This is a genomic window from Bradyrhizobium sp. (assembly GCF_035935975.1).
Lineage (GTDB): Bacteria > Pseudomonadota > Alphaproteobacteria > Rhizobiales > Xanthobacteraceae > Bradyrhizobium.
On the sequence record NZ_DASYWN010000013.1, the window covers coordinates 1 to 55,109 of the forward strand.

At 65.3% G+C, this 55,109-nt stretch carries 58 protein-coding genes (1 of these 58 running past the window's edge); 38 read left to right on the plus strand and 20 right to left on the minus strand.

Annotated elements, in window-relative coordinates:
* Positions 1-164 precede the first annotated feature (164 nt).
* On the plus strand, positions 165-866 hold the full coding sequence (locus VGR99_RS05640; protein WP_326897329.1) for a nitroreductase: 702 nt from the start codon (positions 165-167) through the stop codon (positions 864-866).
* 98 nt (positions 867-964) lie between these two features.
* Here VGR99_RS05640 and VGR99_RS05645 read toward each other — a convergent pair whose 3' ends face one another.
* The gene (locus VGR99_RS05645; RefSeq protein ID WP_220014240.1) at positions 965-1,513 is read right to left on the minus strand and encodes a sigma-70 family RNA polymerase sigma factor; all 549 of its coding nucleotides are present in this window, start codon (positions 1,511-1,513) and stop codon (positions 965-967) included.
* On the minus strand, positions 1,513-1,746 hold the full coding sequence (locus tag VGR99_RS05650) for a NepR family anti-sigma factor (RefSeq protein ID WP_326897331.1): 234 nt from the start codon (positions 1,744-1,746) through the stop codon (positions 1,513-1,515). Before VGR99_RS05650 ends, VGR99_RS05645 begins: the two co-directional genes overlap by 1 nt.
* Positions 1,747-1,954: 208 nt before the next feature.
* Here VGR99_RS05650 and VGR99_RS05655 point away from each other — a divergent pair, with 208 nt between their 5' ends.
* On the plus strand, positions 1,955-2,761 hold the full coding sequence (locus VGR99_RS05655) for a response regulator (RefSeq protein WP_326897332.1): 807 nt from the start codon (positions 1,955-1,957) through the stop codon (positions 2,759-2,761).
* Between the two features lie 100 nt (positions 2,762-2,861).
* Here the strand turns inward: VGR99_RS05655 and VGR99_RS05660 are convergent, their stop codons facing one another.
* A complete protein-coding gene (locus VGR99_RS05660; protein ID WP_326897333.1) occupies positions 2,862-3,719 on the minus strand; it encodes an energy transducer TonB in 858 nt (285 codons plus the stop codon).
* 11 nt (positions 3,720-3,730) lie between these two features.
* Positions 3,731-3,871: a hypothetical protein gene (locus tag VGR99_RS05665; RefSeq protein WP_326897334.1), complete on the minus strand. Its 141-nt coding sequence runs from the start codon at positions 3,869-3,871 to the stop codon at positions 3,731-3,733.
* Positions 3,872-3,898: 27 nt separating this feature from the next.
* On the opposite strand from VGR99_RS05665, the gene VGR99_RS05670 reads away from it, so the two are divergent.
* From VGR99_RS05670 to VGR99_RS05700, 7 genes are all read left to right on the plus strand, one after another.
* Complete coding sequence (locus VGR99_RS05670) at positions 3,899-4,507, plus strand: nuclear transport factor 2 family protein (RefSeq protein WP_326897335.1); 609 nt, start codon at positions 3,899-3,901, stop codon at positions 4,505-4,507.
* A 224-nt stretch (positions 4,508-4,731) separates the two neighbouring features.
* Positions 4,732-5,259, plus strand: coding sequence for a (2Fe-2S)-binding protein (locus VGR99_RS05675; RefSeq protein WP_326897336.1), 528 nt, complete (start codon positions 4,732-4,734; stop codon positions 5,257-5,259).
* Complete coding sequence (locus tag VGR99_RS05680; RefSeq protein WP_326897337.1) at positions 5,256-7,577, plus strand: xanthine dehydrogenase family protein molybdopterin-binding subunit; 2,322 nt, start codon at positions 5,256-5,258, stop codon at positions 7,575-7,577. The genes VGR99_RS05675 and VGR99_RS05680 overlap by 4 nt, the downstream gene beginning before the upstream one ends.
* 315 nt (positions 7,578-7,892) lie before the next feature.
* A complete protein-coding gene (locus VGR99_RS05685; RefSeq protein WP_326897338.1) occupies positions 7,893-8,297 on the plus strand; it encodes a hypothetical protein in 405 nt (134 codons plus the stop codon).
* Between the two features lie 133 nt (positions 8,298-8,430).
* A complete protein-coding gene (gene htpG / locus VGR99_RS05690; protein ID WP_326897339.1) occupies positions 8,431-10,305 on the plus strand; it encodes a molecular chaperone HtpG in 1,875 nt (624 codons plus the stop codon).
* A 167-nt stretch (positions 10,306-10,472) separates the two neighbouring features.
* Positions 10,473-10,754, plus strand: a complete 282-nt coding sequence (locus VGR99_RS05695) for a DUF3551 domain-containing protein (RefSeq protein WP_326897340.1) — start codon at positions 10,473-10,475, stop codon at positions 10,752-10,754.
* Between the two features lie 30 nt (positions 10,755-10,784).
* On the plus strand, positions 10,785-11,057 hold the full coding sequence (locus VGR99_RS05700) for a DUF3551 domain-containing protein (RefSeq protein WP_326897341.1): 273 nt from the start codon (positions 10,785-10,787) through the stop codon (positions 11,055-11,057).
* Between the two features lie 32 nt (positions 11,058-11,089).
* Here the strand turns inward: VGR99_RS05700 and VGR99_RS05705 are convergent, their stop codons facing one another.
* Both VGR99_RS05705 and VGR99_RS05710 read right to left on the minus strand, forming a co-directional pair.
* On the minus strand, positions 11,090-11,791 hold the full coding sequence (locus VGR99_RS05705; protein WP_326897342.1) for an SGNH/GDSL hydrolase family protein: 702 nt from the start codon (positions 11,789-11,791) through the stop codon (positions 11,090-11,092).
* A 116-nt stretch (positions 11,792-11,907) separates the two neighbouring features.
* Positions 11,908-12,888 (minus strand): tripartite tricarboxylate transporter substrate binding protein, encoded by a 981-nt coding sequence (locus VGR99_RS05710; RefSeq protein ID WP_326897343.1) that lies wholly within the window; start codon positions 12,886-12,888, stop codon positions 11,908-11,910.
* Positions 12,889-13,138: 250 nt separating this feature from the next.
* Here VGR99_RS05710 and VGR99_RS05715 point away from each other — a divergent pair, with 250 nt between their 5' ends.
* From VGR99_RS05715 to VGR99_RS05735, 5 genes are all read left to right on the plus strand, one after another.
* Positions 13,139-14,953 (plus strand): long-chain-acyl-CoA synthetase, encoded by a 1,815-nt coding sequence (locus VGR99_RS05715; protein WP_326897344.1) that lies wholly within the window; start codon positions 13,139-13,141, stop codon positions 14,951-14,953.
* A 145-nt stretch (positions 14,954-15,098) separates the two neighbouring features.
* Positions 15,099-15,344: an acyl carrier protein gene (locus VGR99_RS05720; RefSeq protein ID WP_015688794.1), complete on the plus strand. Its 246-nt coding sequence runs from the start codon at positions 15,099-15,101 to the stop codon at positions 15,342-15,344.
* Positions 15,331-16,713 (plus strand): class I adenylate-forming enzyme family protein, encoded by a 1,383-nt coding sequence (locus tag VGR99_RS05725; protein ID WP_326897346.1) that lies wholly within the window; start codon positions 15,331-15,333, stop codon positions 16,711-16,713. The genes VGR99_RS05720 and VGR99_RS05725 overlap by 14 nt, the downstream gene beginning before the upstream one ends.
* Positions 16,706-17,428, plus strand: a complete 723-nt coding sequence (locus VGR99_RS05730) for an SDR family NAD(P)-dependent oxidoreductase (RefSeq protein WP_326897347.1) — start codon at positions 16,706-16,708, stop codon at positions 17,426-17,428. The genes VGR99_RS05725 and VGR99_RS05730 overlap by 8 nt, the downstream gene beginning before the upstream one ends.
* Positions 17,429-17,554: 126 nt before the next feature.
* Positions 17,555-17,764 (plus strand): hypothetical protein, encoded by a 210-nt coding sequence (locus VGR99_RS05735; protein WP_326897348.1) that lies wholly within the window; start codon positions 17,555-17,557, stop codon positions 17,762-17,764.
* Between the two features lie 13 nt (positions 17,765-17,777).
* On the opposite strand, the gene VGR99_RS05740 is transcribed toward VGR99_RS05735, so the two are convergent.
* Positions 17,778-18,161 carry a hypothetical protein gene (locus tag VGR99_RS05740; RefSeq protein ID WP_326897698.1) on the minus strand — a complete coding sequence of 128 codons (384 nt, stop codon included), beginning with the start codon at positions 18,159-18,161 and terminating at the stop codon, positions 17,778-17,780.
* Positions 18,162-18,389: 228 nt separating this feature from the next.
* Between VGR99_RS05740 and VGR99_RS05745 the strand changes: the two genes are divergently transcribed.
* Positions 18,390-19,535, plus strand: a complete 1,146-nt coding sequence (locus VGR99_RS05745; RefSeq protein ID WP_326897350.1) for a DUF3095 domain-containing protein — start codon at positions 18,390-18,392, stop codon at positions 19,533-19,535.
* Between the two features lie 130 nt (positions 19,536-19,665).
* Here the strand turns inward: VGR99_RS05745 and VGR99_RS05750 are convergent, their stop codons facing one another.
* From VGR99_RS05750 to VGR99_RS05760, 3 genes are all read right to left on the minus strand, one after another.
* The gene (locus VGR99_RS05750; RefSeq protein ID WP_326897351.1) at positions 19,666-20,100 is read right to left on the minus strand and encodes a DUF2147 domain-containing protein; all 435 of its coding nucleotides are present in this window, start codon (positions 20,098-20,100) and stop codon (positions 19,666-19,668) included.
* A 107-nt stretch (positions 20,101-20,207) separates the two neighbouring features.
* Positions 20,208-21,593, minus strand: a complete 1,386-nt coding sequence (locus tag VGR99_RS05755) for an MATE family efflux transporter (protein WP_326897352.1) — start codon at positions 21,591-21,593, stop codon at positions 20,208-20,210.
* 81 nt (positions 21,594-21,674) lie between these two features.
* Positions 21,675-22,202 carry a GNAT family N-acetyltransferase gene (locus VGR99_RS05760; protein WP_326897353.1) on the minus strand — a complete coding sequence of 176 codons (528 nt, stop codon included), beginning with the start codon at positions 22,200-22,202 and terminating at the stop codon, positions 21,675-21,677.
* Positions 22,203-22,427: 225 nt separating this feature from the next.
* Here VGR99_RS05760 and VGR99_RS05765 point away from each other — a divergent pair, with 225 nt between their 5' ends.
* The 13 genes from VGR99_RS05765 to VGR99_RS05825 all read left to right on the plus strand — a co-directional run bounded on the left by VGR99_RS05765 (position 22,428) and on the right by VGR99_RS05825 (position 34,794).
* Positions 22,428-23,024, plus strand: a complete 597-nt coding sequence (locus VGR99_RS05765) for a superoxide dismutase (protein WP_014491764.1) — start codon at positions 22,428-22,430, stop codon at positions 23,022-23,024.
* A gap of 270 nt (positions 23,025-23,294) precedes the next feature.
* The gene (locus VGR99_RS05770; RefSeq protein ID WP_326897360.1) at positions 23,295-23,906 is read left to right on the plus strand and encodes a permease; all 612 of its coding nucleotides are present in this window, start codon (positions 23,295-23,297) and stop codon (positions 23,904-23,906) included.
* Positions 23,903-24,403: a hypothetical protein gene (locus VGR99_RS05775; RefSeq protein ID WP_212342110.1), complete on the plus strand. Its 501-nt coding sequence runs from the start codon at positions 23,903-23,905 to the stop codon at positions 24,401-24,403. The genes VGR99_RS05770 and VGR99_RS05775 overlap by 4 nt, the downstream gene beginning before the upstream one ends.
* A gap of 44 nt (positions 24,404-24,447) precedes the next feature.
* Complete coding sequence (locus VGR99_RS05780; protein WP_326897361.1) at positions 24,448-24,708, plus strand: hypothetical protein; 261 nt, start codon at positions 24,448-24,450, stop codon at positions 24,706-24,708.
* A gap of 2 nt (positions 24,709-24,710) precedes the next feature.
* A complete protein-coding gene (locus tag VGR99_RS05785; RefSeq protein ID WP_326897362.1) occupies positions 24,711-25,463 on the plus strand; it encodes an ABC transporter ATP-binding protein in 753 nt (250 codons plus the stop codon).
* 6 nt (positions 25,464-25,469) lie between these two features.
* Positions 25,470-26,339 carry a metal ABC transporter permease gene (locus VGR99_RS05790; protein ID WP_326897363.1) on the plus strand — a complete coding sequence of 290 codons (870 nt, stop codon included), beginning with the start codon at positions 25,470-25,472 and terminating at the stop codon, positions 26,337-26,339.
* Positions 26,340-26,341: 2 nt separating this feature from the next.
* A complete protein-coding gene (locus VGR99_RS05795; protein ID WP_326897364.1) occupies positions 26,342-27,205 on the plus strand; it encodes a metal ABC transporter solute-binding protein, Zn/Mn family in 864 nt (287 codons plus the stop codon).
* A gap of 53 nt (positions 27,206-27,258) precedes the next feature.
* The gene (locus VGR99_RS05800) at positions 27,259-28,308 is read left to right on the plus strand and encodes a CobW family GTP-binding protein (protein WP_027562888.1); all 1,050 of its coding nucleotides are present in this window, start codon (positions 27,259-27,261) and stop codon (positions 28,306-28,308) included.
* The gene (locus VGR99_RS05805; RefSeq protein ID WP_326897699.1) at positions 28,308-29,327 is read left to right on the plus strand and encodes a WD40 repeat domain-containing protein; all 1,020 of its coding nucleotides are present in this window, start codon (positions 28,308-28,310) and stop codon (positions 29,325-29,327) included. Before VGR99_RS05800 ends, VGR99_RS05805 begins: the two co-directional genes overlap by 1 nt.
* 209 nt (positions 29,328-29,536) lie before the next feature.
* The gene (locus VGR99_RS05810) at positions 29,537-32,680 is read left to right on the plus strand and encodes a beta strand repeat-containing protein (RefSeq protein ID WP_326897365.1); all 3,144 of its coding nucleotides are present in this window, start codon (positions 29,537-29,539) and stop codon (positions 32,678-32,680) included.
* A 101-nt stretch (positions 32,681-32,781) separates the two neighbouring features.
* Entirely contained in the window at positions 32,782-33,501 is a 720-nt protein-coding gene (locus VGR99_RS05815; RefSeq protein WP_326897366.1) for an MgtC/SapB family protein, read from the plus strand.
* A gap of 99 nt (positions 33,502-33,600) precedes the next feature.
* Positions 33,601-33,939, plus strand: a complete 339-nt coding sequence (locus VGR99_RS05820) for a hypothetical protein (RefSeq protein ID WP_326897367.1) — start codon at positions 33,601-33,603, stop codon at positions 33,937-33,939.
* 114 nt (positions 33,940-34,053) lie between these two features.
* Entirely contained in the window at positions 34,054-34,794 is a 741-nt protein-coding gene (locus tag VGR99_RS05825) for an acetoacetate decarboxylase (RefSeq protein WP_326897368.1), read from the plus strand.
* A gap of 57 nt (positions 34,795-34,851) precedes the next feature.
* Here the strand turns inward: VGR99_RS05825 and VGR99_RS05830 are convergent, their stop codons facing one another.
* The 5 genes from VGR99_RS05830 to VGR99_RS05850 form a co-directional block, all read right to left on the minus strand.
* Positions 34,852-36,294, minus strand: a complete 1,443-nt coding sequence (locus VGR99_RS05830) for a homospermidine synthase (RefSeq protein ID WP_326897369.1) — start codon at positions 36,292-36,294, stop codon at positions 34,852-34,854.
* 47 nt (positions 36,295-36,341) lie between these two features.
* Positions 36,342-36,731: a RidA family protein gene (locus VGR99_RS05835; protein ID WP_326897370.1), complete on the minus strand. Its 390-nt coding sequence runs from the start codon at positions 36,729-36,731 to the stop codon at positions 36,342-36,344.
* Positions 36,732-36,878: 147 nt separating this feature from the next.
* Positions 36,879-37,466: an N-acetyltransferase gene (locus tag VGR99_RS05840; protein ID WP_326897372.1), complete on the minus strand. Its 588-nt coding sequence runs from the start codon at positions 37,464-37,466 to the stop codon at positions 36,879-36,881.
* A gap of 146 nt (positions 37,467-37,612) precedes the next feature.
* Positions 37,613-38,755: a type III PLP-dependent enzyme gene (locus VGR99_RS05845; protein ID WP_326897373.1), complete on the minus strand. Its 1,143-nt coding sequence runs from the start codon at positions 38,753-38,755 to the stop codon at positions 37,613-37,615.
* Between the two features lie 660 nt (positions 38,756-39,415).
* A complete protein-coding gene (locus tag VGR99_RS05850) occupies positions 39,416-39,670 on the minus strand; it encodes a hypothetical protein (protein ID WP_326897374.1) in 255 nt (84 codons plus the stop codon).
* Between the two features lie 137 nt (positions 39,671-39,807).
* Here VGR99_RS05850 and VGR99_RS05855 point away from each other — a divergent pair, with 137 nt between their 5' ends.
* The 4 genes from VGR99_RS05855 to VGR99_RS05870 all read left to right on the plus strand — a co-directional run bounded on the left by VGR99_RS05855 (position 39,808) and on the right by VGR99_RS05870 (position 44,321).
* Positions 39,808-41,889 (plus strand): M3 family metallopeptidase, encoded by a 2,082-nt coding sequence (locus VGR99_RS05855; RefSeq protein ID WP_326897375.1) that lies wholly within the window; start codon positions 39,808-39,810, stop codon positions 41,887-41,889.
* On the plus strand, positions 41,889-42,527 hold the full coding sequence (locus VGR99_RS05860) for a DUF1007 family protein (RefSeq protein ID WP_326897376.1): 639 nt from the start codon (positions 41,889-41,891) through the stop codon (positions 42,525-42,527). The genes VGR99_RS05855 and VGR99_RS05860 overlap by 1 nt, the downstream gene beginning before the upstream one ends.
* Entirely contained in the window at positions 42,518-43,657 is a 1,140-nt protein-coding gene (locus tag VGR99_RS05865) for a nickel/cobalt transporter (RefSeq protein WP_326897377.1), read from the plus strand. Before VGR99_RS05860 ends, VGR99_RS05865 begins: the two co-directional genes overlap by 10 nt.
* Positions 43,658-43,883: 226 nt before the next feature.
* The gene (locus VGR99_RS05870; protein WP_326897378.1) at positions 43,884-44,321 is read left to right on the plus strand and encodes a thioesterase family protein; all 438 of its coding nucleotides are present in this window, start codon (positions 43,884-43,886) and stop codon (positions 44,319-44,321) included.
* A gap of 8 nt (positions 44,322-44,329) precedes the next feature.
* On the opposite strand, the gene VGR99_RS05875 is transcribed toward VGR99_RS05870, so the two are convergent.
* Entirely contained in the window at positions 44,330-44,728 is a 399-nt protein-coding gene (locus VGR99_RS05875) for an MAPEG family protein (protein ID WP_326897379.1), read from the minus strand.
* A gap of 82 nt (positions 44,729-44,810) precedes the next feature.
* Between VGR99_RS05875 and hemH the strand changes: the two genes are divergently transcribed.
* From hemH to VGR99_RS05895, 4 genes are all read left to right on the plus strand, one after another.
* A complete protein-coding gene (gene hemH, locus VGR99_RS05880) occupies positions 44,811-45,848 on the plus strand; it encodes a ferrochelatase (protein ID WP_326897380.1) in 1,038 nt (345 codons plus the stop codon).
* Between the two features lie 11 nt (positions 45,849-45,859).
* On the plus strand, positions 45,860-46,828 hold the full coding sequence (locus VGR99_RS05885; RefSeq protein WP_326897381.1) for an ABC transporter substrate-binding protein: 969 nt from the start codon (positions 45,860-45,862) through the stop codon (positions 46,826-46,828).
* Between the two features lie 241 nt (positions 46,829-47,069).
* Entirely contained in the window at positions 47,070-48,074 is a 1,005-nt protein-coding gene (locus VGR99_RS05890) for an SPFH domain-containing protein (RefSeq protein ID WP_326897382.1), read from the plus strand.
* Between the two features lie 55 nt (positions 48,075-48,129).
* Positions 48,130-48,573 carry an NfeD family protein gene (locus VGR99_RS05895; protein WP_326897383.1) on the plus strand — a complete coding sequence of 148 codons (444 nt, stop codon included), beginning with the start codon at positions 48,130-48,132 and terminating at the stop codon, positions 48,571-48,573.
* An 88-nt stretch (positions 48,574-48,661) separates the two neighbouring features.
* Here VGR99_RS05895 and VGR99_RS05900 read toward each other — a convergent pair whose 3' ends face one another.
* Positions 48,662-48,994, minus strand: a complete 333-nt coding sequence (locus VGR99_RS05900; RefSeq protein ID WP_326897384.1) for a helix-turn-helix domain-containing protein — start codon at positions 48,992-48,994, stop codon at positions 48,662-48,664.
* A 72-nt stretch (positions 48,995-49,066) separates the two neighbouring features.
* Between VGR99_RS05900 and VGR99_RS05905 the strand changes: the two genes are divergently transcribed.
* On the plus strand, positions 49,067-49,618 hold the full coding sequence (locus VGR99_RS05905) for a carboxymuconolactone decarboxylase family protein (protein WP_326897385.1): 552 nt from the start codon (positions 49,067-49,069) through the stop codon (positions 49,616-49,618).
* A 243-nt stretch (positions 49,619-49,861) separates the two neighbouring features.
* Here the strand turns inward: VGR99_RS05905 and VGR99_RS05910 are convergent, their stop codons facing one another.
* Positions 49,862-50,869 carry a KpsF/GutQ family sugar-phosphate isomerase gene (locus VGR99_RS05910; protein WP_326897387.1) on the minus strand — a complete coding sequence of 336 codons (1,008 nt, stop codon included), beginning with the start codon at positions 50,867-50,869 and terminating at the stop codon, positions 49,862-49,864.
* A gap of 188 nt (positions 50,870-51,057) precedes the next feature.
* On the opposite strand from VGR99_RS05910, the gene VGR99_RS05915 reads away from it, so the two are divergent.
* Positions 51,058-52,806, plus strand: coding sequence for an outer membrane beta-barrel protein (locus VGR99_RS05915; RefSeq protein ID WP_326897388.1), 1,749 nt, complete (start codon positions 51,058-51,060; stop codon positions 52,804-52,806).
* 201 nt (positions 52,807-53,007) lie between these two features.
* Here VGR99_RS05915 and VGR99_RS05920 read toward each other — a convergent pair whose 3' ends face one another.
* Both VGR99_RS05920 and gltB read right to left on the minus strand, forming a co-directional pair.
* Complete coding sequence (locus tag VGR99_RS05920) at positions 53,008-54,459, minus strand: glutamate synthase subunit beta (protein ID WP_326897389.1); 1,452 nt, start codon at positions 54,457-54,459, stop codon at positions 53,008-53,010.
* A 145-nt stretch (positions 54,460-54,604) separates the two neighbouring features.
* Positions 54,605-55,109, minus strand: the 3' end of a protein-coding gene (gene gltB / locus VGR99_RS05925; RefSeq protein WP_326897390.1) for a glutamate synthase large subunit. Its footprint extends 4,229 nt past the window's final position; only the last 505 of its 4,734 coding nucleotides appear in the window; the start codon falls outside the window, past its right edge — the gene reads right to left on this strand; the stop codon is at positions 54,605-54,607.

Below are 55,109 nucleotides of genomic sequence, written 5' to 3' on the forward strand. Positions count from 1 at the left end.
TGCACGCCTCACGGCAGCCGGAAAGGCCCACAACGCCGCTCTCATCGCCTGCGCGCGAAAGCTCCTGATCTATGCCAATACCGTCCTGCAACGAGGCACGCCGTGGACCGAAAAACTCCTCGGCGTTTAATGGTTGCTACGAAGAAAGCGACGCGAGCTGATCCATGGACGCAAAAGTGACCCAGACCCAAGACCGCATCGGCGTGCTCGAAGAGCTCCTCAACGAGCGCTACTCCGTCCGCGCCTTCCTTCCCAGGGAGGTCGACCGCGCCACCATCGAGCATGTGCTGACCACCGCGCAGCGCACCGCGTCCTGGTGCAATAGCCAGCCTTGGCAGGTCATCATCGCCAGCGGCGAGGCCAAGGAGCGGTTTCGCCAGTCGATCTACAAGGAGGCCTCCGGCGGCCTCGGCGACGACTACGATTTCACGCCGCCGCGCGAATATGTCGGCGTCTATCTCGATCGCCGCCGCGAGAGCGGCTTTCAGCTCTACAACACGCTCGGCATTCCCCGCGGCGACAGAAGCGGCTACGCCAAGCAGGCGCTGGAGAACTACAATTTCTTCGGCGCGCCGCATGTCGCCATCATCCACACCAACGAGCCGCTCGGCATCTACGGTGCGATCGACTGCGGTGCTTACGTCTCGAACTTCATGCTGGCCGCCCAGGCGCTGGGGCTCGGCACGATACCGCAGGCGGCACTGGCGCGTCACTCCGGTCTGATCCGGCGCCACTTCAATCTGCCCGATGATCGCCGCGTCGTCTGCGGCATCTCGTTCGGCTATGCCGACAACGCGCACAAGGTCAACAGCTACCGCACCTCGCGCGCAACCGTCGCTGACACCGTGACGTTCGTGGATAAGTAGTCGCGCGGCACCAACCGCGCCGTCAGATCTTCGCACGCATGCAAAGGCGGCCGCAGAAGCAGCCGCCTTCACGTCTCGTCTCGATCAGTGACTTGCTGCTATCCGCCGCTGCCGCCGATCACGGCGCGCACGGTCTCGTCGGGGCCGAAATCCTCGGCGCCATCGACATAGAGCAGTGCGGCGAGCTTCGAGCGCGCGCGGTTGACGCGGCTCTTGATCGTGCCGACTGCACAGCCGCAGATCGACGCTGCATCCTCATAGGAGAAGCCGGAGGCGCCGACCAGGATGAGCGCCTCGCGCTGGTCCTGCGGAAGCTTCTCGAGCGCGCCGCGGAACTCCTCGAACTCGAGGTGGGCGTTCTGCGAAGGCTGCGTCTTCAGCGTCTTCGCGTAATTGCCCTCGGCATCCTCCACCTCCCGCCGCCGCTTGCGATAGTCGGAGCGGAACAGGTTGCGCAGGATCGTGAACAGCCACGCCGGCAGGTTGGAGCCGGGCTGGAACGAGTCGATGTTGGCGAGCGCGCGGAGCAAGGTTTCCTGCACCAGATCGTCGGCGCGGTCCGCATTGCCACTGAGCGAGATGGCGAACGCGCGCAAGCTCGGCACGGCCGCCAGGATGTCGTTACGCAGGGAGTCCGTGAGAGGCATTAATCCCTCCCATTGTTGTTGTCGTTTGAGCCCCCGTCATTTTCAACTTGGGGCGCCGCTCCCTGGGCATCAAGCTTCTTGATCAGTTCTGCGAACCGATCTGGAACCCCCTGCCGCACGACGTCGTCGTACATGGCGCGGAGCTGATGCCCGATCCGGGATTGAATCTCCGGAGTGAGCCCTCCCTTGCCGGGGGTCGTGCTTTTGCTGGCTTGAGACTTGAGATCTTTCATGACCTGTTCCACGTTTCCCCGAGTTAAGTGACTGTAAATTCGAGAAGTTTTCTCAACCGGGAGCCGTTCCCTGGATAGGCACAATTCCAGGTTCGATAAAAAGTTCCCCCCTCGGCGGAACTTTTCTTGGCCTGAGGCGTAAACAGCCCAGCAGGGGAACCCGGGCCCCCCGCGTTCGCAAGGTTGGCCCGAAATGAATGGAGTGGGGATGTCCCGTTCACAGCTTGTTGCTGAACACTTGCCGTTGTTGCGCCGGTACGCGCGCGCCCTGACGGGCAGCCAGGCCTCCGGAGACGCCTACGTTGCAGCCATGTTGGAAGCCATGCTGGGGGATCCGTCGGTGCTCGACGAGAGCCATGGGCCGCGCGCCGGCCTGTTCCGGCTGTTCACCCAGATCTGGAATTCGGTCTCCGTCAATGACGATTCCGAGGTGACGACCCTACCGATGCCGCCCGAGCGCCGGCTGTCGAACATCACGCCGCTGCCGCGGCAGGCCTTCCTGCTGCTCTCGCTCGAGGGATTCTCGGAGGAGGAAGTCGCCTACGTCCTCGGCTCCGACGTCGCCGAGACGCGGCGGCTTGCGGACGCCGCCGGACGCGAGATGGCGGCCGAGATCGCCACCGACGTGCTGATCATCGAGGACGAGACCTTCATCGCCATGGACCTCGAGAGCCTGGTGAAGAATCTCGGCCACAACGTCGTCGGAGTCGCGCGCACCCATGCCGACGCGGTGGCGCTGGCCAAGAACAAGCGGCCCGGCCTGATCCTCGCCGACATCCAGCTCGCCGACGGCTCGTCGGGGCTCGACGCGGTGAACGAGCTGCTGCGTACCTTCGAGGTGCCGGTGGTGTTCATCACCGCCTATCCGGAGCGCTTCCTCACCGGCGAGCGCCCCGAGCCGGCGTTCCTGATCTCAAAGCCGTTCCAGCCCGCGATGGTGTCGGCGGTGGCGAGCCAGGCGCTGTTCTTCCAGCGCAACTCGCGAAATCGTACGCCCAAGGCGCCGGCGGCATAACAAGGCGCCGGCGGCGTAACCAGGCCTCCATCGAACACGAGGACGGCGCGTCGCAAGGCGCGCCGTTTTTGCATGTGGCGGCGAATTGTTCTGCCTTGCCTCAGCAGCCCCGGCAAATGCTGCGAAGCATGGAATTGAGCTTGGTATCGCTCGGCCCGGGGGATTTCGCGTTCAGCTTGGCCTGGTCATCGATCCAGGATTGGAGAAATTTTTCGCGCTCCGGCGACGGCCCCGCCGCGGGCCGCGGCGTCCCGTCGAAAGTCAAGAGGATTGTCACTCTTTGCAGATCGTCCTTCGCTTCGGCGGGCGGCTTGGGGAATGGTGCGGATCGCTCGACCATCGCGAGCGTCTCCGCATCGAGTGGTGCGATGCCGGTGCTTTCCACCAACGCATTCGAGATCAATTTGCCTGAACGATCGACCACGAAGATGACGCCCGCATCACCCCGCTGGCCGATCGCCTTCGCGGGGAACACTATGTTGCGCCGGACGTGCTCGGTGACCGCCTTGCGCCATGCGGCCATAGCCTCGGACTCTGCGAAGCCGGAAGCCGGCGTGCTCAGCACCAGCCCGTTGGTCGGCACCTGGAATTGACGGCCGTTGAAGACAATCGGCACTACGAAATAGAAAGTCTCTTCCTTCAGCTCCGAAGGCGGCGCCGGGAACGGTTGGGCACGGGTGACGATCTCCAGCGCAGCATCGTCGAGCAATCGCGAGCCGGTCTTCGCAGCCAGTGCCCGCGAGACCAATCTGCCGGACCGGTCGATGACGAAGCCTACCCTGGCCTCACCGGTTTGCCCCAGTGCCTCAGCTGGAAATAGCCGGTAGCCGGCTATGTGTGTCGACAGCCTTGCCTTCCAGGCCTTGATGCTCTCGCTCTGCGATTCAGTCTGCGCATGCGCGGGGAAAGCCGCGAGCAATCCGAGGAGCGCGGCCAGCAAGGGGAATTTCATCTGCATCGACGTGGATACTAATCGCCATCAGGTTGATTGCAAGCCTTGCTGCCCGTATCGCGCTTGCCGCGTTGTGGGCAATTCGAACGGCCGCGAAGCATCGCGTGCTTGACGGCAGCTTCATTGCCCCGTTGATATTTCGGGGCGATGACAGCCATCGCCAAGCCGCCAGGAGATTTAGCGCCATGGACCAGCAACTCCTCGATCGCCTCGCCATCCGCGACCTCGTCGAGAATTGGGCGGTGTGGCGCGACGCCGGTGACTGGGAGCGCTTCGCGACCGTCTGGCACGAGGAGGGCTGGATGTCCGCCACCTGGTTTCAGGGACCGGCGCGGGATTTCATGCGCGTCAGCCAGGAGGGCTTTGCCAAGGGCGTGCGCATCCTGCATTTCCTCGGCGGCACCAGCATCGACCTCGCCGGCGAGCGGGCCATCGCCCAGACCAAGATGACGATCTCGCAGCGGGCTCTCGTGCATGACGCGCTCTGCGACGTCGTCTGCACCGGGCGCTTCTACGATTTCCTGGAGAGGCGGCAAGACCAATCAGGCATCGGTAAATGGGGCATCGTCCGCCGCCAGCCGATCTACGAGAAGGACCGGATCGACCCGGTCGATCCCGCCGCCACGCTTCGTCTCGACCAGACGGCGCTGGCTGCGCTCCCTGAGGGCTATCGCCATCTCGCCTATATGCAGGAGCTGATCGGCTACAAGGTCAAGCGCGACATGCCGGGCCTGATCGGGCCTGAGGTCGAGAAGCTCTATGGCGAAGGGCGCGAATGGCTCGCGGGGAAGTGAGCCGCGAACGAAGATAGATTCTTTGCGGCGACGAGTTTATCTCCGGAAGGCAGTTTCCTTTCGGGCCCGCTACGCCGGCCAGACGTCGCAGCCGCATTCATGAATGTGGCTCATAGCGTCATTCCATCTGCCTTGGCTAATCGCGTCTGCGCCGCACACCTATAATTCGCTCCATGCTTGTCGGCGCACGTGCATGCGTCCGACCCCGACGCCATGGAGATGGTATGATCACAATCGTCGTCAACGGCGAGAAGCGGCAGGTGCAGTCGTCGCCCGACACGCCGCTGCTCTATGTCCTGCGCAACGAGCTGAACCTGATGACTCCCAAGTTCGGCTGCGGCCTGGCGCAGTGTGGCGCGTGCTCGGTCCTGCTGGATGGTGAGGAGATCCGTTCCTGCATCACGCCGGTCGATTCCGTCACCGACAAGGAGGTTACGACGGTCGACGGTTTGCCAGCCCGCTGGGCGAAGCAGCGCAGCCTGTCCCCTGAGCGAGCGGCCAGGACGCTGCACCCGGTGCAGGAGGCCTGGATCGAGGAGCAGGTCCCGCAATGCGGGATCTGCCAGTTCGGCATGATGATCAAGGTCACCGAATTGCTGGAGCACAATCCGAAGCCGAGTGATGACGACATCAAGGAGGCGCTGACCAGCTCCGGCCCATCTCCCCACCTCTGTCGCTGCGCCAGCTATGCCGCGATCCTCGAAGGTGTGCACCGTGCCGCCAGCATCATGGCCGATGGAGATCAGGGATGAGCGGATCGATCGATACGGGCATTCCTGCCGCCTCGCTCAGCCGGCGGGGATTCCTCGCGGCGGGTGGAGCGATGATCGTCGCGCTCGGCATGAAATCGTCGGTCGCCGCCCCTGGCCCAGGTGCTTCACTTGATGCGGCACGGCCGGCGTCATGGATCGAGATCCACGCCGACGATACCGTGGTGATCCGCACCGGCAAATGCGATTTCGGACAAAGCTCGATCTATACCGCCTATCGCCAGATCGTGGCGGAGGAGCTCGGCGTCCCGTTCGAGGCGATCACGACGGTGGTGTCGGGCGATACCGACCGCTCGCCTGATGGCGGCGGGACCTTCGGCCTGTTGCGCAACAACGTCCTGAACCTGCGCAAGGTCGCCGCCTACACGCGCGAGGCGGTGCTCGATCTGGCCAGCCAGCAGCTCAGCGTTCCGCGCGATCGCCTGTCGGTGGCGGATGGCGTGGTTTCCGGCGGCGGGAAATCGGTCACGTTTGGCCGGTTGGTCGCGGGCCAGGATCTGCGCCTGACCATTCCCGTCAGCGGCGAGTTGACGGAGTTTTTCGGCCTTCAGGTCCAGGGCAGCCCGCCCTTCAAGCCTGCGGCCGCCTACACGATCGTCGGCAAGCCCTACAAGAATAGCATCGTCCGGCCGAAGATCTCGGGTGAGACGATGTGGGTCGGTGACGTCAAGCTGCCGGACATGCTGCATGCCCGTGCGATCCATCCAGCGACGCTGGGTTCGAAGCTGCTTACTGTGGGCAAGGTGGACAAGGCCCAGTTTCCCGGCGCGCATGTCGTGGTGATCGGCAATCTCGTGGCCGTGGTATCGGCCAACGAATGGGAAGCCGTTCAAGCGGCCATGCAGGTCGCCAGTGACACCAAATGGTCCGACTGGAAGGGACTTCCGGGCCACGCCCGGCTGCTGGATCACCTTCGCCAGAACGTCAAATGGGACGAAGTCCCCGCCACGAAAGGCAGCGCGAACAAGGGCGATACCGCTGTCGCCGCAGCCAAGGTTCATTCAGGCACGTATTTCATGCCGTTCCTGAAGCATGCGCCGATCGGGCCGACGGTGTCGTTGGCCGACGTGCGCCCGGACGGCTCGGTGACGGTGCATACCCACAGCCAGAATCCGCAATTCCTGCGGCGCCTCATCGCGAAGATGCTGGCCAAATCCGAAGACGCGGTGGTGATCCGGACCTATCCCGGTCCGGGGCATTTCGGCCGGTCCAACGGCGGCAACGCCGGGTCGGAGGACGAGGCCGTGCTGCTGTCCCGGGAACTGGGCCGTCCGGTCCGCGTGCAGTGGATGCGGGCCGACGACATGAAGTGGTCCACCCAGTCATCCCCGTCCTACGCCGACATCTCGATCGGCCTCGATGCCAGCGGACGCATGGCATCCTACCGCGCGGACCATAAGGGTCCGCCGATGCAGGACGATCGCCCCATCGGTGCCATTCTCGCGGGCTTGCCGACGATCGATCCGCCAAGCCCAACCAACCCCTCCCGGATACACAGTGCCGCGATGAGCGTCGTGGATCGCTGGGTCTATGGCGCTGTGCCCAACGTCGCGGAAGCCGGTCACGGCACCTATCAGATCGGTGAGAGAGAATCGCCGATCGGCGTCGGCCTGCGCGATCACAGCATGCGCACGCCGATCCAGTTTCAGCAGAACTTTCCGCGTGAGGTGGCGATCACGGAGGCGGCCGCCCTGGCAGGCGCTGATCCTCTGCAATTCCGGATCGATCATGTGAGCGACGAGCGGTTCAAGACCATTCTGGCGCGCTTGCGCGAAGAGAGCGGCTGGGTGACGCGGCGCATACCCGCCCCGGGCGCCCGGGCCAATGGCGAGGCGGTCATACGCGGCCAGGGCGTGTCGATCATGCTGCGCGACAACGGCTATTGGGCCTGTGCCGCCCACATCGCGATCTCGCCCGCCAAGGGCGAGGTGCGGGTCGAGCGGCTCACCATCGTTGTCGATCCCGGCATCGTCGTGAATCCGCTGCAGCTCCGACGCCAGGTCCAGGCCGGCAGCCTGATGGGCGTCAGCCAGACCCTGCATGAGGAGGTCGCGTTCGATGAAAAGGGGATCACCTCGGAAGACTGGAGCAGCTATCCCATCCTGACGATGGCGGAGATGCCCGATGTGAAGGTGGTGCTGGCGCCCCGGCCGGACGTCGGGGTCTACGGGCAAGGCTCCGAGAGCGCCAACGCCCTGGCCGCGCCGGCAATTGCCGGCGCCTTCCTGGATGCGACAGGCAAACCAGCCCGGCGGATTCCGCTGAGGCCTGACTATGTCAAAGCCCTGCTGACCGCCTGAGCAAACGCCGACGCGCAGCTTCCGGTTGTTCTTTCCGAAGAAAAACCGGAACCGCGCGATCTCAATGTTTCGAGAAAAAAGTAAGGCGCGACTGGCATCACCACAGTCGCGCCCTACGTCGCCGGCTTATGGGGCAGGGGGGAATAGCCGGCTGTTGAGACGACTCTCAGGTGCTGGAGTCGTTCCAGCCGGTTGCAGAATTTTTTTCAGGGTGTGTTTTTTTCGTACACGGTTAAGTGATCTTAACGGCTGAGAACTCCCGCTCCTGTCCTCGCGTTGTTCCCGCGATCGCCATGGGGCGAGGGATCGACAGCCATGTCACAGATTCAAAAGGTATTTTTTGGTGCCGTCGCGATTGCCGCGACACTTTGTGCCGTACAAGTCGGCGCCGTTCAGCTAGCCTCCGGCCACGATCTGGCCGACCGCACGCAGGCGGCCGCGGACCAGCCGAGCCACAACGTCAATCGTTCCGGCAAGACCGACCGGCTTGCCGAGATCAAGCCGTCGGCGGTTCCCACCCGCACCGTGTCGATGCGCTTGACCGAGCTTGCCGACACCTCGGTGCTGCTGCGGGTCCCCGCGGTGATCGAGACCGGCAATGCCAAGCCGCCGTCGCTGCTCCAGAAGCAGGGCCGCAACCGGCCCATCGCCTGCGAGCCGATGGTCAGCTCCCTGACCGAGGTCGCCAAGCTGCTCCAGCCCGGCCGCTGCGTGACCTGAGCCTGCTGGCAGCCATTCAGCCCCACCGACCCATCGCCCACCCTGGGGAGGGCGATCGTTCGCGTCCACTTGATCCCTGATCCCGTCGCGTTATATCCCGGTTTTCTCCACTTCTGATTGACCGGGTAAACGCATGACGACGTCAGACACGGCTGTGCATACGCAGCCTTTCCAGGCCGAGGTTTCCGAGCTTCTGCACCTCATGGTGCACTCCGTCTATTCGGAGACCGACATCTTCCTGCGCGAGCTGGTCTCCAACGCCTCGGACGCCTGCGACAAGCTGCGCTACGAGGCGATCGCCACTCCCGCTTTGCTGGGCGAGGGCGATGCGCTCAAGATCCGTATCATTCCGAACAAGACCGCGGGAACGCTCACGATCGCCGATAACGGCATCGGCATGGAGCGGCAGGAGCTGATCGACCATCTCGGCACCATCGCCCGCTCCGGCACCAAGGCCTTCGTGTCGAAGCTGAAGGAGGCCAAGGACGGGCTCGGCCTGATCGGCCAGTTCGGCGTCGGCTTCTATTCCGCCTTCATGGTGGCCGACAGGATCGTCGTCATCAGCCGGCGTGCCGGCGAGAGCGACGTCTGGACCTGGACGTCCTCCGGCGGCTCCGGCTTCGAGATCGCACGGGCCAGCGACGAGGAAGCCGCGCGCCTGACCCGCGGCACCGAGATCGTCCTGCACCTGAAGGACGACGCCAAGAAATATCTCGAGAGCTTTGAGATCGAGCGCATTGTCGGTGCCTATTCCGACAACATCCTGTTCCCGATCGAGCTCGTGCCGGAAGAGGGCGAGCCGCGCCAGATCAACTCGGCCAGCGCGCTGTGGCAGCGCTCGAAATCCGAGCTCACGGCAGACGACTACAAGAAGGCCTATCAGCAGATCGCCTCCGCCTTCGACGATCCCGCAATGACGCTGCATTATCGTGCCGAGGGCCGCTACTCCTACGCGGTGCTGCTGTTCGCGCCGTCGACGAAGCCGTTCGACCTGTTCGAGCCGAACCGCAAGGGCCGCGTCAAGCTCTACGTCCGCCGCGTCTTCATCACCGACGATGCCGATCTGTTGCCGGGCTATCTGCGCTTCATCCGCGGCGTGGTCGACAGCGAGGATCTCCCGCTCAACATCTCGCGCGAGATGCTCCAGAACAATCCGCAGCTGGCGCAGATCCGCAAGGCCGTGGCGACCCGCGTCGTGTCCGAGCTCGAAAGCCTCGCCGAGAAAGACCCGGAGAATTTTACCAAGATCTGGGACGCCTTCGGCGCGGTGCTGAAGGAAGGCATCTACGAGGATTTCGAGCGGCGCGAAAAGCTGCTGGCGCTGTCGCGCTTCACCACCACGTCGGGCGAGAAGCGCTCGCTGAAGCAGATCGTCGCCGATTTCAAGCCGAACCAGACCGAGATCTATTATCTCGTCGGCGACAGCCTGGAGCGGCTGAAGTCGAATCCGCGGCTGGAAGCGGCGGCCGCGCGCGGCATCGAGGTGCTGCTGCTGTCCGATCCGGTCGATGCCTTCTGGACCTCGATGCCGACCGAGTTCGAGGGCAAGCCGCTGAAGTCGCTGAGCCAGGGCGATCTCAATCTCGACCTGATCCCGCGCGTCGACGAGACCGACGAGGCGAAGAAGGACGAGCCCGTCGCCGATGAAGCGGCGACCATCGCCGTGATCAAGGCCGCGCTCGGCGAGCGCGTCAGCGACGTCAAGGCGTCGACGCGCCTCACCAGCTCGGCGTCCTGCCTCGTCGCCGACAGCCAGGGCCCGAGTCGCGAGCTCGAGCGCATCCTGGCGCAGCAGAACCGCGGCATGCGCACCAGGCCAGTGCTCGAGATCAATCTGCGCCATCCGGTGGTGGGCGCGATCACCAGGGCGCAGGCGGGGTCAAAGTCCGTCGACGATCTCAGCCTGCTCCTGCTCGAACAGGCGCAGATCCTGGATGGCGAACTGCCGGAAGATCCGGCCGCGTTTGCGGCGAGGCTGAACCGGCTGGTGCTGCAGGGCCTGGGCTGACGCCGCTTTGTCATGGCCGGGGCAAGCCGGCCATGACGCGTGCGTTGCGAGATCGCACTCACCTTGCCGTCATCTGTCCCCAGGAACAGTCGCCTCCGCCGAGGTGTTGTGCCATAGGAGGCCGTCGGCATCAGATCCGCCGGCGCTATCGATTCGAGGAAGTCTTCATGCGTTTGCCGATCCTGACCCTCACCGCGATTGTCACGCTGTTTGCTGCGGCAGATGCGCGCGCCCAGACCTATGATCCGCGCTATCCGGTGTGCATGCACGTGTACACGCCCGGCGGCTGGGGCGGTGGCGGCGACTACTATGATTGCTCGTTCACCTCGATCCCGCAGTGCCGCGCCACGGCGTCGGGCCGCTCCGCGAGCTGCGACGTCAACCCCTATTACGCGTTCGACGAACCGCCGCCGCCTCCGCGCAAGCGTCACAAGAAGCCGCAGTACTGATCCGCGCGGCGGCGGGCAGGAGCATCCGTCATGCGTCGCTCATTCGGCCTGGCTTTGATCGTCGGTGCGCTGCTCGCAGCCGCGCCGTCGCATGCGCAGACGTTCGATCCGAACTTTCCCGTCTGCATGCACGTCTATTCCGGCGCGAACGGCGGAGGCGGGGAGTGGTACGATTGCTCGTTCACGTCGCTGCCGCAATGCCGCGCCACCGCGTCAGGTCGCTCCGCGAGCTGCGATCTCAATCCGTATTATCCGGTCAGTCCGCCGCCGCGCCCGCGCCACCGGCGAGGCGGCTGGCACTGAGCGGCAACGCGGGCTGAGTTGCCGCGTGTACCTCAGGAGGACTGCGCCTTCTTGACTTCGGCGTCGATCGCGGCGGTCAATTGCCAGGTCATCTTGTCCGTCGTCCAGTCGCTTGCATGCAGCCTTTTGTCGTCGCCCGGATCGACCATCCGGTCGAACGAGATCTTTGCGATATCGTGCCAGCCCTGCATCAGCTCGAAGCGGCGGAAGACGTTGACGCCCTTCGCATGCGCGATCTCGCTGATCATCGCGACCATGTCGATCGCTCTCTTCTCCTTCGCCGGCGTCAGCAGCGCCGGCACATATTGCAGGTCCATCAGGATCACGTCGATCCGCTCTTTCGCCAGCAACTGGTCGACGCCATCGGAGATGGCCTTCGTGGTGTCCTTGAAGGACGGCGGGTTCTGTTGCCAAACCGCATTGGTGCCGACTTGCCAGATCACGAGATCCGGATTCTGGTCGAAGACATCGTGCTGGAAGCGCATGAGCTCCATGGGAGCGTCTTCGCCGCCGACGCCACGGTTGACGACATCGATCGTGACCTTCGGGTATTGAATCCGAAGGTCCGCCAGGAGTCGTTGCGGATAGGGCGTGATGCCCCCTTCGCCCGCCGTGGTCGACGAGCCGATCGCGACCACCTTGACCTGTCCCTCCTTCAGCCGGCCGGCGAAATTATCCAGCGGCTCGTCGAACGGCGTCACGTTGACCGGAATCTGTGAGGGGTCGAGAACCACGGTTGCCTCCCTATCGCAATTCCGACAACGTTAGGTAGCAAGACAATAGCCTGTTTACCCGCCGGCGCCTAGCCTCGCGAGGCCGGCCGTCGCGTTAGCCTATTCCCTCTTTTGGCCTACTCCTTCTTGATCCCCGACAACTCGACAACCTTGCGCCAGCGGTCGGTCTCGGCCGTCAGCATGCTGCCGAACTCGCCGGCGTTGCCGTGCAGGGGGATCGCGCCGAGCTCGGCGATGCGGGCCTTGATCTCGGCGTCGGACAAAGCGGTGTCGATCTCGCGATTGAGCAGGTCGACGATCTCGCGCGCAGTATCGTGCGGGGCGCCGACGCCGTAGAACGACGAGGTCTCGTAGCCGGGGAGCGTGTCCGCGATCGGCGGCACCTCCGGCAAAATCTCCGAGCGCTCGCGCGTGGTGACGCCGAGCGCGCGCAGCTTGCCGGCGCGCACCAGCTCGAACGACGAGGTGACGTTGTCGAACATGCCCTGGATCTGGCCGCTCATCACGTCGGTCAGGCCCGGCGCCGAGCCGCGGTACGGCACGTGGGTGAACTGCACGCCGGCCAGCGACTTGAACAGCTCGCCGGACAGATGCAGCGAGGTGCCGATGCCGGAGGAGGCGATCGACATCTTGCCGGGATTGGCCTTGGCGTAGGCGACGAAGTCGGCGACGGTCTTCACCGGCAGATCGTTGTTGACGACCAGCACCAGCGGAATCCGCGCCACGCCCGCGACCGGCGCGATGCCCTTGGCGAAGTCATAGGGCAGCGCCGGATCGAACGAGGCGTTGATCGCGTTCGCGGTCGAGGTCAGCAGCAGCGTGTAACCGTCGGGCGCCGATGTGATCACCGCCTGTGTCCCGATATTGCTGCCGGCGCCGGGCTTGTTCTCGACCACGAAGGTCTGGCCGAGCCGGTCGGACAGGCGCTGGCACAGCAGCCGCGACAGCACGTCGGTGGCGCCGCCCGGCGCGTAGGGAACCACCCATTTCACGCTGCGTGAGGGATAGGAGGGATCGCCGATGGCGAAGGCGCGCGGCGCAGCGAGCACCGCTGCGGCGCAGGCGGCGGTCTGAAGGAAATGGCGCTTGGTGATCATTGCGGCCTCCAGTTCATCTCTCGCGAAGAGAGGGGACGCGCGCTGCGCGCCCGAATGGCTGGATTTGCTATCGCAAGAAACGCGGAAGGTCGCACGTCGATCCCGTCGGCTTGGTAAAGGATGACTAGAGTTAATCCCGCACTAACCGGGTTTTACCTTGTCTCTTAACACCTGGGCAGGGCGCGCGGGTCTATTCTGCCGGAAGCTCAGCAGAGATCGGCCAAGAGATCGCCCAAGAACTCGTCAAGAGATGAACGATATGTCCACCGGCGTCATCACGCAGCCGAAAGCCGCGCGCGCACCTTCCGCGTCGAAAATCTGGCTGAAGGCGATCGAGCTCACCGCACGGATCGAGACGCTGCCGGGCCGGCTGTTCGCCGACGTCGTCGACGATTGGGCGCGGCGCCAGCCCGATCGCGTCGCGCTGGTTACGGACGATGAAGCGCTCGACTATGACGGCCTGTCGAAGCGCATCAGCCGCTATGCGCGTTGGGCTCGGTCCGTTGGCGTCGCCAAGGGTGACACCGTCGCGCTGATCATGCCGAACGGCATCGACTATGTCGCGGCCTGGCTCGGCATCAGCCGCGTCGGCGGCGTGGTCGCACTGATCAACACCAAGCTCATCGGTCCATCGCTCGCACATTGCCTCAACGTCGCCGGGCCGCGGCACATCATCGTGGCGCATGAGCTGACGGGGACGCTGGAGAACGCAGCCCCGCACCTGAACACGCAGGCAAAAGTCTGGACCCATGGCGATGCCCGCGGCGAGCGCGCCATCGACGTCGCGCTTGCCGCGCTGGACGACGCTCCGCTTGCGCCGGACGAGCACGGTGGCGTCACCATCGACGATCGCGCCTTGCTGATCTACACCTCCGGCACCACGGGCCTGCCGAAGGCCGCCAGCATCAGCCACCGCCGCATCCTCAACTGGGGCTTTTGGTTCGCGGGTCTCACCGGGGCCACGCCGCAGGACCGGCTCTATGACTGCCTGCCGTTGTTCCACTCGGTCGGCGGCATCGTCGCGCCCTGCAGCATGCTCGCCGCCGGCGGCTCGGTGGTGATCGCGGAAAAATTCTCGGCTTCGAATTTCTGGCCTGACGTCGTGCGGCACGACTGCACGCTGTTCCAGTATATCGGCGAGCTCTGCCGCTATCTGCTCAAGGCGCCGCCGTCGGAATACGAGAACCGCCATCGCTTGCGGCTCGTCTGCGGCAACGGCCTGCGCGGTGACATCTGGGAGGACTTTCAGGCGCGCTTCGCCCTCCCGCGCATCCTCGAATTCTACGCGGCGACCGAAGGCAATTTCTCGCTGTTCAACGTCGAGGGCCAGCCGGGCGCAATCGGCCGTATTCCGCCGTTGCTCGCGCATCGGTTTCCCGCCGGCATCGTCAAGCTCGATCCAGATAGCGGCGCGCCACTGCGCAACGAAGAAGGCTTCTGCATCGCCTGCGCCCGCGGTGAGGCCGGCGAAGCCATCGGCCGCATCGGCAAGGCGGATGAAGGCGGCGGCCGCTTCGAGGGCTACACGGATGCGGGCGAGACCGAGAAGAAGATCCTGCGCGATGTCTTCGCCAAGGGCGATGCCTGGTTCCGTACCGGCGATCTGATGCGGCTCGACGACAAGGGCTTCTTCCATTTCGTCGACCGGATCGGCGACACCTTCCGCTGGAAGGGCGAGAACGTCGCGACCTCGGAGGTCAACGACGCCGTGCGCGACTTCACCGGCGTGATCGACGCCACCACCTACGGCGTCAGCATCCCCGGGACCGACGGTCGCGCCGGCATGAGCGCCATCGTCGTGAATGAAGGCTTCGACATCGACGCGCTGCCCGCCCATCTCGCGCAACGCCTGCCTACCTATGCCCGTCCCGTCTTCATCCGCATCTCGCGCGAGCTCGATGCGACCGAGACGTTCAAGCAGAAGAAGGGCGAGCTGGCGCGCGAGGGATTTGATCCCGCCGCGATTGCCGATCCGCTGTTCATGCTCGACCCGAGATCCGGCGCCTATGCCGCGCTCGATGCCGGGACGTTTACCAAGATCAACGACGGCACGATCAGGCTCTAGCGCCGCGAAAATGCGGAGATAGGTCCAATTTTATCTGAATTGTCCAAGAAGCCATTTACTTCTGTCGGGTAAACAGACGGCCATGGGGAGGCGGTCATCAAGAGCCGCCGCAACAAGTGATATCGATAACAAGAGCGAGCCAGCCATGTCGGTACGGTCTAAGGTCATTGAAGCGATCCAGCAGATCGCCAAAGAGCAGCATGTGACGCTTCCCGCCCTCTCGGACGATCTGTCCCTGCACGAGACGGGCTTCGACTCGCTCGCCTTCGCCATTCTGGTGGCGCGTCTCGAGGACGAGACCGGCGTCGACCCCTTCACCATTTCCGAGGACGCAGCGTTCCCCGCCACCGTGGGCGACTTCGTGCGGGCCTACGAAAATGTCCCCGCGTGAGATCTTTGCGCTCCGCGACTATCTGAGCCCGGAGCTGACCGGCCGCACGCTGTCGGATGCGCACCATGTCGTGTCGCTGACGGATATCCTGTCGCAGACGGTCCTCGGTGGCCGCCTGCGCGAACTGTCCGGCCGCGCGGTGCTGTTGAAACTGTCCGACCAGCTCCGCTCCGGCATCGCCATGATCGAGCTCGACGGCATCGCCCGTCGCATGCTGCTGTGCCCGCCCGATCTCAATCCCGCCTATCTCGACGCGCTGATCGCCGATGCCGGGATCGATGCCGTCGTCACCGACGAGCCCGATCGCTGGGCCGCGACCGGCGTGCCGCTGGTCGTTACCGCACAATTGCCGCTTCAGGCCACCGCGCCTGTCAAGACCGAGCGCGCCACCGAATGGCTGATGCTCACCTCGGGCACCTCAGGCGTGCCGAAAATCGTTGGCCATACGCTGGAAGCGCTCACCGGCGCCATCGTCGCTGAAGGTCCCGCGAAGGGCCCCGCGCCGGTCTGGGCCACGTTCTACGACATCCGCCGCTATGGCGGCCTGCAGATCTTTCTTCGCGCGGTGCTTTCCGGCGGCTCGATGGTCCTGTCCGACCCGCATGAGGCGCTCGGCGATCACGTCGCGCGGCTGAATGTGCGCGGCGTCTCGCACATCTCCGGCACGCCCTCGCACTGGCGCAAGCTGCTGATGAGCGGCTCGGCTGCGCAGTTCGCGCCCGGCTATGTCCGTCTCTCCGGCGAGATCGCGGACCAGCCGGTGCTGGACGGCCTCAGGGCCGCATTTCCCAATTCTTCCGTCGGCCATGCCTATGCCTCGACCGAAGCCGGCGTCGGCTTTGCGGTCAATGACGGGCTCGAAGGTTTTCCGGCTGATTATCTCGGCAACCGCAACGGCGTCGAGATGAAGGTCGTCGACGGATCGCTGCGGATTCGTTCGACGCGCACTGCGCACGCCTATATCGGCCGCAACGCTGCCCCGCTCACCGATGACGATGGCTTCGTCGACAGCGGCGATATCGTCGAGCTGCGCGGCGATCGCTATTATTTCGTCGGCCGCCGCGGTGGCATCATCAATATCGGTGGCCTGAAGGTTCACCCCGAGGAGATCGAGGCAGTCATCAACCGCCATGCCGATGTACGGATGTCGCGCGCCAAATCGCGCCGCAGCCCGATCACCGGCGGCATCGTCGTCGCCGACGTGATCCTCGCCGACGGCACCGATCAGGCGCGCGCGAAGGAGATCCGCGACCAGATCCTGGATCAGTGCCGCGCCCAGCTCGCCTCGCACAAGGTGCCGGCGGTGATCCGCTTCGTCGAGGCGCTCGACGTCACCCCGGCCGGCAAACTGGCGCGCACCGATGCATAATGTCCTCGTCACCGGCGGCAGCCGCGGTATCGGCCTTGCGATCGGCCAGCGTCTCGTCGGCGCCGGCTTCAACGTGATCGCGGCGGCGCGGCGCGAGAGCGACGAGCTCAAGGCTGCAATCGCCGCCTCCGAGGGCCGCCTGCATTTCCGCGCCTGCGACCTCGCGGTGATCGACGCGATTCCCGCTTTCGCAAAGCTCGTGCGCGACGAGTTCGGCCCGATCTACGGCCTCGTCAACAATGCCGGCCTCGGCACCGAGGGCCTCCTCGCCACCATGCACAATTCGGAGATCGAGGCGCTGGTGCAGCTCAACGTGCTGTCGCCGATCATCCTCACCAAATATGTCGCGCGCCAGATGATGGCGGATGGTGCCGGCCGCATCATCAACATCTCCTCGATCATCGCGACCACCGGTTATAACGGCCTGTCCGTCTATGGCGCGACCAAGGCGGCCGCCACCGGCTTCACTCGTTCGCTCGCGCGCGAGGTCGGCAAGCTCGGCATCACCGTGAATGCGATCGCGCCCGGCTTCATCGACACCGAGCTGACGCACAATCTCTCCGACGAGAGCCGCAAGCGCATCGCCGGCCGCAGCGCGCTGCGTCGTCTGCCTGAGACGGACGACGTCGCACGCATGGTGGAATATCTGCTCGGCGAGGGTGGCCGCAACGTGACCGGCACCGTGTTCACGATCGACGCGGGCAATACCGCGTAGGCGGAACTCCGCCGCCACAATTGCGTTGATCCGGCGCAATGACATCAAGCCGGATTTGGTCGTAAGATGCCCCGCAATCGATTGGATTACGTCAATCGATCTGCCCTAAACGACGGGGAGCAGTCGATGGCCACGCAGAACATGATCGCTTCAAATCCGGGCCGTGCCGAGCAATCTCGCGCGAAGCCGGACGATGTGCGCTGTCCGCCGATGGCAAATCAAAATTCCGGCAGTCACGGCTACGAAATGTATCCGCAGCAATTCGTGCGCCTGGTCGGCTGTCACGACGCCTCGCTCGATGCCTTGCGCAAGCGCGAGGATGAGAAGCTGCATTAGAGCGTATCTGCGCTCACGTCCGTTGTTTTGGCAGGTCGATCCGTTGATGTGAGAATTCCGGCGGCCCCTCGGTGAGGCGACGGATGCGGCGCTCGCGTTCGTCCGCGGGCAATGCGGGATCGAGCAGGCTCTCGATCTCGTGCACGGCAACCTCCTCGATCCTGGTGGCGTCCGAGGCGATGGACTGCGCCGAGGTGACCGCCGGGGGCGCGATCTTCAGGCCGAACTCGATCAGCTTGCAGATCGCGTCCGAGCGGGTGAGGTGATGGGCCTCGGCCCAGGCATCGACGGCATGGGTCAATCGTTCCGGCATCTTCACCGCGCTGATCGGGTCAAGCCCCGTGCGCCGGCGGACCGGAGCGGTGGAGTCCTTGTTGCCGAACTCGGGCACTTCGATATCCCATGCAATATCTGGAGATACCCCGAGCGTAGCCGCTCTCCGCGGCCGGCTGTTTGATACTGATCAATTTGATACTGATCAATGACGAACTGCGGCAATGCAGCGCGGCCTCGTCTTGTTGTCCGGGCCGGTTTCGGCCAATGATCGCAAGGACGCCGGCGAACCCGGATCGATCCTGCCACGTATCTTCCGCGGACGCGCTTTCCAACCATCCGGCATCACCCGATGACATCAGGCGAATCCTTCTATGGCGGCATTCCCGTCTTTCGCGGCTTCACCAGCCTGATGGATCCCGCGCTCTATGCGCCACTGCCTGATGACTGGAGCATCGGCGTTGCGGACATCGTCGATTCCACCAAGGCGATCGCGGCACAGCGCTACAAGGCGGTCAACATGGCCGGCGCCGCCGTGATCGCGGCGGTGACGAATGCCCTGGAGGGACGCGAATTCCCCTTCGTGTTCGGCGGCGACGGCGCCAGCTTTGCCGTTGCGCCCGACGATCTCGATCGTGCCCGCGATGCGCTGGCCGCGACCGCGACCTGGGTGTGGGAGGAACTCGATCTGAAGATGCGTGTCGCGCTGGTGCCTGTCGGCGCCATCCGCGCGCAGGGGCTCGACGTGCGCGTCGCGCGCTTCGGGCCGTCGGCAAACCTGTCCTATGCGATGTTCTCCGGCGGTGGGCTCGCCTGGGCCGACGCCGCGATGAAGCGCGGCGAGTTCGCGGTCACGGAAGCGCCCGCCGGGACGCAGCCCGATCTTTCCGGGCTGTCCTGCCGCTTCGAGGTAATGCCGGCTGCGCGCGGCCTGATCCTGTCGCTGCTGGTGATGCCTGCGCGCGGCGCCGATCCCGCGGCCTTCCGCAAGGTGATCGAGGATATCATCCACCTCGTCGAGCGCAGCCCGGATGGCGGCCGGCCGGTGCCTCCGCAGGGGCCGCCGCTGAAATGGCCGCCGCAGGGGCTGGACTATGAGGCCCGCACCAGGCGCGGCGGTCCGCTGCTCGCGCGGCGCGCCAGCGTGCTGGCCTACACGTTGTTCGTCTATCTGATCATGCGCTTCGACCTCAATGTCGGTGGCTTCGTGCCCAACATCTACAAGCGCCAGGTGGTCGAGAATTCGGACTTCCGCAAATATGACGACGGCCTGCGCATGATCCTCGACTGCACCCCGCAGCTCGAGCGGGCCCTCAGCGAACGTCTCGCGATCGCCGCGCGCGACGGCATCGTGCGCTACGGTCTCCACCCGCAGGACGCCGCAATGATGACCTGCTTCACGCCCTCGGCGCTGCGCAGCGACCACGTCCATTTCATCGACGGCGCACGAGGCGGCTATGCCTCGGCGGCGACGGCGTTGAAGACGATGATGGTGTAAAAGACTCTCGTGCCCCGGACGCAGCGCAGCGTGAAACGATGCGCTGCAGAGCCGGGGCCCATCGCAGTGTGGGTCCCGGCTCTGCGAAGCAGCGCTTCGCGCCGCATCGCGTCCGGGACACAGGAGCCGGTTAGCGCCCCGCGCGGGTCCAGGTCTCACCGCCGCAGAGCGCGCCGACGCAGCCTTCGACCCGCAGCGAGTCCGCGCCCGTGACCGAGACGCTGCTCGCATAGGTGCTGCCGTCGTCGGCATTGTAGATCTGGCCCGACCATTTGTTCGGCCCTGAGGGCTGCATGCCGCTGAACAGCGGCAGGCCGATCATCGGGCGCTTCGCCAGCGCGGGATTGGGATTCTTGCTGTCGGTGGCGGGCTGTCCGGTCGCAGTGTCCATGGGCTCGCGCAGCCAGACGATGTGGCCGCAGATGCCGCCGCCGCATTTGCCGATCTTGACGCGGGCATCACCGGCCTGGGTGAGCCAGGTGCCGTCGGCGCTCTGCGCTTGGGCGGAAGTCGCGCAAAGCAGCGCAGCCAGAATGACGATGAGAGCGGCGAATCTGAATGTCATGGAAGAGCCCCAGAAATAGAGGCGCCTCAATAGCAGCAAATTCGGCGCGTGCAACGCCCGATGGAATCACATTTCTGAGCTTGTTTGCCTGCGCTTATGGCCTGCGCTCATTTGCCCCAGCGGACCAGGGCGACCGAGGCCGCCGTCGAGAGCCCGAACACGATCATGGCGCCACCGACCAGCGCGAACAAGGACCAGGCCGGCGCCTGCGCCATCATCAGGCCGACGCCGCCGATCGCGACGATCAGAAGCCTGCCTGTCGACGCCAGCACGGGTCCGCCGACGCGCGCAGCACCCTGCGAGGAGAAATACAGCGACACGCCGATGCCGAAGAACGCGAAGGCGGGCCCCGCCCAGTGGAAATAGCTGTGAGCGGCAGCGGTGACGCCGGGATCGCGCGTGAACAGCGACACCCAGAGCGACGGATCGAGCGCGATGACGAGGCCGATCAGGCCGACGGTCAGTCCCGAGGCCGCGGCCGCGGTCCAGGCGACGCGCCGCGCACGCTTCATGTCGCCGGCGCCGATCGCCATGCCGACCATCGGCACCGAGGCGATGCCGAAGGCGAAGGTGATCGGGATCAGCAAAAATTCCAGCCGCGAGCCGATGCCATAGCCGGCCAGCATCTCGGTGCCGAACGTCGCCAGGATCTTTGTGAAGATCAAGATGGTGAGCACGGTCTGCAACGGCGACAGGCAGGCCACCGCGCCGACCTTGAGAATGTCCAGGAACATCGCGCGCTCGAAATGGAAGGCGCGGAATTTCAGCGGCAGTCGGCTGCGGCCGGACAGCAGATACCAGAGAAAGAAGATCGCCGCGCAGCTGAATGCGATCAGCTGGCCGGCGGCGACGCCGGGCATGCCGAATTGCTTCACGCCGAACAGGCCGAGCCCGAGTGTGCCGCCGAGCGCGATCTGCAGCACGCTCGCTCCGATCAGAATCATCGAGGGCAGGCGCATGTCGCCGGTGCCGCGGATCACCGAGGCCAGCGTGTTGACGAGCCAGATCGCGACCGCGCCGGAGAACAGCATCTGCGAATAGCCGCAGGCTTCCTCGAGCACGCGCTCGCGGCCGCCGAGCAGCGTGAAGAACGAGCGGCCGAAGGCGAGCATCGTCACCGTGAAGAACAGCCCGCCGCAGAGGCCGATGATGGCGGCATGCACCGCCAGCGTCGCGGCGCGGTCGCGTTTGCCGGCGCCGAGCGCGCGGCTGATCGCGGAGGAGACGCCGCCGCCCATCGCGCCCGCGCTCATCATCTGCGTCAGCATCGCGAACGGAAACACCAGCGCGATCGCCGCCAGCGGAATGGTGCCGAGCCGGCCGATATAGGAGGTCTCCGCGATCGCAACCAGCGTGCTGCCGACCATCGCGATCATGTTGGGGATCGCAAGCCGGAGCAGCGTCGGCAGGATCGGCGCCGTCAGCAGGCTGGCGATCGGGGAGGCGACCGGTGCGCGCGGCGGGACGGCGTCTAGCGGGGCGTCGATCGTCATGTTCACCGGGCGGAATATCAGATGATGATCGACATATTACCGGCTGGCCTGCGCCCGCGCCAGCCGGTCGTCACGCAGGGCTCACCAGGGCAGGCCGCAGAGGTCGATGGTGCCCAGCGTCGGTGCGCGGACGATGTTGAAGACATAGGGCGCCATGGCATCGAAGCGGATCCACCCCTCCGGCTGCTCGCAATAGACCTCGCCCTTGAACGGTAGCCAGCTGCGGGCCGCGTAGAAGGCGTAATTGTGCGGCTCGCAGAACAGCAGCGCGAAACGGACCGCCTCGTTCGCACGCATGGTGTGCACGGCTGCGTCGATCGCAATGGTGGCATAGCCGCGGCCGCGCCGGTCCTCGCGGGTGCAGACGCCGCCGATGCCGCCGATATGCACCTTCTGTCCGTTCCAGGTGACGGTGCGGAAGTAGATGCCGACATGGCAGACGAGGCCGTCCTCGGGTGTCTCGAGCAGGACGCGCAGATCGGCATGGGCCCATTTGACGTGGCTCCAGGACGGCTTCTGGGCCGCGTCGCGTCCCCAGACTGCGCTGAGCAATGGCTGTGCCATCGGCCACGCGGCGTCGCCGTTCAAAATGTCGATTTCGATGCTCATGGCTCTGCCTTGTGGTCCCCGGCTGCGTGATGCATTCGTTCTGTCATAAGCGCCTCAAAGGCAATGATATTTTGCGGCAGGTCGAAACGCGTCACGTGCTTGCGTCGATTTTATGCAATCCGGCCGCATCACGCCTTTTCGCAAATTGGCGGTATTTAACGACGGTGGAACCTTCTATAAGAGTCCCCGTTAAACCAGTTCCCCATCAGTCGCGGACAACATCCCATGACCTTTACGCTGCCCCCCCTCCCTTACGCCTATGACGCCCTCGGCCAGTTCATGTCGAAGGAGACGCTGGAATTCCACCACGACAAGCATCATCAGGCCTACGTCACCAACGGCAACAACGCGCTCAAGGGCACCGAATGGGAAGGCAAGTCCCTTGAGGAGATCGTCAAGGGCTCGTTCGGCAAGAACCCCGCGGTGTTCAACAACGCCGGCCAGCACTACAACCACATCCACTTCTGGAGCTGGATGAAGCCCAATGGCGGCGGCACCAAGCTGCCGGGCAAGCTCGAGAAGAAGATCAACGAGGACCTCGGCGGCTTCGAGAAGTTCAAGACCGACTTCCAGGCGGCCGGCGTCGGCCAGTTCGGCTCCGGCTGGTGCTGGCTCCAGGTCAAGAACGGCAAGCTCGAGATCTCCAAGACCCCGAACGGCGAGAATCCGCTGGTGCACGGCGCCACCCCGATCCTCGGCTGCGACGTCTGGGAGCACTCCTACTACATCGACTATCGCAACCGCCGTCCCGACTATCTCAAGGCGTTCGTCGAGAACCTCGTGAACTGGGAATACGTCGAGTCCCTGTTCGACAAGGCGTAAGTAACGCACGTCATCCCGGGGCGATGCGCAGCATCGAACTATGGTGCGCGATTGCGCACCTGAGGATATCGAGATTCCGGGCTCGCGGCTTCGCGCGCCCCGGAATGACAACAAGGCGGTCGCTCGCGCGGCCGCCTTTTTGCTGTGCGGAATTGACTGATTGAGTCAGTCCTGCGCAGCGCGCGCACGGGTCTGTCATCGTTCCGTTTGCATCGCCTCGACGGCGCCCTTAATCAGGAGAGGCATCACCCTCGAGACGCTCTACACCCGTTGTCAGAACCTTCCCCGAACAATCCGGCGCCTGCCGAGGACGCGGACTCCGAGCCCCGGCCGGGACGGGTTCGCAAGCCGATCGGCTGGTCGACGATCATCATTGCCGCCCTGGTGGCAGTAAGCGCGGGCCTGGTCTGGCGGCGTGACGGCACCGACGGCGTTCTCGACATTCTCACCCACGATCTCTCGCTGTTCGGCGGCATCCTGCCGCGCGTGCTGGCCGGCTGCCTGCTAGGCGCCTTCATCTCCGAGATCCTGCCGCACGAGAAAGTCTCGCGCTCGCTCGGACCGAAATCCGGCCTGGTGGGCCTTCTGATCGGCACCGCCTTCGGCGCGATCCTGCCGGGCGGGCCCTTCACCGCCTATCCGGTGGCGAGTGCGCTGCTCGCCGTCGGCGCCGATTTCGGCGCGACCATCGCCATGGTCGTGAGCTGGACGCTGATCGGCTATGGCCGCGCCGTCGCCTGGGAAATCCCGATCATGGGCACCGATTTTACGCTGTGGCGGATATTGATCTCGCTGCCGCTGCCGGTGCTGGCCGGCGCGCTCGGCCGCTTCGTCTATGTCCGGGTCTATCCGAAGCGCGACAGCGACGAGGACGCCGCATGAGCGCGGCGCTCCTGATCGACATCCTGCTGTGGGGCTCGGTCCTCGGGGTCGGCCTGATCGCCTTCCGCCGCGGTCCCCCGGTGTTCAAGGCCTCGCTGCGCGAGGGCTCGATGGATTTCATCAACATCGTGCCGCGGATCGCGCTCGGCGTGATCGGTTCCGGCTACATCGCCGCCATCATCCCGCAGGAGGTGATCACCGGCTGGCTCGGCCCGGACAGCGGCTGGCTTGGGGTGGCGACCGCCGTGGTCGCCGGCGCTGCCACCCCCGGCGGCCCTGTGATCGGCTTCTCCATCGGAACCGTGGCCCTGAAGTCCGGCGGCGGGGTGCCGCAGGTGGTCGCCTATGTCGTGGCCTGGGCCCTGTTCGCCTTCCAGCGGGTGATTTTGTGGGAAATCCCGTTCATGCCGGCCCGTTTCGTCTGGTTCCGCTGCGCCGTTTCGGTGCCGTTTCCGTTCGTGGCCGCTGCCATCGCGATGGTGATAGGCAAGCCCTGAGCCGGCCGTGGACAGTCGTAATGTTATAATATAACGTCTTCGGCATGGTTCCCGCCGCGTCCCACGCCCACCATCACGACCATGCCCATGACCACTCTCATGGCCATGCCCATGGTCATTCGCACGACCACGCGCATTCGCACGGGCACGACCACTCCCACGCCCATGTCCACGATGCGGCCTCGCCGCATCCGGCCCAGGATGCGCCCTGGTCGATCCTCCGCATGACCATGGCCGGGCGCCTTGCGGCTGCAGTCGCCGTCTGCGCGGTGCTCTGGGGCATCGTCTTTCTGGCGATGAGGTGACCATGGCCCAGCTTACCTTCCGCAACGTCACGCTTGGCTATGACCGCCATCCGGCCGTGCATCATCTCAACGGCGACGTCGCGCCCGGCGCGCTGGTCGCGGTGATCGGCCCGAACGGCGCAGGCAAGTCGACGCTGCTGCGCGGCATTGTCGGCATCCTCCGGCCGCTCGGCGGCAGCATCCATCTCGGCGGTCTTGATTCCCGCGACATCGCCTATCTGCCGCAGAGCGCGGAGATCGACCGCAGCTTTCCGATCTCGGTATTCGATTTCGTCGGCACCGGGCTGTGGCGCGACGCCGGCCTGTTCGGCGGCATCGGCAAGGCCGCGCGCGAAAAGATTCTCCGCGCGGTCGCGTCCGTCGGCCTCAACGGTTTCGAGAACCGCCCGATCGGCACGCTCTCGGGCGGGCAGATGCAGCGCGTGCTGTTCGCGCGCGTGCTGCTCCAGGACGCACGCCTGATCGTGCTCGACGAGCCCTTCAACGCCATCGACAGCAAGACCACGGCCGATCTGCTCGCGCTGGTGAAGCACTGGCACGGCGAGGGCCGCACCGTGCTCGCGGCGCTCCACGACATGGAGATGGTGCGCACCCATTTCAGCGAAACGCTGATTCTGGCGCGCGGCCCCGTCGCGTGGGGGCCGACGGCGGAGGTGCTGACGCCTGAAAACCTCATGGTCGCAATGCGGATGTGCGAGGCTTTCGACGACAGCGCCGCGGCGTGCGGCGAAGACGGGCGTTCGCAGGCGGCGTGACATCCGATGCTCCATGACACGCTGATCGGCCCGTTCACCGAATTCGAGTTCATGCGGCGGGCGCTTGCCGCCGTGATTGCGCTGTCGCTCGCAGGTGCGCCGATCGGCGTATTTTTGATGCTGCGGCGGATGAGCCTCGTCGGCGATGCCATGGCGCATGCAATCCTGCCCGGCGCGGCCGTCGGCTTCCTGTTGTCGGGCCTCAATCTGTTCGCGATGACGGCCGGCGGCCTGATCGCCGGCTTTGCGGTGGCGATTCTCGCCGGCGTCGTCGCGCGCTCCACCGGGTTGAAGGAGGACGCCTCGCTCGCAACCTTCTATCTGGCCTCGCTGGCGCTCGGCGTCACCATCGTCTCGATCAAGGGCACCAACATCGACCTGTTGCACGTGCTGTTCGGCAACATCCTCGCGATGGACGACCAGACCCTGCTGGTGGTCGCCTTCAATGCCACGGTGACACTGCTGGTGCTCGCGGTGATCTACCGCCCGCTGGTGATCGAGAGCGTCGATCCCTTGTTCCTGCGCACTGTCAGCCGCGCCGGCGGCCCCGCGCATCTCGCTTTCCTTGCGCTCGTCGTCATCAACCTCGTCAACGGCTTCCAGGCGCTCGGCACGCTGCTGGCGGTCGGCCTGATGATCCTGCCGGCGGGCATCGCGCGGTTTTGGTCGCGCGATCTCACCGTCATGATCTGCATCGCGGTCGTCGCCGCGGCCGTCTCCGGCTATGCCGGCCTCGTGCTGTCGTTCCAGACCCGCGTGCCCTCGGGGCCCGCGATCATTCTCGTGGCGACGGTGTTCTACATCGTCTCCGTCCTGTTCGGGCGCGTCGGCGGCGTCGTCAGGCAGATGTTCCCCGGCCGGCATCTGGAGGCGTGACGATGCGCTTCCTTTTGCTCTTTGCCCTGGTGCTGATTGCCTCGCCGCTGCACGCCGCGGAGCGGCTCAATGTCGTCGCGAGCTTCTCGATTCTCGGCGACTTCGTCCGCAATGTCGGTGGCGACCGCATCAACCTGACGACGCTGGTCGGCCCCGACAGCGACGTCCACGTCTACACGCCGGCGCCGGGCGATGCGAAGCGCATCGCGGATGCCAAGCTCGTCATCGTCAACGGGCTTGGCCTCGAAGGCTGGTTGCCGCGTCTCGTGCAGTCCGCAGGCAGCAAGGCGCAGGTGGTCACGGCGAGCGCGGGCATCGCGCCGCTGAAGCTCGGCTCGGCGGCCGATCCCCACGCCTGGCAGTCCGTGCCCAATGCCAAGGTCTACGTGACCGACATCGCCAACGCGTTGGCTGCGGCCGACCCGGATGACGCGGAGTTCTTCCGCACCCAGGCCAAGACCTATCTGGAAAAGCTCGAAGCCCTCGACCGCGAGGTCCGGGACGCCGTCGCAAAAATCCCGCCGGAGCGGCGCAAGGTGATCTCGACCCATGACGCCTTCGGCTATTTCGCCGCCGAATACGGTGTCCAGTTCGTCGCCCCCCTGGGCGTCTCCACCGAAACCGAGCCCAGCGCGCGGGACATCGCCGCCATCATCGGCCAGATCAAGGCGCAGAAAATCCCGGCGGTATTTCTGGAGAATGTCAGCGATGACCGCCTGATCCGGCGGATTGCGGCCGAGACCGGGGCCAAGGTCGGCGGGACCCTGATTTCGGACGGTTTGACTGGCGAAAAGGGGCTTGCACCCACTTACATTGATATGGTCAGGCACAATATAAAGGCCCTGACCAGCGCGCTTGACCATTAGGGCAGGGGCCACCCCGCCTCGCGTCGCGCGGAAAAGCCCGATCCGGAGTAGTTATGTCTGAAGCGACCTCCCAGAAAATTCCCGTGACCGTCCTGACCGGCTATCTCGGTGCCGGCAAGACCACGCTCCTCAACCGCATCCTGTCGGAAAACCACGGCAAGAAATACGCCGTCATCGTCAACGAGTTCGGCGAGATCGGCATCGACAACGACCTCATCATCGGCGCCGATGAGGAAGTGTTCGAGATGAACAACGGCTGCATCTGCTGCACCGTGCGCGGCGACCTCGTCCGCATCATGGACGGCCTGATGAAGCGCAAGGGCAAGTTCGATGCCATCATCGTCGAGACCACCGGCCTTGCCGATCCGGCGCCGGTCGCCCAGACCTTCTTCGTCGACGAGGACGTGCAGAAGAATGCCCGGCTCGACGCGGTCGTCACGGTCGCCGACGCCAAATGGCTGTCCGACCGGCTCAAGGACGCGCCCGAGGCCAAGAACCAGATCGCGTTCGCCGACGTCATCGTGCTGAACAAGACCGATCTCGTCAACAAGGGCGAGCTTGCCGAGGTCGAGGCCCGCATCCGCGGCATCAACCCCTATGCCAAGCTGCATCGCACCGAGCGCTGCTCGGTGGCGCTGGCCGACGTGCTCGACCGCGGCGCGTTCGACCTTGACCGCATCCTCGACATCGAGCCGGACTTCCTCGAGGCCGACGATCATGACCACGACCATGATCATCACCACCATCATGGCCACGACCATCACCATCATGATCACGGCCACGGGCTGAAGCACTATCACGACGAGGACATGCAGTCGCTGTCGCTCAAGACCGACAAGCCGCTCGATCCGAACGTGTTCATGCCCTGGCTGCAGAACCTGGTGCAGGTCGAGGGCGGCAAGATCCTGCGCTCCAAGGGCATCCTCGCCTTCCACGACGACGACGACCGCTACGTCTTCCAGGGCGTCCACATGATGCTGGAGGGTAACCATCAGCGGAAGTGGAAGGACGGCGAGCCGCGCGAGAGCCGCCTCGTCTTCATCGGCCGCGAATTGCCGGAAAAGGCCATTCGCGAAGGTTTTGAGAGCTGCATCGTCTCGTGATGAAAGAGTTTACGCCGGCCCCCGATTCCGCCTCGATCGTCTCCGTCACCGACAAGGTCAAGCCGGTTGCGCTCGGCATGGGCGTGACCTCGGTGCATTTCCTTGGCCCCCGCGCCGCCTTCGTCGGCGGCGAGGAGAATGTCGCGTTCGTAGATAGCCAGGGCGAGATCACCACGGTAGCTGCGCACAGCGGCGGCATTCTGTCGACGGCAAGTGACGGCAAGCGCCTCGTCATGGGCGGCGACGACGGCAAGGTCGTCTCGCTCGATGCCAAGGGCGAGGTGACGCTGCTCGCGACCGACCCGAAGCGGCGTTGGATCGACGCGGTGGCGCTGCACGCCGACGGTGCCTTCGCCTGGTCGGCCGGCAAGACCGCGACCGTCAAGAGCGGCAAGAACGAGGAGAAGTCGCTCGAGGTGCCCTCGACCGTCGGCGGTCTCGCGTTCGCGCCGAAGGGCCTGCGGCTCGCGATCGCCCATTACAACGGCGCGACGCTGTGGTTTCCGAACATGGAGGGATCGGCCGAATTCCTGCCCTGGGCCGGCTCGCATCTCGGCGTCACCTTCAGCCCGGACAACAAATTCCTGGTCACCTCGATGCACGAGGCGGCGCTGCACGGCTGGCGGCTCGCCGACAACAGGCACATGCGCATGACCGGCTATCCCGGCCGCGTCCGCTCGATGTCCTGGAGCGCGGGCGGCAAGGGGCTCGCGACCTCGGGCGCCGACACCGTCATCGTCTGGCCGTTCGGCAGCAAGGACGGCCCGATGGGCAAGGAGCCCGCGATGCTCGCGCCGCTGCAGGCGCGCGTGTCCGTGGTCGCCTGCCATCCGAAGAACGACATCCTCGCCGCCGGCTACAGCGACGGCACCGTGCTGATGGTACGGCTGGAGGACGGCGCGGAGATTCTGGTCCGCCGCAACGGCACGCCGCCGGTCGCGGCGATCGCCTGGAACGCCAAGGGCACGCTGCTGGCGTTCGCTGACGAAAATGGGGACGGCGGCCTGCTGGAGCTGTAAGCCCGGCTATCCACAGCCACTCCCCGTTATGTTACTTTTGTTAGCATGTAACATAATCGACAAGCAGTCCCTGTAGGGTCGCAGATGCAGAGCGCGTGACGTGCAATTTCGAATTGCCGTCGCGCGATCGATTGTGCCCGGCGCCGGTAGACCCGGTGTCGGGGTGCAATTCGAATCCTCGTATCCAAGCGCCACGCCAGGGAAGCCCCATGCCATCCATCCCCGTTCTTCCGACGCTCGTCAGCATCACGGGCACCGATCCGTCGTCGACCGACGCGTCCGTCGTGCACTACACTGTCACCTTTTCGAAGCCGGTGTCCGGCGTCACGGTCGATCAGTTCACCCTTGCCACGACGGGGAGCCTCAGCGGCGCCGGCATCACGGACATCACGCCGGTGGCCGGCAGCAACGGCGCGAGCTACACGGTCACGGTCAACACCGGCTCGGGCAGTGGCTCGCTGGGGCTGCAGCTGACCGGCACCAACGTGCATGATTCAAGCGGCTATTATGTCGGACCATTCCAGTCGGAAACGCAGATGAGCGGCCCGCGCTTCAGCATCATCAACACGGCGGCGGTCGGCGACATCAACGGCGATGGCACGCAGGATATGGTTTACATCCGAACCTCCAGCGCTTCCGGCTATTTTCTCGATGTCAGGACCAATGACGGCACCGGCCATTTCACCCAGACGTCGCTGACCGGCGCCTCGGAGCTGGAATCGTCGATCCGACTCGGCGACGTCAACGGCGACGGCAAGCTGGACATCCTGATGGGCAACATCTTCACGGGCACGCTGGACGTCAAGCTGGGTAACGGCAACGGCAGTTTCGCGGCGACGACGAAATATGCGACGGGTGGCAGCACGAGCGGCAATATCAGGGCGCTTGCCGACTTCAACGGCGACGGCAAGGCCGACGCGCTGATGTTGAGCAACAATGGCACGTCGCTGTTGCTCGGCAACGGCGACGGCTCTTTCGGATCGCCCATTGCTACCGATGTCTCCGGCGTCCTCGCGAGCGGAGATTTCAACGGCGACGGCAAGATCGACCTGCTGACGCAGAACTCGTCGTCGGTTGCCGTGCGCCTCGGCAACGGGGACGGCACGTTCCAATCCCCGATCACGGCCGGCACCTCATCGCAAGCGATCACCGGCGACTTCAACGGCGACGGCAAGCTTGATCTTGCACTCGGCACCAACAGTTCGATTGCGATCCTGCTCGGCAATGGCGACGGTACCTTCGCGTCGTCACAGACCTTCCTGACACCGGCACCTGTCTGGAACCTGGCGTCCGGGGACTTCAACGGCGACGGCAAGACGGACCTTGCCGTGGTCGCCAGCAGCAACAACACGCTTTCGACGTTCTACAGTCGTGGTGACGGCACGTTCGCTCCGGCGGTGACGTTGCCGCTCGACACGGGCGTCAACGGAATCACCGTCACTGACCTCAATGGCGACGGAAAGGCCGACGTCGTGGTGGAGTGGTCAACGAGCAACTCCTCGACCGGCGAGGATGTCCTCCTCACCGCGCCCAATGCGACCTCCACGCAATATACGATCAACCGCACGCCCGCGGCCCTGACGATCCTCGATGCGGACGTGACACCGGGTGCGGACGGCAGCAATTACATCAACGCGGCGCATTTCCACGGTGGGACGACGACCCTTTCGGGTTCGGGCAACGCCGGCGACACCGTCACGGTCACGAATGCGGGCGACAATTCCGTCATTGGCGTCACCACGGTCGGCAGCGACGGTAGCTGGAGCCTCGGCGTGTCCGGCCTCCAGGACGGTTCGACCTACAGCTATACCGCGACGGCCACGGATGCCCTTGGCAACCACAGCACCCCCGGGCCCGTGTTCACCTTCAAGGTTGACACGACCGCCCCCGTCCTCACGATCACGAGCATCGAAAATTCCGCTGCAACGCCTTTTTCGATCACCGTCCGCGGTACGCTCGACGTAGCCGATGCGGCCTCCGCGCTCACCCTGTCGTTTGGTCCGACGGATTACGCGGTCACGAGCGCTGCCGATGGCACCTGGCGGCTGGACAATCTGTTTGCGGCAACCGGACTTTCCTACGTGACGGCCCGTCTGCGCGATGCCGCCGGCAATGACGGCGTGTCGCAATCGATCCCTCTCGCGTTTGGTTACACGATCGCGAGCGGCGCATCACTGCAGGGCACCATCGTCGCGGCGTCCACGTCGTCCTTCAACCCGAGCCTCACCGTCCGTGGGACCTCGATCGGGGCGATCGTCCTGCGCAATGGCATCGAGGAGGACTACGGCGTCTCGACCGGATCGGTGGTCAAGAATGGCGGTGCGCAGCACGTATTTCGCGCCGGCGTGACCGACGCGACGATCGAAGCCGGCGGCTATCAGGACATTCGCGCGACTGCGCGTGCGACTGGAACCCTGCTGTACGGTTTTGGGCAGGTCTATGCCAACGGCACCTCGGACCACACCACGATCAAGGCTGGCGGGCAGCAGTCCGTCGCCGCCGGTGGCAGCGACATCAACTCGACGATCGACGGCGGAATCCAATATCTGAGCGGAACGGCGACCGGCACGACGATCGGCGCCGGCGGCAATCAATACGATTACGGCACGGCAACCGGCGCGCTGGTCCAGAGCGGCGGCGCCCAGCACGTCTATCAGGGCGGCAGTGCCAGCGGCACCACCGTTGCTGCGGGCGGCTATCAGGACGTCTACCAGGGGACAGCCACCAACACCGTGCTCGACGGCAATCAGCAGGTGCTTGCCGGCGGCCACGCCGACGGCACCGTCATCAACGACGGTGGCCGGCAATATGTCGGCTCCGGTGGCGCGACGACGGGGACGACGGTCGCAACCGGCGGCTTCCAATATGTGGACGCCGGCGCGACCGACGATAGCGCGACGATCAATGGCGGCTTCCAGTTCGTCCTGGGCACTGCGACCGCAACGGCCGTCAGCGGCGGAGGCGAGCAGGATGTGGGGGCGGGCGGCAGCGTCTCGAACGCGCATCTGGACGGCGGCAACGAGCATGTCTATGCCGGCGGCCTGCTCCAGAACGTCGATTTCGGTGGCTCGAACGGCGCAACGCTGGCGCTCGACGCGCCGACGGGCCTGTCTGGCGCGATCGCCAATTTCGGCGCGGACGACACCATCGACTTCCGCAACACCGTGATCAGCAGCGTCGATGTCGACAGCTCCAACAACCTGACGGTGACGACCGACAGCGGCCAGAGCTACTCCTGGGCGCTGCTGGCGCAATACTCGGCCTCATCCTTCGTGCTGGCATCCGACGGCAATGGCGGCACGGCGCTGAGCTACGTGCCGCAGCAGCAGTCGTTGCTCGCGGCCGCGCACTGACGCGAACGACTCGCGGGCATCGGCTTCCACAGCCGATGCCCGCCGAAATTGACCTCGGTGCCACTCTCGCATAGATCGTCTGTCGACCGGTGCGAGGGACCATGCGGTTTTTGACGACATTCCAGATTGCTGATTTCGCGGACACGCTGGTCAGCCTGTTCACGGCCTTCGTGCTGGGCACGCTGATCGGTGCCGAGCGGCAGTACCGCCAGCGCACCGCGGGCCTGCGCACCAACGTGCTGGTCGCGGTCGGCGCTGCCGCCTTCGTCGATCTCGCCATGCACCTGGACGGCGCCGACGGTGCGGTCCGGGTGATCGCCTATGTCGTCTCCGGCATCGGCTTTCTCGGCGCCGGCGTCATCATGAAGCAGGGCATGGACGTGCGTGGCCTCAACACCGCGGCGACGCTGTGGGCCTCGGCGGCGGTCGGCTCCTGCGCCGGTGCCGACATGGTCGCGCAGGCGGCGGCGCTGACTGTCTTCGTCATCGCCGGCAACACCATGCTGCGCCCGCTGGTCAACGCCATCAACCGCATCCCGCTGAACGAGAAGGCGCTGGAGGCGACCTATTACTTCAAGCTCGCGGTCACGACCGAGACCTTGCCCGACATGCGCGACCGCCTCGTCGACAGGCTCGAGGCTGCGAAATATCCGGTCGCCGATGTCGACGTGGTCGAGATCGGCGACGACGACATTCTGGAGATCGTCGCCAAGCTGGTGGCGACCGCGGTTGATCCGAACGAGCTGAACGTGGTGGCGACCGATCTCCAGCATCTGCCGGGCGTGCGCCACGCCACCTGGGAAGTCAGCACCACGGAGTGAGACGGCGCTTTGGCGCGCGGACGGGCGGTTCCAGCCTCGCCGGTGCGGAACCCGGCCGCCCCAATTTCGTTGATCCCCCGGATAAAGGCGGTGATCGACATGCCCGGCCCAAACGACAAGCGCAGACTGAAGCTCGACCTGACGATTGCCTGCTCGCTGTTTGCGGCAGGAATCCTGGTCTCGGTGGTGTCACTGGCCCAAATCAAGGCCCAAAGCCGGATGGAGACGGCACAGGCAACGCAACCGCTCCAGGGTACGCCGTCCGACGATCAGAGCAAGGTGCCCGCGGAAGCCAAGCCCGGCGGCGAGCGCCCGACCACGCCCGCGCCCGAGCCCGCGCGGCCCGAGCCGCAGACGCAGGGGGCTGCGGGCGCGGCCAAGCCAGCCTTGCCTCAGGCGCCTGCCGAGAAGATTGCGCCGCCGAACAAGGAGAAGTAGCCCGGCGGCCGGCCCACGGTGACGCGCATTTGACGGCGGATGCCACTGATCCGATCTCGCCTCGGCGTACGGCTCGCTCCATAATCGTCGCATCGACGACAGATGGGGCCTTCCATGAAAATCGAAGACGTCCGCCGCACCGCATATTCGATGCCGCTCACCAACCCGTCGTTCCCGCCGGGTCCATATCGCTTCTTCGACCGGGAATACTTCATCATCACCTACAGGACCGATCCCGAAGCCCTCGCCGCCGTCGTGCCCGAGCCGCTCGAGGTGGCCGAGCCGGTGGTGAAATACGAATTCATCCGCATGCCCGACTCGACCGGATTTGGCGACTACACCGAAACCGGGCAGGTGATCCCGGTCCGCTTCAGGGGCGAGGAGGGCGCCTACACCCATGCGATGTATCTGGACGACGAAGCCCCGATTGCCGGCGGCCGCGAGCTCTGGGGCTTTCCGAAAAAGCTGGCAAGACCGAAGATCGAGGTCGAAACCGACGTGCTGGTCGGCTCGCTGCATTACGGCTCGGTGCTGTGCGCCTCCGCGACCATGGGTTACAAGCACCGCAAGGTCGATCATGACGTCGTGCTGAAGTCGATGGCGGCACCGAACTTCATCCTGAAGATCATCCCGCATGTCGACGGCAGCGCGCGGATCTGCGAGCTCGTGCGCTTTCATCTCGATGACGTCGTGCTGAAGGAAGCCTGGACCGGCCCTGCCGCACTCGGCCTGTTTCCCCACGCGCTCTGCGACGTCGCCCGCCTGCCGGTGCGCGAGGTGGTCTCGGCGCTGCACTTCAAGGCGGACCTGACGCTCGGGCTCGGCAGCGTGGCGTTCGACTACATGGCGGGATAGGCCGTCAAACGAAAATGCCCGGCGCGAAGCCGGGCATTTTGATCGATCGCCGCGCGGTCAGCGCACGAGGATGTTTTTGAACTGCCAGGGATCGCTGGTATCGATATCCTCCGGGAACAGTCCCGGCCGATCCGTCAGCGGCGTCCAGTCGGTGTAAAAGCCCTTCACCGGGCCGAGATACGGCAGCTGGATTTCCAGCAGGCGATCGAAGTCCATTTCGTCGGCTTCGACGATGCCTTCCCTGGGGTTCTCCAGCGCCCACACCATGCCGCCGAGCACGGCGGAGGTCACCTGCAGGCCGGTGGCGTTCTGGTAAGGCGCGAGGGCTCGGGTCTCTTCGATCGAGAGCTGCGAGCCGTACCAATAGGCGTTGTTGTCGTGGCCGAACAAGAGCACGCCGAGTTCGTCGATGCCGTCGACGATCTCGTTCTCGTCGAGGATGTGGTGCTTCTCCTGCATCTTGGCGGCGCGGCCGAACATCTCGTGCAGCGACAGCACGGCATCGTCGGCCGGATGATAGGCGTAGTGGCAGGTCGGCCGGTAGACCGCCTTGCCTGAGGCGTCGCGCACGGTGAAGTAATCGGAGATCGAGATCGACTCGTTGTGGGTGACGAGGAAGCCGTATTGCGCGCCGCGGGTCGGGCACCAGGTGCGCACGCGCGTGTTGGCGCCGGGCTGCATCAGGTAGATGGCCGCGCCGCAGCCAGCTTCGTGGGTCCGCGCATTCTCCGGCATCCATTTTTCATGGGTGCCCCAGCCGAGCTCGGACGGCTGCACGCCTTCCGACAGGAAACCTTCCACCGACCAGGTGTTGACGAAGACATCAGGCTCCTTCGGCTTCTTGGAGCGTTGGGTGTCACGCTCGGCGATGTGGATGCCCTTGATGCCGGCCTGCCGCATCAGATCCGCCCATTCGGCCTTGGTCTTCGGCCGGGGAGCATTGAGCTTCAGATCGGCGGCGACGTTGAGCAGCGCCTGCTTGACGAAGAAGGAGACCATGCCGGGATTGGCGCCGCAGCAGGAGACAGCCGTCGTCGAGCCCGCCGGGCGCGCCTTCTTGGCCGCCAGCGTCACTTCGCGAAGCGCGTAGTTGGAGCGGGCTTCCGGGCCCTTCGAGGCATCGAAATAGAAGCCGAGCCAGGGCTCGTTGACGGTGTCGATGTAGAGCGCGCCGAGCTCGTTGCAGAGCTCCATGATGTCGGTCGAGCCGGTGTCGACCGAGAGGTTGACGCAAAAGCCCTGGCCGCCGCCTTCGGTGAGCAGCGGGGTCAGCAGCTCGCGATAATTGTCTTTTGTCACGGCCTTCTGGATGAAGCGCACATTCTGCTTCTCGCAATGCGCCTTGCGGCCCTCGTCCTTGGGGTCGATCACGGTGACGCGCGACTTGTCGTAATCGAGGTGCCGCTCGATCATCGGCAAGGTGCCTTTGCCGATGGAGCCGAAGCCGACCATGACGATGGGACCGGTGATCTTCGCGTAGATCTGCGAGGGAGGGCTCATGGGATGGGTTCTCCGGAACGTGCTGGCGGACGGGTGGTAAGGGTGGATCAGGCGCTGCGGCGCTTGGCGGTGACTTCGATCTCGACCTTCATCTCGGGCTTGGCGAGGGCGCTGACGACCAGCAACGTCGCCGCCGGCCTGATGTCGCCGAGAACCTCGCCGCAGACGGCGAAGTGGGCGTCGATGTAGCTCGCGTCGGTGACGTAGTAGGTCGCACGGACGATATCGGCCATCTCGAATCCGCCCTCCTTCAGGGCGGCTTCGATGGTCTTGAAGCAGTTGCGTGACTGGCTCGTGACATCTGATGGCATCGTCATCGTGGTGTAGTCATAGCCGGTGGTTCCCGCGACGAAGGCGAAATCGCCGTCGATCACGGCGCGGCTGTAGCCGACGGTCTTCTCGAGCGGGGAGCCGGTGGAGATCAGGCGACGGGACATGGGTTCGGCCTCGACTGAAAGGGGGATTTCGTGGGGTTAAAGGGCGTTTCCGGGGCCTGCGCAACCCCAAAGGACGAGAGCTGAGCGCAGGCGCGACCAGGCGTTGCCGCTCAACGCGGCTTCGGTCGTCGCCATCATGGCGATCCCTTAGGCCGCGCGCGCCTCGAGGCCGCGAACTACCCTCCGTTTGGACAGGGCAGCCCCGGTCGGGACGATCATCCCTTCGGCGCCATCCAGCGCGCCGTCGGTGAACTCGATCGCCAGCAGGCGGTTGCGCTCGAACGGGCCGGGCAGGGCGAGCGCGCCGGTCTTCTCGGCCGAGAAGCCGAAGCGGGCATAGTAGGGCGCATCGCCGAGCAGGATGACGGCGGCATGCCCGCGCGCCCGGGCGGCGGCCAGCGCTTGATTCATCAGCGCGGCGCCGATCCCGAGCTCGCGGCAGGCAGGGTCCACCGCCAGCGGTCCGAGGACCAGAGCGGGCCTGCCTCCGGCGCTGACGTGCCACAGCCGCACGGTTCCCACGAGCTTGCCCTCGCGCGTCGCCGACAAGGCAAGGCCTGTGGCGGGCGCACGTCCGTCGCGCAGGCGCTGGCAGGTCCGGTCATGGCGGGTCTCGCCAAAGCAGGCATCGAGCAGCGCTTCACGCATCGTGGCGTCGGCAGCACGTTCCGCACGGATCGCGAACGGAGCGGCTTCCGAAGAGAGGGCAATTTGTGGCTTCCGAGGAGCAGTCATGGCGCGTCAGTCCCCGCTTGAACCGGCGTGCGCGCAGCACGCCTGTCCAAGACGTCGTCAGATCGAAATGTCAGGGAAGGAGCCGGCAAGCCGGCTCCCGGGTTCGTCAGGCCTCAGAACGAGAGAGGCGGATCAGATATGGCAAATCAGATGTGGTAAGTCTTGAGCGGCGGGATGCCGTTGAACGCCACCGCCGAGTAGGTCGACGTATAGGCCCCGGTGCCTTCGATCAGCAGCTTGTCGCCGATCTCGAGCGTGACGGGAAGCGGATACGGGCTCTTCTCGTACAGCACGTCCGCGCTGTCGCAGGTCGGACCGGCGAGCACGCACGGGGTCATGTCCGCGCCGTCATGCGGGGTGCGGATGGCGTAGCGGATCGACTCGTCCATCGTCTCGGCGAGACCGCCGAACTTGCCGATGTCCAGGTACACCCAGCGCACCTCGTCCTCGTCGCTCTTCTTCGAGATCAGCACGACCTCGGATTCGATGATGCCGGCATTGCCCACCATGCCGCGGCCCGGCTCGATGATGGTCTCCGGAATCTGGTTGCCGAAGTGCTTGCGCAGCGCGCGGAAGATCGAGCGGCCGTAGGTCACGACCGGCGGCACGTCCTTGAGGTACTTGGTCGGGAAGCCGCCGCCCATGTTGACCATGGTCAGGTTGATACCGCGCTCGGCGCAGTCGCGGAACACCTGCGAGGCCATCGCCAGCGCACGGTCCCACGCCTTCACCTTGCGCTGCTGCGAGCCGACATGGAAGGAGATGCCGCATGGCTCCAGGCCCAGGCGCTTGGCGACGTCGAGCACCTCGACGGCCATTTCCGGGTCGCAGCCGAACTTGCGCGACAGCGGCCATTCGGCGCCGGCGCAGTCATAGAGGATGCGGCAGAACACCTTCGCGCCGGGAGCGGCACGGGCGACCTTCTCGACCTCGGCGACGCAATCCACGGCGAAAAGCCGGATGCCGAGCGTGAAGGCGCGCGCGATGTCGCGCTCCTTCTTGATCGTGTTGCCGAAGGAGATGCGGTCGGGCGTAGCGCCAGCGGCCAGCGCCATCTCGATCTCGGCGACGGTCGCGGTGTCGAAGCAGGAGCCCATGGAGGCCAGCAGCGCCAGCACTTCCGGCGCCGGGTTCGCCTTGACGGCGTAGAACACGCGGCTGTCGGGCAGCGCCTTGGCGAAGCTCTGGTAATTGTCGCGCACGACCTCGAGGTCGACGACGAGGCACGGTTCGGTGTCGAGACCTTCCTTGCGGCGGTTGCGCAGGAATTCCTGGATGCGTTCGGTCATGGCACTCTCCAACGGTCCCAGCGACGGGATCCGTATCAACATGACGTCGGATAAGAGTGCTCCGGCCACATCGCGCGATGGAGGCGCAACGAAACCAAAGACTCAAACCAGACTGTGCTGCCGTGGATTGGTTGGGAGAGTTTCCCGCCCGCACACCTGGCAATGAAGGACAAGCCTTTTCAGTAGCCCGCGCCGGCGGTGGAATGCCGGTAGAGACCAAAAAAGCCCGATCCGTCGTTGCTTTAAGTCGCGTCCCCCGTTGAGAGCGGGGTGCGCCGGTTCGCCTCCGGCTGCCAGTCACGGTTGCAAAGAGTGAAGTCACCTTCGACATGGCATCTCTTTGAGAGAGATGCTGGACGCTTCGGAGTCTGCTTCAACCTTCCGGCTTCGGCACTTCCGAAGAGCCCCTCGGCTTCTTCACCCCTTGGCGGCTGTCCGGCCTCTTGTCCGGATACCTACCGACTGACACACGACCACAGGCACGTGCGAAATTGGGCAAGAGCGCACATAAGCGTTTTGACTCCGCTTCGCAAGAATTTTTTTAGGCTGCGGACAGAATTGCCTAACATCTGCTTGCGCGGTGTTGCGCGAGCGACGCGGAAGATGAACGTGCGTTAAGTTTTTTGTGTCGCGCCCGTGTCCGTCGCGCGCGAGCGCACGTCAGCGGCGCTTCGTGAAGGGCTCGACGCGCTGAGCTGCGCGGATGAACGCAGTCATCACCAGCACGCCGAGTGCGAACAGCACGGCTTGCAGGATGTGCGTGCCCTGGTCGCCGAGGCCGAACAGGATCGCGAGCGCCCAGCCGCCGGCGAAGGCCGCGCCGAACACCTCGGCGCCGATCAGGATGGCGGCGCTGATGACGGTGATGACGCTGGGCCAGGCGATCTGGCGGGAAGAGGAGGCGGGCGCGTTCATGAACTCAGGAGTCCCTAGGCTTCGAGGGCCGCAATCTCCCCGAAAAGGGGCCCGGGAGCAAGGGCAAATGGCCCAAAAAAGCCCCATCGCGTGCTATAGCTGGCCCCAACAAATCAGCTCAAAAATAGAGACCTGCGATGTCAGAACCCCGCCAAACTACGGACTCCGAGACCAATCCGCTGCTGAAGGCCTGGGTGACGCCGTTCGCGACCCCGCCCTTCGACGAGATCAAGCCGGAGCACTTCCTGCCGGCCTTCGAGCAGGCCTTCGCCGACCACTCCGCCGAGATCGCGGCGATCACCAACGATCCGGCCGCGGCCGACTTCGCCAACACCATCACGGCGCTGGAGCGCTCGGGCAGGCTGCTGAACAAGGTCGCGGCGGTGTTCTACGATCTCGTCTCGGCGCATTCCAACCCGGCCATCCTGGAGATCGACAAGGAGGTCTCCTTGCGGATGGCGCGGCACTGGAATCCGATCATGATGAACGCTGTGCTGTTTGGCCGCATCGCCCAGCTTCACGAGAACCGCGCCGGCCTTGGTCTGTCGCCCGAGCAGCTCCGCCTGCTGGAGCGCACCTACACCCGCTTCCATCGCTCCGGCGCCGGCCTCTCCGAGGAGGCGAAGAAGCGCATGGCCGAGATCAACGAGAAGCTCGCCCAGCTCGGCACGAGCTTCAGCCACCATCTGCTCGGCGACGAGCAGGAGTGGTTCATGGAGCTGGGGGAGGCCGACCGCCAGGGCCTGCCCGAGAGCTTCGTCGCCGCCGCCAAGGCTGCGGCGGAAGAACGCGGCATGGCCGGCAAGGCCGTCGTGACGCTGTCGCGCTCCTCGACCGAGCCGTTCCTGAAGAGCTCGGCCCGGCGCGACCTGCGCGAGAAGGTCTACAAGGCCTTCACGGCGCGCGGGGACAACGGCAATGCCAATGACAACAATGGCACCATCGTCGAGATCCTGAAGCTGCGCGAGGAGAGCGCCCAGCTGCTGGGCTATCCGACCTTCGCCGCCTACCGGCTCGAGGATTCCATGGCCAAGACGCCCGACGCCGTGCGCGGCCTGCTCGAGCGGGTCTGGAAGCCGGCCCGGGCCCGCGCGCTCGCCGACCGCGACGAGATGCAGGCGCTGATCACCGCCGAGGGCGGCAATTTCAAGCTCGCGCCCTGGGACTGGCGCTTCTATGCCGAAAAGCTCCGCCTCCAGCGCGCCAATTTCGACGATGCCGCGATCAAGCCGTATCTGACGCTCGACCACATGATCGCCGCCGCTTTCGACTGCGCAACGCGCCTGTTCGGCATCACCTTCGAGGAGCGAAAGGACGTGCCGGCCTGGCACCCGGACGTCCGGGTCTGGGAGGTCAAGGGACCCGACGGCAAGCACAAGGCGCTGTTCTACGGCGACTACTATGCCCGGCCGTCAAAGCGCTCCGGCGCCTGGATGACCTCGCTGCGCGACCAGCAGAAGCTCGACGGCGAGATCGCGCCGCTCGTCATCAACGTCTGCAACTTCGCCAAGGGGGCCAATGGCGAGCCCTCGCTGCTGTCGCCCGACGACGCCCGCACCCTGTTCCACGAGTTCGGCCACGGCCTGCACGGCATGCTCTCCAACGTGACCTACCCGTCGCTGTCGGGGACGTCGGTGTTCACCGACTTCGTCGAGCTGCCCTCCCAGCTCTACGAGCACTGGCAGGAGCGGCCCGAGGTGCTGCAGCAGTTCGCCCGCCACTACCAGACCGGCGAGCCGCTGCCGGACGATTTGCTGCAGCGCTTCCTTGCGGCGCGAAAGTTCAACCAGGGCTTTGCGACCGTCGAGTTCGTCTCCTCGGCCCTGGTCGATCTCGAATTCCACACCCAGCCGGCCGCCGCCGCGCAGGATGTCCGCGCCTTCGAAAAGAAGGAGCTGGAGAAGATCGGCATGCCCGAGGAGATCTCGCTGCGTCACCGGCCCACCCAGTTCGGCCACATCTTCTCCGGCGATCATTATGCCGCCGGCTATTACAGCTACATGTGGTCCGAGGTGATGGACGCCGACGCCTTCGGCGCCTTCGAGGAGGCCGGCAACATCTTCGATCCGGCCGTGGCCAAGCGTCTGCACGACGACATCTACTCGACCGGCGGATCGGTCGATCCGGAGGCCGCCTACGAGGCCTTCCGCGGCCGTCCGCCTGAGCCCGACGCACTGCTCCGCCGCCGCGGCCTGCTCGACGACGCCAAGGCGGCCTGATGGGCATGCGTGCCCTGTTCGGCTTGCTGCTCGCCGCCGGCCTGTCGTTCGCGGCGGGCACTGCGAGCGCGCATCCGCATGTCTGGATCACCGCGACCAGCGAGCTGCTTTACGCCGCGGACGGCACCATCACCGGCGTCCGTCACGCCTGGACCTTCGACGACATGTTCTCGGCCTATGCGGTGCAGGGGCTCGAGAGCAAGACCAAGGGCACCTATACCCGCGAGGAGCTGGTGCCGCTGGCGCAGACCAATGTCGAGTCGCTGAAGGAATACGCCTACTTCACCTTCGCGCGAGCCGACGGCAAGAAGGAGCGGTTTAACGAGCCGGTCGACTACTTCCTCGACTACAAGGATACGGTGCTGACCCTGCACTTCACGCTGCCGCTGAAGAACCCGGTCAAGCCCAAGCAACTGGTGCTCGAAGTGTTCGACCGCTCCTTCTTCATCGACTTCCAGATGGCCAAGGACAATCCGGTCAAGCTGGTCGGCGCGCCCGCCGGCTGCCAGATGAAGCTCGATCGGCCCAGCGACGGCTCCGCCACCGCGCAGAAGCTCAACGAGCAGACCTTCCTGAACGGCGAGAACTCCAATTTCGGCATGATGTTCGCCAACAAGATCACGGTGGATTGCCCTTGATCGGTCGTCTTCAGTCTCCGCTCGCCCGCGGGCTGCTCGCCTGCGCCGCAATCGTCGTCGTGCTGGGCGCGGCCGATGCCGCGCTCCACGATCTCCTCGCGCAAAACCCGTTCGGTGCACCACGCCCGACGCAGGCCGCCGAGCCCGAGGCCAGCGGCCTGATCGGCTGGCTGCTGGCAAAGCAGTCGGAATTCTATCGCCAGATGTCGGCGACGATCCGCGCCGCCAAGTCGGACGGCTCGGCGGTGTGGACGCTGCTGTTCATTTCGTTCGCCTATGGCATCTTCCATGCGGCCGGCCCCGGCCATGGCAAGGCGGTGATCGCCTCCTATCTCGTCGCTAACCGCGAGACCGCCAGGCGCGGCATCGCGCTCTCGTTCGCGTCCGCCCTGATGCAGTCGCTGGTCGCGATCCTGATCGTCGGCATCTCGGCCTGGATCCTGAATGCGACCGCCAAGACCATGTGCAAGGCGGAAGGCGCGATCGAGATCGCAAGCTATGCCCTGATCGCGCTGTTCGGCCTGCGCCTCGTCTGGGTCAAGGGCCGCACCTTCATCCGCGCGCTGCAGGCGGCCCAGCCGGTGCCGGCGATCGCCGGCGTGCCGCATGACCATGATCACGGCCGTCACCGTCATCACGATGCGCATGAGCATCACCACGATCATCATCACCATGATCATCACGGCCACGACCACGCGCACGCCCATCACCATGGCGGGCACGACGACCACGTCCATGATGAGCATTGCGGCCATTCCCACGGTCCCACCCCGAGCGAACTCGCCGGCCCCGGCGGCTGGCGCCGCGGCTTTGCCGCGATCCTGACCGTCGGCATCCGCCCCTGCTCGGGCGCGATCCTGGTTCTGGTGTTCGCGCTCGCCCAGGGACTGTTCTGGGCCGGCATCGCCGCGACCTTCCTGATGGGCCTCGGCACCGCGATCACGGTTGCCGCCATCGCGGTCGTCGCCGTCTCCGCCAAGGACATCGCGCAGCGCCTCAGCGCCGGCCGCGACGGCGGCGGCGCACTGTTCATGCGGGGCATCGAATTTGCCGCCGCTGCCGTCGTGCTGCTGTTCGGCGCGGGGCTTCTGTTCGGCTACATCGCGGCCGAGCGGACGACGTGTTTCTGAACCAAGCTCTCGTGCCCCGGACGCAGCGCAGCGTCTCTTCGACGGTGCGCTGCAGAGCCGGGGCCCATCTCTCCGGACTATAACCTGTAGCCTTCTGGGTCCCGGCTCTGCGGAGCAGCGCAAGGGCGCTGCACCGCGTCCGGGACACGGGAGCTGCTGGCTTTGCGAAGCTCCCTCCGGTCCGCTATTCAGTTCGTCAAACGAACAAGAACAGTCGGGGGATTCCATGTCGCGCGATAACTTCTGGTTCTTTCACCCGTTCCGGGTGCGCTATTCCGAAATCGACGGTCAGGGCGTGGTCTTCAACGCGCACTACCTGACCTATTTCGACACCACCATCACCGAATATTTCCGCGCGCTGGGGTTTGACCAATATGCGGATGCGCAGGCGAGCGGCATCGACTTTCACGTCGTCAAATCGGTGATCGAATACAAGGCGCCGGTCAGGTTCGACTGGGAGCTCGACGTCGGTGCGCGCGTGGCGCGGATCGGCAATTCGAGCCTCGTCTTCGAGCTCGGCATTTTCCAAAAAGGCGGCACGGATGCGCTGGTGACCGGCGAGATCGTCTGGGTCTACACCAACCAGCAGACCCATCGCCCAGTCACGATCCCGGCATCGATGCGGGCGCTGATCGCGACGCGGGAGCGTCATCTGTCGGTGTGAGATCCGACTCACACCGGCAGGAAGCGCTTCAAGGCCGGCATGAAGAAGATCCCGAGATTGATCGCAAAGCCGATGCTCCAGAGGATCGAGCGCAGGGTCGGGCGGTTGCCGAGATAGGTCAGCACATAGGCGACCCGCACGATCAGGAACAACGCGGCGAGCTCGTCGATCAGCCGCTGCGGCGAGTCCCTGTATTCAGCGAGCAGGACGGCGAAGGCGAAGAACGGCCAGGTCTCGATGCCGTTCTGATGGGCGCCCAGCGCACGCGCCGCGATGGCGTCCTGATAGAAGGCGGGATCGCGCGGGCGTGAATTGTCGAACCCGCGAAACCTGATCCATTTGATCGCGGCGATCGTCGCCAGATAGAGCAGCAGCGCCCCGAATACACACCATTCCGCGAGCGTCATCTTCCCTCCCCCGCTTGAGGCGGACCCTAGCGAAACCGGGCTCATCTTGACAAGTTCGGTGCAACGCGCGACGCAACTGAGCATGACGACCGCAGCCCCCATCGCGACCGCGAAGCCGCCCCTTCAGTCCAGCCAGCCGCGCGTCGGCGTGCTCCTGGTCAATCTCGGCACGCCCGATACGGCCGATGCGCCGGGCGTGCGGGTCTATCTGAAGGAATTTTTGTCCGACGCCCGCGTCATCGAGGACCAGGGCCTTGTCTGGCAGTTCGTCCTGAACGGGATCATCCTGCGCAGCCGCCCCCGCACCAAGGCGCTCGACTACCAGAAGATCTGGAACAACGAGAAGAACGAATCGCCGCTGAAGACCATCACGCGCTCGCAGAGCGACAAACTGGCCGACGCCTTGTCCGATAGCGCGCACGTCGTGGTGGACTGGGCGATGCGCTACGGCAATCCCTCGATCAAGTCGGGCATCGACGCGCTGATCGCGAAGGGGTGCGAGCGCATCCTCGCCGTTCCGCTTTATCCGCAATATTCCGCCTCGACCTCGGCCACCGTCTGCGACGAAGTGTTCCGCGTGCTCGCCCGGCTGCGCAACCAGCCGACGCTGCGGGTGACGCCGCCTTATTACGAGGACGAGGCCTATATCGAAGCGCTCGCGGCCTCGATCGAGACTCATCTGGCAACGCTGCCGTTCAAGCCCGAGCTGATCGTGGCGTCCTTCCACGGCATGCCGAAATCCTATGTCGACAAGGGCGATCCCTATCAAAACCACTGCATCGCCACGACCGAGGCGCTGCGCCGCCGGCTCGGCATGGACGACACAAAGCTGCTGCTGACCTTCCAGTCGCGTTTCGGCAATGATGAGTGGCTCCAGCCCTACACCGACAAGACCATGGAGCGGCTCGCCAAGGAAGGCGTGCGCCGCATAGCGGTGGTGACGCCGGGCTTTTCCGCCGATTGCCTCGAGACGCTGGAGGAGATCGCGCAGGAGAATGCCGAGATCTTCAAGCACAATGGCGGCGAGCAGTTTTCCGCGATCCCCTGTCTCAATGACAGCGATCCCGGCATGGACGTGATCCGCACCCTGGTGCTGCGCGAGCTCCAGGGTTGGGTCTAATGGTGTCTCCCATGAACCGCCGCGAATGCCTGGCGCTTCTTGGGACGATCACCGCGCTGCCGGCCGAGGTGCTGGCGCAGCAGCCGAATGCGGCGCGCCGGCTCGGCGTGCTCTCGGTCATCGCCTCCGACAACGTGATCGGGCAGGCGCGCCTCGCCGAGGCGCTCGCCGCCCATGGCTGGAAAGAGCAGAGCAATCTCAGGGTCGATTGGCGCAGCGGTGCGGGCGATCGCGCGCGCATCGCCCGGCTCGCCGATGAGCTGATCGCGCTCAAGCCCGACATCCTGCTCGCGCTCGGCACGCCCTCGGTGGAGGAGCTGCGCCAGCGCACCACCTCGATCCCGATCGTGTTCGCCGTGGTCACCGATCCTGTCAGCCAGGGCTTCGTCAAAAACCTCGCGCATCCCGGCGGCAACATCACCGGCTTCACCGATTATGACGGCCCGCTGGCCGGCAAATGGCTGGAGATGCTGACGCAGGTCACGCCAAAGGTGTCCCGCGTCTTCGTCGTCTACAATCCCGCCACCGCGCCGTTCGCGCCCTTGATGCTGCGCACGATCGAGGATGCCGCGCGCACGCTGCATGTGGCGGTCGAGCCAGTGCCAGTGAATGACGCCGCCTCCATCGCCGCGCTGGCCGCACGCAAGGACGGCGGCCTGCTGATCCTGCCGGACTTCTTCACCATGGCCAACCGCACGCCGCTGCTCGCGGCGATCAATGAGGCGCGCATGCCTGCGGTGTTCTGGAGCCGTGCCTTCGTCGAGGAGGGCGGGCTGATGTCCTACAGCACCGATAGTGCCGAACAGCTCCGCCGCGCCGCCAGCTACATCGACCGCATCCTGAAGGGGGCGCAGGCCGCCGACCTGCCGGTGCAGAACCCCACCAAGCTCGAGCTGGCGGTCAACCTCAAGACGGCCAAGGCGCTTGGCGTCACGCTGTCCCCGGGCCTGCTCGCAATCGCGAACGACGTCATCGAGTGAGGCTGTCTCTGACGGACGGCGTCTCAGGATTCGTTAACTTTCTCTGGTAGGTTTGCGCCCGCACGCTTTCAAGAGCCTTCCGCAAATACATATCGCAGCCGTTTCCTTCCTCTCCGCCTTGTGCAGAATCCCGCCGATACCGACGTGAATCGCGACCGCTGAACCGGTAGGGTCGTGATCCCGACCAATGACAGCGCCGGAAAAGGCCTTTTCCCGGCTTCTTTTCCGCCTTGGAGGAAATATGAGCGGTTTCGACATTTTCGCGATTGTTCTGGTGCTGCTCGTCATCGTCACGCTGATTGCCGGCGTGAAGACGGTGCCGCAGGGCTATGACTGGACCATCGAACGTTTCGGCAAATACACCCAGACGCTGAGCCCCGGGCTCAACCTGATCGTGCCCTATTTCGATCGCGTCGGGCGCAAGATCAACATGATGGAGCAGGTGATCGATATCCCCGAGCAGGAGGTCATCACCAAGGACAACGCCACCGTGACGGTGGACGGTGTCGCCTTCTACCAGGTGTTCGACGCCGCGAAAGCGAGCTACGAGGTCTCCAACCTGACCCAGGCCATCACCGTCCTGACCATGACCAACATCCGCTCGGTGATGGGCGCGATGGATCTCGACCAGGTGCTGTCGCATCGCGACGAGATCAACGAGCGCCTCTTGCGCGTCGTCGACGCCGCGGTCTCGCCGTGGGGTCTTAAAGTCAATCGCATCGAGATCAAGGACATCGTGCCGCCCGCCGACCTCGTCGAAGCCATGGGCCGGCAGATGAAGGCCGAGCGCGTCAAGCGCGCCGACATCCTGGCGGCCGAAGGCCAGCGCCAGTCGGAGATCCTGCGCGCCGAGGGCGCCAAGCAGGGCCAGATCCTCCAGGCCGAGGGCCGCAAGGAAGCTGCATTCCGCGACGCCGAAGCGCGTGAGCGATCCGCCGAGGCCGAGGCCAAGGCGACGCAAATGGTGAGCGAGGCCATCTCCAAGGGCGACGTCGCCGCGCTGAACTACTTCATCGCCGACAAGTACATCAAGGCGTTCGGCCAGTTCGCGGACGCGCCGAACCAGAAGATCATCATGCTGCCGATGGAAGCAACATCCATGCTCGGCTCGCTCGCCGGCATCGGCGAGATCGCCAAGGCCACATTCGGCGAGAGTGCGGCGTCCGCGGCTGCCGCGGCCCGTCGCACCGGCTCGGTGCCGCCGACCGGCCCGACGCCGCCGGCAGTGCCGCCGCGGCAGGGGTAAGGAACGGCGCATGATCTTTCGATAAGGTCATGCGTCAATTACAAGAGGTCGTGTCATGACCGACATGTTCGTATCGCTCGGCACCTGGAACTGGCTGATCTTCGGCTTCATCCTGATGGCGCTTGAAGTGCTGGCACCGGGTGTCTTCCTGTTCTGGCTCGGGCTAGCTGCGCTGCTCGTCGGCCTGATCTCGTTCGCGGCGGCCATCTCCTGGCAGATCCAGCTCGTGATGTTCGCGGTGTTCGCCACCGCCGCCGTGCCGGTCTGGCGCCGCCTCGCCCGGCCGAAGCTGGACGCAAGCGCAAGCCCCTTCCTCAACAAGCGCACCGAGGCGCTCCTGGGCCGCGAGTTCACGCTGGAGAAGCCGATCATCGACGGCAGCGGCACCGTACGCATCGGCGACACGGTCTGGCGCGTCGCCGGCCCGGATACGCCGGCGGGGACGAAGGTGAAAGTGGTGCAGGTGGACGGCGCGAATCTGACGGTGGCGGCGACTTAGTCCGCCGTCATTGCGAGCCAACGGGGCCGCGCTTCGCGCGGACCCGTTGGCTCGCAATGACGAAACCGTTGAGACGACATCGCGAGACTCAGGCACCGCTCTTGCTGCGCCACCTCTCCGCAAACCGGTGCAGCGGCATGAACGTCTCGCACAGCTCCCGCCCCAGTGCCGTCAGTCCGTAACCGCCGCCGTCGCCGAGCTCCACGAAGCCGGCCTCGCGCAGCTCTGTCAGCCGCGCCTGCAGCACCGTCGGTGAAGCTTCGTCGCAGGCGGTGCGCAAGCCACGCGAGGTGAGCGGCTCGCCGCGTAACTCCCACAATATCCGCAAGGCCCAGCGCCGGCCGAGCAGGTCGAGCAGCGCCATGACCGGCCGCCCGGTGCGCGAGCCGCGGACCTTCCCTGATGCTGCCTGCTTGGCCATTGCTACCCTCTTGCGTCGTGCTACAGATAATGTAGCGTAGTGCTACGGTAAATGTAGTAACGGAAACAGCCCATGTCCCAGGCCGCACCGCGCATCGCCCCGCTCACCCCGCCTTATCCCCCGGAGATCCAGGCGCAGTTCGACCGCATCATGCGCGGCGCGCCGCCGCTGGTGCTGTTCCGGGTGATGGCGGGCCACGCCCGCGCCTGGGACAAGTTCCGCGCCGGCGGGCTGCTTGATCCGGGACCGCTGTCGCTGCGCCAGCGCGAGATCGTCATCGACCGCACCTGCGCGCTGAACCGATGCGAATATGAATGGGGCGTGCATGTCGCGATTTTTGCGGGGCCGGCAAAGCTCACCGCGGACGAGGTCCGCGCCACCGCGCAGGGCGACGCGAATTCAGCCTGCTGGTCACCGGGCGAGCAGGCGCTGATTGCGGCCGTCGATGCGCTGCACCACCGCGCGACGTGGAGCGACGAAGAGTTCGCCGCGCTGTCGGCGCATTACGACGAGGCGCAGATTCTGGAGATCATGTTGCTGTGCGGCTTCTACCGCACGGTGTCGTATCTGGCGAACGGGCTGCGGCTGCCGCTGCAGGAGAAGGCGGCGCGGTTTCCGGCGTAGGTCTCGTCATTGCGAGGAGCGAAGCGACGAAGCAATCCAGAGTCTCTCCGTAGCGGCAGTCTGGATTGCTTCGCTGCGCTCGCAATGACGGAGGAGGGAGATGCGCCTCACCCACGCTGTCATTCCGGGGCGCGCGAAGCGCGAGCCTGGAATCCATCGGGCCGCGACCTCGGAGATGGATGGATTCCGGGCTCGCGCCCAAGAGGGCGCGCCCTGGAATGACGAGGGGAGAGGGCGCGTGCCTTACGCCACGCCCGCCCGCAGCAGATCGTGCAGGTGCACGATGCCCACCACCTTGTCCGCCTCGGTCACCACCAGCGTCGTGATCTTGCGCGTGTTCAGCACTTCGATCATCTCGGAGGCGAGCATCGAGGGCGGCACGGTCTTGGGCTGCCTGGTCATGATGTCGTCGACCGACACCGTCAGCAGGTCAGGCCGCATGTGGCGGCGCAGATCGCCGTCGGTGATGATGCCAGCAATGCCGCCGGCCTCATCGACGATACAGACGCAGCCGAGGCCCTTGGCCGACATCTCCATCACCGCGTCCGACATCTTGGTGCCGAGCGGCTTGAGCGGGATCTCCGCGCCGGTGCGCATGTAGTCGCGGACGAATTTCAGCATCGCACCCAGCTTGCCGCCGGGGTGGAAATGCGCGAACTCCAGCGCGGTGAAGCCGCGGCCTTCGAGCAGCGCGATCGCGATGGCATCGCCGATCGCGACCTGCATCATCGTCGACGTCGTCGGCGCCAGATTGTGCGGGCAGGCCTCGCGCGCCTTCGGCAGCTCGATCACGATGTCGGCGGCCTGTCCGAGCGACGAGGTCGCGTTCGAGGTCACCGCGATCATCGGGATCGCAAACCGCGCCGAATAGTTCACCAGCGTTTTCATCTCCGGCTGCTCGCCGGACCAGGACAACGCCATGATGACGTCGTCGGTGGTGATCATCCCGAGATCACCATGGGCGGCTTCGGCGGTGTGGACGAAGAAAGCCGGTGTGCCGGTGGAGGCCAGCGTCGCCGCGATCTTGCGCGCCATGTGGCCGGACTTGCCGAGCCCGGTGACGATGACGCGGCCCTTGGCGTTGCGGATCAGGTCGACCGCCCGGGCAAACGCCTCGCCGAGCGGGCCGCGCAGGGCGGCGGCGAGCGCGTTGATGCCGCCACTCTCCGTCTCCAGGGTGCGGAGCGCGGATTCGACGCTGTCAGCGGTGGGGCCGGATGATTGGGTCATCAGCGGTTTCGAGCTCGGCATATTCAGGTCCAGGGAGGGGAGCGTTCGTTGCCGTGCTGCTTAGCACGCCCGGACGGGCGAGGCGACGCGAGCCACTTATGCCCTCAACCGGTCATTAACCATAATTGTTTTAACTCCATTAACGATGGTTCCCGCCAGCCGGTGGGGGTGATCGTGAAAGCATTTGATTTCGTTGGGGTAATTCCATCGTGGGGCCGTCTCCAGGCACCGGCCGGAGCAAACGCGCGCATTTCCTGCGCGCCGCTTTGCCATGTCTGGCGTTGACGGCCCTCGGAAGCGGCCCGGTAGCGGCCCAGAGCCTCACGCCCGACCTGTTCAATCCCAACCGCGGCGGCTTTGCCGCGCCCGAAACGCTGCCGACGCGGCGCACGGCGGGCGTGCCGCAGGCGCCCTCCGATGCGCTGCCGGCGCTGCCCGATCCCAATGCCGATCCGCGCACCCGCCAGCAGCAGCAGGCGCCCGCGCCCTCGCGCGTCGGTCAGGTCCCGACCTACGGCCTGCCCGCCGCCAATGGCGCCAGCGGCTCCGGCTACGACTCGCTGAACCGCAAGCGGCAGCAGCCCAAGCTTTATCCCGGCCAAGCCAAGCCGAAGCGCCCGCTCGGGCCCGGCTCGGCGCCGCCGCCCGCAACGCCGGTGACGACGCTGGGGCCGCCGCGCATCGCGCCGCCGCCATCCGAGACCGCACACAAGCCACCGGTCGCCCCGGCGATGGCCGGCAACGTGCCGGGCCAGCCGCTGCGCCGCCGGCTCAAGGTCGATGACGACGCGTTCGGCGCGGTCGGCGATTATGCCGGCAGTTTCCTGATCAAGGGCGGGCTCGAGCTCTCCACCGGCTACGACACCAACCCGGCGCGCCTGAGCAAGCCGGTCGGCTCGCCGGTCATCGTCGTCGCGCCCGACCTGCTGGTGCAGTCCGACTGGGAGCGCCACGCGCTGGTCGCCGATCTGCGCGGCTCGTTCTCCGCCTACACCAACAACATGCCGGCGACGATCGACGGCTTCGCCTCGCCGTCGCCGGTCGACATCAATCGCCCCGATTTCACCGGCCATGTCGACGGACGCCTCGACGTCGACCGCGATCTCAAGCTGACCTCGCAGCTGCGCCTGCGGGTCGCCACCGACAATCCCGGCAGCCCGAACGTGCAGGCCGGCCTGCAGAAATATCCTATTTATGCCAGCTACGGCACGACGCTCGGCTTCGACCAGACCTTCAATCGCTTCCAGGTCGCCGCCGGCGCCACCATCGATCGCACCGCCTACACGGATTCGAAACTCACCGACGGTTCGACCTTCAGCAACAACGACCGCGACTTCAACCAGTATGGCGGCGTCGGGCGCTTCTCCTATGAGCTGAAGCCGGGCCTGAAACCGTTCGTCGAGATCGAGGGCGATACCCGCGTCCACGACCAGCCCGCCGACCGCAATGGCTACTTCCGCGATTCAAACGGCGGCTATGCCAAGGTCGGTTCGTCCTTCGAGTTCTCGCGCATCCTCACCGGCGAGGTCTCGATCGGCTATGCCGCGCGGAACTATGTCGACCCGCGCCTCAGCCAGCTCTCCGGCTTCCTCACCGCGGGCTCGCTGATCTGGAATGCGAGCGGCCTCACCACGGTGAAATTCTTCACCGACACGCAGATCAACGAGACCACCGTCCCCGGCTCATCCGGCGTGCTGGTGCACACCTATGCCGCCGAAGTCGATCACGACTTCCGCCGCTGGCTCACCGCCGTCGGCAAGTTCACCTACGGCACCTACGATTACCAGAACCAGGGTCGCAACGACAAAACCTACTCGCTCGAAGGCAATCTGATCTACAAGCTCAACCGCAACATCTGGATCAAGGGCACGCTGCGCCACGACATCCTGGATTCGAACCAGCCGGGCTCGAGCTCGCAGGGCACGGTGGTGATGGTTGGGGTGAGGCTGCAGAATTAAGCGGGGCGTAGTGGGGGCGCTGGAGCGTATGCGGCTCAGTTGGCTCCGCTCTCGCCACCCACTCCACTGTCATGCCCCGGCTTGACCGGGGCATCCAGTACGCCGCGGCCTATCCGTATACGTTTGACGTCTCTGGAATACTGGATCGCCCGCTTTCGCGGGCGATGACACCTTTTGCAAGTCTGGCGGCCGAGCAAAAACTCAGCGCGGCAGATCCGTCTTCCCCATCAGGAACGTGTCGATCGACCGCGCGCACAGCCGACCTTCACGGATCGCCCACACCACCAGCGATTGCCCACGGCGCATGTCGCCGGCGGTGAACACGTTCGGTCGCGAGGTCTGGTAGTCCAGCGTGTTGGCCTTGACATTGCCGCGCGGGTCGAGGTCGACCGAGAGCAGCTTGAGCAGGCCCTCGTGCACGGGATGCACGAAGCCCATGGCGAGCAGGACGAGCTCGGCGTCGAGCTCGAACTCGGTGCCTTCGATCGGCTTGAACTTGTCGTCGACGCGGACGCAGTGCAGCTTCTTGACCTGGCCGTTCTCGCCCGTGAACTTCTGGGTCAGCACGGCGTATTCGCGGACGGCGCCTTCGGCCTGGCTCGAGGAGGTGCGCATCTTCAGCGGCCAGTTCGGCCAGGTCAGGCCCTTGTTCTCGCGCTCGGGCGGGGCGGGCATGATCTCGAGCTGCGTCACCGACAGCGCGCCCTGGCGCAGCGAGGTGCCGATGCAGTCGGAGCCGGTGTCGCCGCCGCCGATGACGACGACATGCTTGCCGCCGGCCAAAATCTCCTGGACGCCGTTCAGCGGCTCGCTGGAGACGCGGCGGTTCTGCTGCGGCAGGAAATCCATGGCGTAGTGGATGCCCTGGAGATCGCGGCCGGGGATCGGCAGGTCGCGCGGGGCTTCCGCGCCGCCGGTCAGCGCGATCGCGTCATACTCGTTGAGCATCTCGCGCGGATCGACATTGCCGTCGGCGCCGACATGGCTGTTGTAGTGGAAGGTGACGCCTTCGCCTTCCATCTGCTTGACGCGGCGGTCGATGACACCCTTCTCCATCTTGAAGTCGGGGATGCCGTAGCGGAGCAGGCCGCCGGCCTTGGCGTACTTCTCGAACAGGTGCACGTCGTGACCGGCGCGCGCGAGCTGCTGGGCGCAGGCCATGCCGGCCGGACCCGAGCCGATCACCGCGACCTTCTTGCCGGTCTTGACCGCTGCGACCTCAGGCTTCAGCCAGCCATTGTCCCAGGCGCGGTCGACGATCGCGCATTCGATGGTCTTGATGGTAACAGGGTTGTCGTCGATGTTGAGCGTGCACGACGCCTCGCACGGCGCCGGACAAATGCGGCCGGTGAACTCCGGGAAGTTGTTGGTCGAGTGCAGGTTGCGCGAGGCTTCTTCCCAGTTGCCCTGATAGACGAGGTCGTTGAAATCGGGGATCTGGTTGTTGACCGGGCAGCCGGGCGTGCCGGGCGCGACCGAGCCGGTGCCGTGGCAATAGGGAATGCCGCAATTCATGCAGCGCGCGGCCTGGTCGCGCGTTTCCTTCTCGGTCAAGGGAACGACGAATTCGTTGTAATGCTTCACGCGCTCGGCGACCGGGGTGTACTTGCGATCGTGCCGTTCGATTTCGAGAAAACCCGTGATCTTGCCCATTAAACCCGAAGTCCCTGCCGCTTAAATTCGTTTTGTTTCTTCTCGTCGTCATTGCGAGGAGCGAAGCGACGAAGCAATCCAGTCTGCATCAAGGTAAAAAGTCTGGATTGCTTCGCTTTGCTCGCAATGACGGGGTGTGATTGCCTTACGCCCCGATCGCGATTTTCGGCTCGGCGTCCGCGTTGGCGACCATCTCGCGCAGCGCGCGCCGGTACTCGACCGGCATCACCTTGCGGAATTTGGGCAGCCAGTCCTTCCAATTGGCAAGGATGTCGGCGGCGCGCTTGGAGCCGGTCGCCTTGGCGTGGCGCGAGATCAGGACGTGCAGCCGCTCGACGTCGGAGTCGAGCAGGTTCTTGAACACGTCGACCCGGCCGTGCGCCTCGAGGTCACCGGAGTGGTGATAGGTGCCGGCGTTGATCAGCTCTTCCGACAGCACCGGCTCGAGCTCGACCATCGCCATGTTGCACAGCTTGTCGAAGTCGCCGGTCTCGTCGAGCACGTAGGCGATGCCGCCGGACATGCCGGCCGCGAAGTTGCGTCCGGTCTTGCCGAGCACGACCACGATGCCGCCGGTCATGTATTCGCAGCAATGATCGCCCGCGCCTTCGACGACGGCGACCGCACCCGAGTTACGCACGGCGAAGCGT

Excerpts from the sequence above, each read along its gene's own strand:
- VGR99_RS05845 (WP_326897373.1), bottom strand. The coding sequence starts at position 38,755 with ATGACCGAACGCATCCAGGAATTCCTGCGCAACCGCCGCAAGGAAGGT.
- VGR99_RS05775 (WP_212342110.1), top strand. The coding sequence starts at position 23,903 with ATGAGCGCGGCGCTCCTGATCGACATCCTGCTGTGGGGCTCGGTCCTC.
- VGR99_RS05735 (WP_326897348.1), top strand. The coding sequence starts at position 17,555 with ATGGCCACGCAGAACATGATCGCTTCAAATCCGGGCCGTGCCGAGCAA.
- VGR99_RS05700 (WP_326897341.1), top strand. The coding sequence starts at position 10,785 with ATGCGTCGCTCATTCGGCCTGGCTTTGATCGTCGGTGCGCTGCTCGCA.
- htpG (WP_326897339.1), top strand. The coding sequence starts at position 8,431 with ATGACGACGTCAGACACGGCTGTGCATACGCAGCCTTTCCAGGCCGAG.
- VGR99_RS05885 (WP_326897381.1), top strand. The coding sequence starts at position 45,860 with ATGAACCGCCGCGAATGCCTGGCGCTTCTTGGGACGATCACCGCGCTG.
- VGR99_RS05655 (WP_326897332.1), top strand. The coding sequence starts at position 1,955 with ATGTCCCGTTCACAGCTTGTTGCTGAACACTTGCCGTTGTTGCGCCGG.
- VGR99_RS05645 (WP_220014240.1), bottom strand. The coding sequence starts at position 1,513 with ATGCCTCTCACGGACTCCCTGCGTAACGACATCCTGGCGGCCGTGCCG.
- VGR99_RS05760 (WP_326897353.1), bottom strand. The coding sequence starts at position 22,202 with ATGAGCATCGAAATCGACATTTTGAACGGCGACGCCGCGTGGCCGATG.
- VGR99_RS05795 (WP_326897364.1), top strand. The coding sequence starts at position 26,342 with ATGCGCTTCCTTTTGCTCTTTGCCCTGGTGCTGATTGCCTCGCCGCTG.
- VGR99_RS05720 (WP_015688794.1), top strand. The coding sequence starts at position 15,099 with ATGTCGGTACGGTCTAAGGTCATTGAAGCGATCCAGCAGATCGCCAAA.
- VGR99_RS05910 (WP_326897387.1), bottom strand. The coding sequence starts at position 50,869 with ATGCCGAGCTCGAAACCGCTGATGACCCAATCATCCGGCCCCACCGCT.
- VGR99_RS05850 (WP_326897374.1), bottom strand. The coding sequence starts at position 39,670 with ATGAACGCGCCCGCCTCCTCTTCCCGCCAGATCGCCTGGCCCAGCGTC.
- VGR99_RS05715 (WP_326897344.1), top strand. The coding sequence starts at position 13,139 with ATGAACGATATGTCCACCGGCGTCATCACGCAGCCGAAAGCCGCGCGC.
- VGR99_RS05835 (WP_326897370.1), bottom strand. The coding sequence starts at position 36,731 with ATGTCCCGTCGCCTGATCTCCACCGGCTCCCCGCTCGAGAAGACCGTC.
- VGR99_RS05765 (WP_014491764.1), top strand. The coding sequence starts at position 22,428 with ATGACCTTTACGCTGCCCCCCCTCCCTTACGCCTATGACGCCCTCGGC.
- VGR99_RS05785 (WP_326897362.1), top strand. The coding sequence starts at position 24,711 with ATGGCCCAGCTTACCTTCCGCAACGTCACGCTTGGCTATGACCGCCAT.
- VGR99_RS05820 (WP_326897367.1), top strand. The coding sequence starts at position 33,601 with ATGCCCGGCCCAAACGACAAGCGCAGACTGAAGCTCGACCTGACGATT.
- VGR99_RS05875 (WP_326897379.1), bottom strand. The coding sequence starts at position 44,728 with ATGACGCTCGCGGAATGGTGTGTATTCGGGGCGCTGCTGCTCTATCTG.
- VGR99_RS05745 (WP_326897350.1), top strand. The coding sequence starts at position 18,390 with ATGACATCAGGCGAATCCTTCTATGGCGGCATTCCCGTCTTTCGCGGC.
- VGR99_RS05670 (WP_326897335.1), top strand. The coding sequence starts at position 3,899 with ATGGACCAGCAACTCCTCGATCGCCTCGCCATCCGCGACCTCGTCGAG.
- VGR99_RS05730 (WP_326897347.1), top strand. The coding sequence starts at position 16,706 with ATGCATAATGTCCTCGTCACCGGCGGCAGCCGCGGTATCGGCCTTGCG.
- VGR99_RS05840 (WP_326897372.1), bottom strand. The coding sequence starts at position 37,466 with ATGACTGCTCCTCGGAAGCCACAAATTGCCCTCTCTTCGGAAGCCGCT.
- VGR99_RS05675 (WP_326897336.1), top strand. The coding sequence starts at position 4,732 with ATGATCACAATCGTCGTCAACGGCGAGAAGCGGCAGGTGCAGTCGTCG.
- VGR99_RS05905 (WP_326897385.1), top strand. The coding sequence starts at position 49,067 with ATGTCCCAGGCCGCACCGCGCATCGCCCCGCTCACCCCGCCTTATCCC.
- VGR99_RS05660 (WP_326897333.1), bottom strand. The coding sequence starts at position 3,719 with ATGCAGATGAAATTCCCCTTGCTGGCCGCGCTCCTCGGATTGCTCGCG.
- VGR99_RS05725 (WP_326897346.1), top strand. The coding sequence starts at position 15,331 with ATGTCCCCGCGTGAGATCTTTGCGCTCCGCGACTATCTGAGCCCGGAG.
- VGR99_RS05890 (WP_326897382.1), top strand. The coding sequence starts at position 47,070 with ATGAGCGGTTTCGACATTTTCGCGATTGTTCTGGTGCTGCTCGTCATC.
- VGR99_RS05830 (WP_326897369.1), bottom strand. The coding sequence starts at position 36,294 with ATGAGCCCTCCCTCGCAGATCTACGCGAAGATCACCGGTCCCATCGTC.
- VGR99_RS05665 (WP_326897334.1), bottom strand. The coding sequence starts at position 3,871 with ATGGCTGTCATCGCCCCGAAATATCAACGGGGCAATGAAGCTGCCGTC.
- VGR99_RS05855 (WP_326897375.1), top strand. The coding sequence starts at position 39,808 with ATGTCAGAACCCCGCCAAACTACGGACTCCGAGACCAATCCGCTGCTG.
- VGR99_RS05860 (WP_326897376.1), top strand. The coding sequence starts at position 41,889 with ATGGGCATGCGTGCCCTGTTCGGCTTGCTGCTCGCCGCCGGCCTGTCG.
- VGR99_RS05805 (WP_326897699.1), top strand. The coding sequence starts at position 28,308 with ATGAAAGAGTTTACGCCGGCCCCCGATTCCGCCTCGATCGTCTCCGTC.
- VGR99_RS05895 (WP_326897383.1), top strand. The coding sequence starts at position 48,130 with ATGACCGACATGTTCGTATCGCTCGGCACCTGGAACTGGCTGATCTTC.
- VGR99_RS05695 (WP_326897340.1), top strand. The coding sequence starts at position 10,473 with ATGCGTTTGCCGATCCTGACCCTCACCGCGATTGTCACGCTGTTTGCT.
- VGR99_RS05800 (WP_027562888.1), top strand. The coding sequence starts at position 27,259 with ATGTCTGAAGCGACCTCCCAGAAAATTCCCGTGACCGTCCTGACCGGC.
- VGR99_RS05815 (WP_326897366.1), top strand. The coding sequence starts at position 32,782 with ATGCGGTTTTTGACGACATTCCAGATTGCTGATTTCGCGGACACGCTG.
- VGR99_RS05900 (WP_326897384.1), bottom strand. The coding sequence starts at position 48,994 with ATGGCCAAGCAGGCAGCATCAGGGAAGGTCCGCGGCTCGCGCACCGGG.
- VGR99_RS05710 (WP_326897343.1), bottom strand. The coding sequence starts at position 12,888 with ATGATCACCAAGCGCCATTTCCTTCAGACCGCCGCCTGCGCCGCAGCG.
- VGR99_RS05650 (WP_326897331.1), bottom strand. The coding sequence starts at position 1,746 with ATGAAAGATCTCAAGTCTCAAGCCAGCAAAAGCACGACCCCCGGCAAG.
- VGR99_RS05920 (WP_326897389.1), bottom strand. The coding sequence starts at position 54,459 with ATGGGCAAGATCACGGGTTTTCTCGAAATCGAACGGCACGATCGCAAG.
- VGR99_RS05790 (WP_326897363.1), top strand. The coding sequence starts at position 25,470 with ATGCTCCATGACACGCTGATCGGCCCGTTCACCGAATTCGAGTTCATG.
- VGR99_RS05685 (WP_326897338.1), top strand. The coding sequence starts at position 7,893 with ATGTCACAGATTCAAAAGGTATTTTTTGGTGCCGTCGCGATTGCCGCG.
- VGR99_RS05780 (WP_326897361.1), top strand. The coding sequence starts at position 24,448 with ATGGTTCCCGCCGCGTCCCACGCCCACCATCACGACCATGCCCATGAC.
- VGR99_RS05640 (WP_326897329.1), top strand. The coding sequence starts at position 165 with ATGGACGCAAAAGTGACCCAGACCCAAGACCGCATCGGCGTGCTCGAA.
- VGR99_RS05825 (WP_326897368.1), top strand. The coding sequence starts at position 34,054 with ATGAAAATCGAAGACGTCCGCCGCACCGCATATTCGATGCCGCTCACC.
- VGR99_RS05755 (WP_326897352.1), bottom strand. The coding sequence starts at position 21,593 with ATGACGATCGACGCCCCGCTAGACGCCGTCCCGCCGCGCGCACCGGTC.
- VGR99_RS05870 (WP_326897378.1), top strand. The coding sequence starts at position 43,884 with ATGTCGCGCGATAACTTCTGGTTCTTTCACCCGTTCCGGGTGCGCTAT.
- VGR99_RS05810 (WP_326897365.1), top strand. The coding sequence starts at position 29,537 with ATGCCATCCATCCCCGTTCTTCCGACGCTCGTCAGCATCACGGGCACC.
- VGR99_RS05750 (WP_326897351.1), bottom strand. The coding sequence starts at position 20,100 with ATGACATTCAGATTCGCCGCTCTCATCGTCATTCTGGCTGCGCTGCTT.
- VGR99_RS05680 (WP_326897337.1), top strand. The coding sequence starts at position 5,256 with ATGAGCGGATCGATCGATACGGGCATTCCTGCCGCCTCGCTCAGCCGG.
- hemH (WP_326897380.1), top strand. The coding sequence starts at position 44,811 with ATGACGACCGCAGCCCCCATCGCGACCGCGAAGCCGCCCCTTCAGTCC.